The organism is Aeromonas sp. QDB54, assembly GCF_027707385.1.
GTDB classification, from domain to species: Bacteria; Pseudomonadota; Gammaproteobacteria; order Enterobacterales; family Aeromonadaceae; genus Aeromonas; species Aeromonas hydrophila.
Genome location: NZ_JAPCIT010000021.1, coordinates 1 through 56902 on the forward strand (window position 1 = coordinate 1; position 56902 = coordinate 56902).

Consider the following 56902-nt stretch of genomic DNA (forward strand, 5'->3'; position numbering starts at 1 on the left):
GCGGTAGTTCAGTCGGTTAGAATACCGGCCTGTCACGCCGGGGGTCGCGGGTTCGAGTCCCGTCCGCTCCGCCACTAATTTGAAAGGCCTTCCCTGATGGGAAGGCCTTTTTGCTATCTGGTTTTGGCGAATGAAATAAGGAAACAAAGGACCACAGAGAGGGCTGCGACTTGCCACTGGCAACTCGGTCCCTGTCTGTTGTCCTTTGTGCTTGAGCCGGACTCTGTCCGTCTCCCCGTCCGCTCCGCCACTACTTAAGAAGCCCAGTCTAACGACTGGGCTTTTTTTCGTTTCACTTCTCCTGAATTGCCCTTTCCCTCTTTTATATCCTGCTGATTTATCACCTCATGGGGGGGTTGTGCCTCAAGGCTTTCCATCGGGGATGGGGTTCGTCATACAATGCGCCTTTGGTGTCAGAAGGGAGTCCCCTATGTTTTGTCCGCTTTGTGGTTCCGGATCGCTGCAACAGCGCAGCGAGAAAGAGTTCGCCTGTGGCTGTGGTTTTCACTATTTCCAGAATGTGGCGTCGGCCGTGATGGTGGCGCTGTGCTGGCAGGACGAGCTGCTGGTCGCGGTGCGGGCCCGTGATCCCGGCCGGGGCTTGCTGGATCTGCCGGGCGGCTTCGTCGATCCAGGCGAATCGCTGGAGGAAGCCTTGGTAAGGGAGCTCAAGGAGGAACTGGGACTGGATCTGACGGGGGAGACGCCGCGCTACCTGGGCTCCTATGCCAACGCCTATCCCTATGACGAGGTGACCTATCACACCTGCGACACCGTCTTTCTGCTGGAGCTGGCAGACAAGCCTTTGGTGGTGGCGGCCGACGATGTGGCCGCCTGTGAGTGGCGCAAGCTGGCCGGCCTTGCCCCTGCCGAGTTTGCCTTTCGCTCTACCGGCGCTGCCATCAGTCAATTGCAGCGGCTGCGGGGCTAACCGATAGCAGTAATGACAGGGCGGAGCAGCTAGCCTGGCAGATGGAGGGTGACGATCAGGCCGCCCTCTTCACCGTTTCTGGCCTCGACCCGCCCGCCCTGGGCCTGGATCGCCTTGCGGGTGATGGCAAGGCCCAGCCCATAACCCTTGCCTGCCGCAGGGGAGCCGATCCGCACGAAGGGATCGAAGATGCTGGAGAGCTTGCTCTCATCCACCCCCATCCCCTGATCCGCTACCTCGACGATGAACTCGTCGTCCTGCCGCCTCAGGGTCAGGCGAATGGTCTGGCCCGCTTGCGAGAAGCGCAGGGCATTGCGCAGTACGTTGTCGAGGGCCCGGCGGATCAGCTCCGCCTGTCCGCAGACCGTGTATTCCTGGGTCTCATCCACCCAGGTTTTTATCTCGACCCCCATGTGCTGCGCCTCGTAGCGGGCATCGCTCACCACGGCGTCGACCAGCCCCTGCAGATCGTAATACTCCTCGCTGTCCCGCTCGCCATGGCCGGCACGGGTGAGGGTCAGCAGCTCGCCGATCATCTTGTCCATGCGCTGGGTCTCGAGCTGGATCCGCTCGAGGGACCCCTCGATCCTGGCCGGATCCTGCTGGGCCAGGCCGATGGCCAGCTGCAGCCTGGCAAGGGGGGAGCGCAGCTCGTGGGAGACGTCGTGCAGCAGCTGTTCGCGGCTCTCCACCAGCAGTTGCAGCCGCTCGGCCATGGCATCGAAGTCGCGGGCCGCATCGCTAATCTCGTCGTGGCGCCGCCGCATGGCGGGGTAGAGACGCACTGCCAGATCCCCCTGGGCGAGGCGCTCGAATCCCTGCCGGAAGCGGTTCATGGGGCGGGTCAGGTGCCAGGCGAGCAGGGCGCTGAAGAAGAGGCCGCCGAGTCCGCCGATCCACCACATGGGGGGTGGCATGTTGAGCCAGTTGCGGCGGGGCTGGGGTGGTGCCAGCAACTGCTGCAGGCCGGCACTGTCGTAGTCGAGCCGGTAGTGCCGGCCATCGGCTCCCAACAGGATGCGGCCGCCCTGTGTTGTGGATGGCTCTGCTGCGACCGGTTCCAGCTGCAGCAGCCTTCGTTCCCGGGCCGGCCAGCTGGCCTGCAGGGCCGCAACCGCAGCCGGTCCCCGCCGCTGCAACAGGCTGGCGGCGGTTGCCAGCTGACGCTCGGCCAGCTGGTTGGCCATCCGCTGCTCCGGCGGCCCTTCGTGGCGATAGAGGCTGAAGGCCACCCACAGCAGCTGGCTCATCATGATGATGGTGAACCAGAAGCCGAACAGGATCTTCCAGAACAGGCGCCCCTTGAGGATCATGCCAGCCGGTATCCTATGCTGCGCACCGTCTCGATGCCGATGGCTTCGCCCGCCAGCGCCTGTAGCTTCTGGCGGATATTGCAGATGTGCACGTCGACGCTGCGATCATAGGGCTCGCGCGGGCGGCCGAGCCCGTGCAGGGAGAGCTCATCCTTGCTGACCACCCGCTCTGGGGATCGCAGCAGCAGTTCCAGCAGGTTGAACTCGGTGGCGGTCAACTCCAGCGGCTGCGCCTGCCAGTGACATTGACGGCTGACGGGGGAGAGCACCAGCTCGCCAAGGCGCAGGCCCTGCTCCTTGCCCGGATGGGCGGGGGCAGGCTCGACCCGGCGCAGCACGGCCCTCAGCCTGGCCACCAGTTCCCGCGGGTAGCAGGGCTTGGGCACATAGTCATCGGCCCCCATCTCCAGCCCGATCACCCGATCGATGTTGTCCCCCTTGGCGGTGAGCATGATGACGGGGATCCGACTGTCACGGCGAATATGGCGCAGCACCTCGCTGCCATTCTGATCGGGCAGCATGATGTCGAGCACCACGGCGGCATAGTTGCCGGAGAGGGCGTGCTGCACGCCGCTCTTGCCGGTCAGCACATGGGTGGTGGCAAAGCCTTCGCCAGCCAGGTATTCGCTCAGCATGGTGCCAAGCTCCAGATCGTCGTCCACCAGCAGGATCTTCATCGCTCTTCTCCGTCTCGGGTTGGCGCCATTTTCCCGTGTCCGTCTCCGCCTGACAGCTGCTTTTACGCAATCCTTACACTGCCCTGCAAGAGGCTTAACCGGACATTGGAGTAGATTGCCCGGGTCTGTCTCAGCCAAGGATATCCGCGATGGCCCGTACCCGTCTCCCCGTTGTTCGCCTGCTGCTGCCCGCCCTGGTGCTGGTCGGTGCCGGCTGGCTGCTGCTGCCCTCCGCCGCGGCACCAACCGCCTCTTACATCACGGCCCCGGTCGAGCGGCGGGATCTGGAGCAGAGCGTGCTGGCGGATGGCACCCTGCAGGCCCAGAAGCTGGTGAGCGTGGGGGCGCAGGAGTCGGGGCAGATCAAGGCGCTGCACGTGGTGCTGGGGGATGAGGTGAAGCAGGGCGATCTGCTGGTCGAGATCGACGATCTCACCCAGCAGAACGCCCTCAAGGATGCCGAGGCCGCCCTCGACAACGTGCAGGCCCAGCTGGCCTCGCGCCGGGCAACTCTGCGCAACAACCAGCTGGTCTTCGAGCGTCAGCGCAAGGTGCTGGATCGGGGATTGGGCAGCCAGGCCGACTACGACAGTGCGGAGGCGACCCTGACGGCTACCCGCGCCGACATCCGGGCGCTGACGGCGCAAGCGGTGCAGGCCCATATCGCGGTCGACACCGCCAAAGTGAATCTGGGCTACACCCGCATCGTCTCCCCCATGGCGGGCACCATAGTGGCGATCCCGGTGGAGCAGGGGCAGACGGTCAACGCGGTGCAGAGTACCCCGACCATGGTGAAGGTGGCGCGGCTCGACACCATGACGGTGGAGGCGCAGATCTCGGAGGCGGACGTGATCCGGGTCAGCGCTGGCCTGCCCATCTACTTCACCGTGCTGGGGGCGCCGGAGCGCCGTTACCAGGCCAGGTTGCGCGCCATCGAGCCCGCCCCCGACTCCATCAATGACGACACGACCAGCAGCAGCTCGACCAGCACGGCCGTCTACTACAACGGCCTGTTTGAGGTGGAGAACCCTGAAGGGGCCCTGCGCATCGGCATGACGGCTCAGGTGCACATAGTGCTGGCGACCGAGCGCGACGCCCTGGTGATCCCGGCCATCGCCCTGAGCGGTGACAGGGTGCAGGTGGTGGATGGTGCGGGCCAGCCCCAATGGCGGCAGGTGAAGGTGGGCCTCAACAACAAGGTGGATGCCCAGATCCTGAGCGGCCTCGAGGCCGGGGAATCCGTGGTGGTGAGCCAGTCGACGGCCCAGAGTCAGCAGAGCGGGCGCATGGGCCCGCCCATGGGGATGTGATCATGAGCCAGCCACTGCTGCAACTGAGCGGGATCCGCCGCTATTTTGGCGACGGGGATCGGCGCGTCGAGGTACTCAAGGGGATCGATCTGACCATAACGCGGGGGGAGATGGTGGCCATCGTCGGCGCCTCAGGCTCCGGCAAGTCGACCCTGCTCAATATCCTGGGCTGCCTCGATCAACCGAGCTGCGGTCACTACCGGGTCGCCGGGCAGGAGACAGGCCGGCTGACGGCGGATGCGCTGGCGGCCCTGCGCCGCGAGCATTTCGGCTTTATCTTCCAGCGCTACCATCTGCTGGGGGATCTCAGTGCCCGCGACAACGTGGCGTTGCCCGCCATCTATGCCGGACTGGCAGGCGATGCGCGAAAGGCCAGGGCCGAGGCCCTGCTGCAGCGGCTTGGGTTGGGTGCCCGTCTCGACTACAAGCCGAGTCAGCTCTCCGGCGGTCAGCAGCAGCGGGTCAGCATAGCCCGCGCCCTCATCAACGGCGGTCAGGTGATCCTGGCGGACGAACCGACCGGCGCCCTCGACAGCCAGAGCGGGGTCGAGGTACTCGGCATCCTGGGCGCGCTCCATCGGCAGGGCCACACGCTGGTGCTGGTGACCCACGACATGGCGATCGCCGAACAGGCCGAGCGGATCATCGAGCTCAAAGACGGAGCGGTGGTGGCCGACCGTCGCCGCGAGCCGGCACTGCCGTCCCCTGCGCCAACCACTCCCCGTGCCGACATCGGGGGACGCGGCGCTCTGGCCGGGCGGCTCGGCGCCGCCTTCAAGATGGCGCTGCTGGCCATGCGGGCCCAGCGGATGCGCACCTTCCTCACCATGCTCGGCATCATCATCGGCATCGCCGCCGTGGTGTCGGTGGTGGCGCTGGGGCGCGGCTCCCAGCAGCAGGTGCTGGCCAACATCAACGCCATGGGCACCAGCACCCTGGAGATCTTCCCCGGCAGCGGCTTCGGCGATCGGCGGGCCGAGGCGGTCCAGACCCTCAGGGTGGAGGATGCCGAGGCCCTCGCCAGGCTCGGCTATGTGCACAGCGTGACCCCCAGTCTGGCCACCAGCGTCACCCTGCGTCGGGGCAGCCAGGCGGTGCTGGGCTCGGTGAACGGGGTGGGGGAGCAGTTCTTCCAGGTGCGCGGCTACCGATTGCTGCAGGGCATGCTGTTCGATGCCGCCAGCGTGAGCGCTCTGGCGCAGGAGGTGGTGATCGACGAGAACAGCCTGGCGCGCCTGTTCGCCGCAGGAGAGTCGCCGCTCGGTCAGGTGATCCTGCTGGGGAGCCTGCCGTGCCGGGTGATCGGGGTGGTGGCCCGCAACCAGAGCGGCTTTGGCAGCGACGAGAACCTCAATGTCTGGATCCCTCACACCACGGCCATGACGAGGATGCTGGGCCAAAGCCACCTGCGCAGCATCAGCGTGCGGGTGCAGGACGAGGTGGCGCTGGCCGCCGCCGAAGATGGCATCAGCCGCTTGCTGCGTGAACGGCACGGCGCTCAGGATTTCTTCGTGCTCAACACCGACAGCATCCGCCAGGCGATCACCAGCACCAATGCCACCCTGACCCTCTTGATCGCCATGATTGCGCTCATCTCCCTGGTGGTGGGCGGCATCGGGGTGATGAACATCATGCTGGTGTCGGTGAGCGAGCGCACCCGCGAGATCGGCGTGCGGATGGCCGTGGGTGCCAGAACCGGCGACATACTGCAGCAGTTTTTGATCGAGGCGGTGCTGGTCTGTCTGCTGGGCGGGGCGGCCGGGGTGCTGCTCTCCCTGCTGGTCGGCGTCTTGTTCGAGCACTTCAGCAGCCAGTTCACCCTGAGCTACTCCCTGGACGCCGTGCTGATGGCCTTCTTCTGCTCGAGCCTGATCGGCGTGTTGTTTGGCTTCTTCCCGGCGCGGCGGGCGGCGCGGATGGACCCCATCCACGCACTGGAGCGGGAGTAGGCACCCTCTTCGGCGCCCGCAGCGCCACCTCATTCGCCGGCGCTGCCGAGGGCTCATCCCGCTTCGGTGGCCTGGCGAGTTGGCCGGACGGCACTCTGTGCCAGTCCGGCAGCCTGAACCGTGTCATCGACGTGACACAGCCTGCTCTGCGCGGGTTTTCAACCGGGCCCCTGGCCCGGTTCTTTTTTCCATGCTAAAAAAAGGCGCCACCCGAGGGGGACGCCTGAAAGGTCAAACCTTGCGGTTTGCGGACCAACGGAACCAAGATTTCACACACATCACACTCTCAGCACTTCTGGCAGGCTCAGCCCTGCCACTTGCCTCCTTCCACTATCACGTCGTTGGGATCGGTATCGGCGCTCAGTTTGTCGCGCACATACTGGTCGTAGAGTTTCAGCAGGTACTTCTCTTCCCCCAGCTTGGCGAGACGATCGTTGACCCAGTCACGCAGCTCGATATTGCCCTTCTTCACCGCCGGCGCGATGGGGTCTTCCGAGCCCAACTTCTCGGGCAGCACCCGATAGCCCGGGTTCTCCTTGGCCCAGCTGAACAGCACCAGGTTGTCCTGGGCATAGGCGTCGCCACGGCCCTGGGCCAGCGCCTGCAGGGATTCGGTGTTCTTCTCGAACTTGAGCACCTTCCAGTCCGGGTGGTTGCGGGTCAGCCAGATGTCGGCCGTGGTGCCGGTGGTGACGATCAGGGTCTTGCTGGCCAGATCATCCAGTTGCTTGGCCGGGCTCCCTTGTGGCACCAGCACCTGTACCGCCACTCGCAGGTTCGGGTTGGTGAAGTCCACCACTTGCCGCCGCTCCGGGGTCACCGTCATGTTGGCGAGGATGAGATCCACCTTGTCGCTCTGCAGGAAGGGGATGCGACTGGCGGGCTCCACCGCCACGAACTCGACCTTATTCTCGTCCCCCAGCAGGTCCTTGGCGAAACGGCGACCGAGGTCGGTGTCAAAGCCGACGTAGTTGCCCTTCTCGTCCACATAGCCGAAGGGGGGCTTGTCGGTGAAGACGCCGACGATGAGCTTGTCACGCGCCTTGATCTTGTCGAGGGAACCGTCCGCTGCATGGGCGGCGCCGCTGGCGAGACCCAGTCCCAACAGGGCACTGAACAGAACCGAGGTGATTTTTTTCATGCTGACTCCTTTCGTTTGATGACATTGGTATAAGAAAACTTGGCGAGGAACTGGCGGGCACGCTGGCTGCGCGGGTTCTCGAAAAATTGATGGGGGGCGGCCTGCTCCAGGATGTGGCCGCCGTCCATGAAGACGATGCGATCCGCCACCGCCTGGGCGAACGCCAGCTCGTGGGTGACGATGAGCAGGGTCATGCCGCTGCCGGCGAGATCGCGGATCACCTCCAGCACCTCCTGCACCATCTCGGGATCCAGCGCAGCGGTCACCTCGTCAAACAGCATCACCTGCGGGTTCATGCACAGCGCCCGCACGATGGCGATGCGCTGCTGCTGGCCGCCGGAGAGCTGGCGCGGATAGTCGTGGCGCCGCTCCCACAGGCCGATGCGGGTCAGCAGCTGCTCCGCCTGCAGCAGGGCCTCCTGCCGCTCCCGTTTTTGCACCTGAAGGGGGCCGAGCAGCACGTTCTCCAGCACCGTCAGGTTGGGGAAGAGGTGATAGCTCTGGAACACCATGCCGATGCGCTGGCGCAGCCGCTGCCAGTCGGTACTGGCATCCAGCCGCTCTCCATCGAAGCGAATGTCGCCCCCCTGAATGGGTTCGAGCCCGTTGAGGGTGCGCAGCAAGGTGCTCTTGCCGCAGCCGCTCGGCCCCAGGATGACGATCACTTCCCCGGCGTGCACCGTGAGGCTGACCTCATCCAGTACCCGGTTTTGGCCGAATTGTTTGCTGACAGCATTGAGCTCAAGCAGAGGTGTCATACCGCATTACCCCATTGTTGCTCCAGCCGGCGCGAGGCGAGCGAGAGCGGATAGCAGACCAGAAAAAAGAACAGGAACAGCAGACCGTAGATAAGCAGCGAGCCATAGGTGCGCTCGATGATCTGCTGGCCCACCTTGATCACCTCCACCACCCCGATCAGCACCGCCAGCGAGCTGGTCTTGATGATGCGGGTGTAGATGTTGATGGTCGGCGGCGTCAGCCGTTGCAGCGCCTGGGGCAGCAGCACGTGGCGATAGAGCTGCCAGGTCGAGAGCCCGAGCGCCAGCCCGGCCTCCTGTTGACCACGAGCCAGGGACTTGAGACCACCGCGCACCACTTCACCCACCTCGCTGGCGCCCCAGAGGGCCAGCACCAGCACGGCGCACCAGAAGGCCGGGATGTCTACGCCAAAGAAGATCGGCAGACCGAAGAAGAAGAGGTAGAGCCACACCAGCACGGGCACCACCCGAAACAGCTCCAGATAGACTCGCAACACTCCCCGAGTCAGCCTTCCCCCCTGCTGGGCCAGCACGCCGTAAGCGACGCCGCCCAGGGTGGCGAACAGGATGGCGAGCAGCGAGATGGCGAGGGTCTGACCCGCGCCCACCGCCAGCAGCGGCAGCGCCTGCGTCAGCTGCTCAGTGACCGGACTGACCATATTGATCCCTCCTTTCCTGTACCTCGGTGACGAGTGATAGCGGTAGCAGGACGATCGATGCCTGCATCAGCGATTCAGTGACCGAACTGACCATGTTGCAGCCTCCTTTCAACGACGCGCAGGGCAAGGGACAGCGGCAGAAAGATCAGCACGCACATCAAGGTCAGCACCGCCAGCATCTCGTAGGTCTTGTAGTAGAGGGCGATGTAGTTCTTGGTGGTGTAGAGCAGCTCCGGCACCGCCACCGCCGAGGCCACCGTGGTTTCTTTCAAGAGGAAGATGAAGTTGGCAAACAGCGCCGGCAGGCTGGCGAGCCAGGCCTGGGGCAGCTGCACGTGGCGCAGCAGTTGCCAGCGGGAGAGGCCGATGGCTCGCCCCGCCTCCAGCTGGCTGGGTGGGACCGCCTGAATGCCCGCCCGCAGCGCCTCGGTCAGGTAGCCACCGCCGAGGAAGGTCATGGCGATCACCGCCGTGGCAAAGCCCGATAGCGACAGGCCGAGCGCCGGCAGCCCGAAGTAGAGAAAGAACAGCTGGATCAAGAGCGGCGTGTTGCGGGCCAGCTCCACATAGGCGCGGATCACCCCGTTCAGCCAGGGCTTGTGCAGGCTTTGCAGGGTCACATTGAGCAGCGCCACGGCAAGCGAGGTGAGGATCACGATGGCGCCGAGCTGCAGGGTGACCCAGACCGATTGGCCGAACGCCGGCAGGGTGGTGAGAACAAAAGACCAGTCGAAGCTCATGCCGGGATCCTCCCGTCGCGGCGCAGCCGCTGGGGCACGACCGTGATGGCGTCCGGGTACTTGATGCCGGCGCCGGTGTTGAGCACCACCACCCGCTCGCCTCCCTGGATCCAGCCCGCTTCCCGCAGCTGACGGGCGGCGGCGAAGGCAGCCGCCCCTTCCGGGCAGACGAAGCAGCCCTCCTGAGAGGCGAGTTGACGCAGCTCGCGCTGGATGGCGCCATCTTCCACCGCGACGGCGCAACCCTCGGTGCGATAGAGGGCGTCCAGCACCAGAAAATCCCCCAGCGCCTTGGGCACGTTGATGCCGAACGCCAGGGTCTGGGAGTCGGGCCAGAAGCGCGATTCGCGCTCCCCCTGCTGCCAGGCCTGGACGATGGGGGCACAGCCGCTCGCCTGCACCGTCACCAGGCGCGGCAGCGGTCCCTGCACCCAGCCCAGCTCCTGCAATTCCCGCAGCGCCTTGTAGATGCCGATGAGGCCGACCCCGCCGCCGGTGGGGTAGAGGATGACGTCCGGCAGAGTCCAGCCGAGCTGTTCGGCGATTTCAAACCCCATGGTCTTCTTGCCCTCGATGCGATAGGGCTCCTTGAGGGTGGAGGCATCAAACAGCCCCTGCTGCGCCACCGCCTCGGCCACCTGGCGACCGGCGTCGCTGATGAGGCCGTCCACCAGATAGAGGCGGGCACCGGCCAGGGCGCTCTCCAGCCGGGTGATGGCGGGGGCCGCCTGCGGCTGGACTATGGTGCTGCGCAAGCCGGCGCGGGCGCCGTAGAGTGCCCAGGCCGCACCGGCGTTGCCGTTGGTGGGCATGGCGAAGTGGGTGACGCCGAGTTCGCGGGCGCGGGAGACGCCGACCGCGGCGCCGCGGGCCTTGAAGGAGCCGGTGGGGGTGAGGCTCTCATCCTTCATCCAGAGATCCGGAATGCCGACCTGCTTGCCGAGGCGCGGCAGCGGCAACAGCGGGGTGAAGCCTTCCCCCAGGGTGACCACCTGGGTGGGGTCGCGCACCGGCAGCAGCTCGTGGTAGCGCCACAGGCTGGCGGGGCGCCCCAGCAGGGCGGCCGGATGCCAGGCCTGCTTCAGGGCCTCGAGGTCGTAGCTGGCCAGCAAGGGGGCGCCGACCGGGCTCAGCTGCTGGGGCTGATCGGCATCCACAATCTCGCCGGTCTTGCTGCAACGCAGGTGTGATAGGTAGCTGTACGGCATGCTTTATCCTGAATGAGTCGAGATGGTCAGTCGCTTATTCCATCCTGTGACCCAAGTGCCGGATAACAAACAAAATAAACTGGCAAACCTAAGCGAAAAAATTCATATGACTCCGATTGGTCAGGGTTGTGGCGGCTTCCCGCTCATGTCGCGTGTTCACCCGCTGGGGGGTTGGGCCGTCCGGCACTCTTTGCTAACCTGCCCGCTTCACCCGAAATCGCAGGGAGCCGCATCGATGCGAGCCATTGTCAGCCTGCTGGCCCTGTCACTGCTGTGTGCGTGCAGTGGCCAGTCAACCAAAGAGGATGCCATGTCAGGGAAAGCGCGCCTTCACTACCCCGTCACCCGTGAGGGTGAGCAGGTGGATCACTACTTCGGCCAGGCCGTGGCCGACCCCTATCGCTGGCTGGAGGATGATCGCAGCCCCGAGACCGAGGCCTGGGTCAAGGCCCAGAACGCCGTGACCCGGGACTACCTGGCACAGATCCCGTATCGCGCCGCCATCAAGGAGAAGCTCGCCTCTTCCTGGAACTACGCCAAGGAGGGGGCGCCGTTTCGCGAGGGGCGCTACCACTACTTCTTCAAGAACGACGGCCTGCAGAACCAGAACGTGCTGTGGCGCCAGCTGGAGGGCAAGCCGGCCGAGGTGTTCCTCGATCCCAATACCCTTAGCCCCGACGGCACCACGGCGCTGGATCAGCTGAGTTTCTCCCGCGATGGCCGCATCCTGGCCTACTCCTTGTCGCTGGCCGGCAGCGACTGGCGCGAGATCCACCTGATGGACGTACAGAGCAAGCAGCCGCTGGAGGCGCCCCTCAAGGACGTGAAGTTCAGCGGCATCAGCTGGCTCGGCAACGAGGGCTTCTTCTACTCGAGCTACGACAAGCCGGATGGCAGCGAGCTGTCGGCCAAGACCGATCAGCACAAGGTCTATTTCCACCGGCTCGGCACGGCGCAGGAGGATGACCGGCTGGTGTTCGGCGCCATCCCGGCCCAGCACCACCGCTACGTGGGGGCGACCGTCACCGAAGATGACCGCTTCCTGCTCATCTCGGCGGCGAACTCCACCTCCGGCAACCGCCTCTATGTCAAGGATCTGAGCCAGGAGAACGCGCCGCTGCTGACGGTGCAGGGGGATCTGGAGGCGGATGTGAGCCTGGTGGACAACCAGGGCAGCACCCTTTACCTGCTGACCAACCGGGACGCCCCCAACCGCCGGCTGGTGACGGTGGATGTCGCCAACCCGGGGCCGGCCCGCTGGCGGGATCTCATCCCCGAGCGCCAGCAGGTGCTGACGGTGCACAGCGGCAGCGGCTATCTGTTCGCCGAGTACATGGTGGATGCCACCGCCCGGGTCGAGCAGTTCGACTATGAGGGCAAGCAGGTGCGCGAGGTGGCGCTGCCCGGCCTTGGCAGCGTCAGCGGCTTCAACGGCAAGCACGATGATCCCGCCCTCTACTTCGGCTTCGAGAACTATGCCCAGCCGCCCACGCTCTACCGGTTCGAGCCAAAGAGCGGCGCCATCAGCCTCTATCGCGCCTCGGCGGCGCCGTTCAAGCCAGAGAATTATGTCTCCGAGCAGCGCTTCTACCAGAGCAAGGACGGCACCCGGGTGCCACTCATCATCAGCTACCGCAAGGGGCTGAAACTCGATGGCAGCAACCCGACCATCCTCTACGGCTATGGCGGCTTCGACGTGAGCCTGACCCCGAGCTTCAGCGTGTCGGTGGCCAACTGGCTGGATCTGGGGGGCGTCTATGCGGTGGCCAACCTGCGCGGGGGCGGCGAGTACGGTCAGGCCTGGCACCTGGCAGGCACCAGAATGAACAAGCAGAACGTGTTCGACGACTTCATCGCGGCGGCCGAGTATCTCAAGGCCGAGGGCTACACCCGCACCGAGCGGCTGGCGATCCGCGGTGGCTCCAACGGCGGTCTGCTGGTGGGGGCTGTGATGACCCAGCGGCCGGATCTGATGCGGGTCGCCTTGCCGGCGGTGGGGGTGCTCGACATGTTGCGCTACCACACCTTCACCGCCGGAGCGGGCTGGGCCTATGACTACGGCACCAGTGCCGACAGCGAGGCCATGTTCGACTACCTGAAGGGCTACTCGCCGCTGCACAACGTCCGGCCCGGGGTCAGCTACCCCTCGACCCTGGTGACCACGGCGGATCACGACGATCGGGTGGTGCCGGCTCACTCCTTTAAGTTTGCTGCCACTCTGCAGGCCGACAATGCGGGCCCCCATCCCCAGCTCATCCGCATCGAGACCAATGCCGGGCACGGGGCGGGCACGCCGGTGGCCAAGCTGATCGAGCAGAGTGCGGACATCTATGCCTTCACCCTGTACGAGATGGGCTATCAGCAGTTGCCGCGTCAGCCTTGATCCGGGCGAGAGGGGCGCCAGCCATCCACTATCATCAGGGCCCTGCGGGGCCCTTTTCATTGCCGCGGGTTGGAAGGCTTGCGCTGGAAGCACTGGCTGCGACCATCCCTGTCTCGCCGCTGGCCCGTTTTGGCAGACGGGCCCCATCTGTCATCCCCCCGGTGGTATAGTCAGCAACAAGATCCGCATTCAAGGAGTCCATCGTGAAGAAGATCATCTACATCCTGCTGGGGTTGGCGCTGGCGGCCGTGGTGGCCATCGCCGCCCTGGTGTCCCTCATCGATCCCAACCAGTTCAAGCCCCAGCTGGTGGAACAGGTGCGCAAGAGCACCGGCCGCGAGCTGGTGATGGAGGGGGCGATCGGCTGGCGTTTCTGGCCAAGCCTCAGCCTCTCCCTCGAGCAGGTGGCGCTGCGCAACCCCGCCGGTTTCGCCGAGCCCGACCTGGTGCGATTCGAGCAGGGTGAGGCCTCGGTAGGCTTGCTGCCGCTGCTCTCCCACAAGCTTGAGATAGGCAAGGTGACCCTGAGCGGCGCCCATCTCTTTATCCAGACCAGGGCTGACGGCAGCTCCAACCTGAGTGACCTGCTCAAGGCCTCCGCCGACCCCAAGGAGGAGGCGGCCTCCGAGCCTGTCGCAACGACGCCCCTAGCCGCCAGTGACAAGCAGCCCTGGCAGATCAGCCTGCAAGGCATCGCGCTGGTGGATGCCAGCGCCCTGGTGCGGGACGATCGCAGCGGTACCGTCTCCCGGCTCGAACAGCTGGACCTGAACCTGGGCCAGCTGGCGGTCGATCAATGGGTACCGGTGACTCTGGCCGCCAAGGGGGCCCAGGGTGAGCTGGCGTTTGATCTCAAGGGGTCGGCCCAGCTCAAGCTAGCGTCCGATGCCAGCCGCAGCGAGCTGAAAGACGTCGCACTGGCGGGGAGCCTGAGCGAACCGACCCAGCGGCTGGATGCCTTCTCCCTCAAGGCCGACCGGCTGGCACTGGGGCAGTGGAGCAGCCTGAGCCTTAGCCTCAGCGGGGCACAGGGGGCGGCGGACAAGCCGACCCTGGCCGGTACGCTGGAGGGGACCCTCAAGGCGCGGCTCGATGAAAACCGGCAACTGCTGGAGATATCGGATGCCGTGCTGGCCGCCAAGCTGAGCGGTGATGCCCTGCCGCGCCCGCAGATGCAGGTGAAGTTGGCGGGCTTTGCCCGCGCCGAGCTGGACAAGCAGGCCGTCACCCTCAGCAACCTGGTGATGGGGGTGGATGATGCGCTGCTGAGCGGCAGCGGCGCCGTTCGTCTGGGGGCCGTTCCCAAAGTGGACTTTGACCTCAAGGGGGAGAAGCTGGATCTCGACGGCTGGCTCGGTCAACCGGCCAAGGCTGCACCTGTGGCCGCCACCTCGGGAGCGGCTGCACCGGCCGGAACGCCGGCACAGACCGCCGTGCCCGCCAACAGGGCGCTCTCCACGGCCGAACCGGATCTGACCGCCCTCAAGGCGGTGGACCTGTCTGGCCGCCTGCAACTGGGCAGCCTGCGCCTCAAGGGGCTGGATCTCAGCGCCGTCGATCTGCAACTGGCCCTGGCGGGTGGTCAGCTCACCCTCAAGCAGTTCAGCGCCGGGGTGGCCGGCGGCCAGGTGACCGCCAGCGGCGTGCTCGATGCCCGTCAGCAGCCGGCCCGCTATCAGGTGCACAAGCGGGTGCAGGGGGTCGATGTGCGGCCTCTGCTGCAGACCCTGGCCCAGACCGACCTGCTGGAAGGCAAGGGGGATCTGGAGGTAGAGGCGCAGGGCTCGGGACTCTCCGAGCAGGCGCTGCGCAGCCGGATGCAGGGCAAGGTGAGCCTCAGACTGAGCGACGGTGCCCTGCACGGCATCAACCTGGCGGAGATGATCCGTGAAGCGCGAGCCACCCTGACCGGCAAGGGGGCTGATCAGGTGAAGGAGGTGCGCAAAACCGACTTCAGCGCGCTCACCGCCAGCTTCCAGATTGCCGACGGGGTTGCCAGGAGCGACGACATCCAGCTGTTTGCCCCGGCCCTGCGGGTGAAGGGGCAGGGCCAGACAGCCCTGGTGCCGGAGACCCTCGACTTCCTGTTCCTCACCTCGGTGGTGGAGAGCAGCAAGGGGCAGGGGGGCAAGAGCGTGGACGAGCTCAAGGACATCACCATACCGGTGCGCATCGGCGGCCACTGGCAGGCGCCGAGCTACCGGCTCGACGTGAAGGAATTGCTCAGCAACAACAAGCTGCTGGAGGAGAAGGCCCGCAAGGAGGCCGAGCGCGGTCTCAAGAAGCTGCTGGGTGACAAGGCCGACAACGAAGGGGTGAAGGGGGTGGCCGATCAGCTGCTCAAGGGCTTGTTCAAATAGCCCCGGCCTTTCGTGTTATCGCCATGCAGATCCCGCCCCGTGCGGGCTCTGTGCATTGTGGGTCGCTGCCTGGCAAGGTGTTTAAGCGGGATGCTGCCGGCGTCGGTAGCGAAAGAGAGGGGTGTTTGGGCTGGACAAAGATGGTATCACTGTGGTTTTACCAAGGAGCAGATGAATGAGTCGAAGTGAAATCGCAAGAGAGACATCCCATCCGGACTGGCCGCTGGTCTGGCAGATCTACGGCAGCAGCTTTCCCCGCTACGAACAGCGTCAGCCGCAGCATCAAGAGCTCAAGATGGGAGACTCCCGCTTTCACTGTCAGCTCTTTTATCAGGGCGAGCAGCTGCTCGGCTTTATCTTCTGGTGGGACTGCGGCGAGCAGATCTACATCGAACATCTGGCCATCAACCCGGCCCTGCGCGGCCAGAACCACGGCTCACGCCTGCTTGCCGCCTTCTGCGAGACGGCGGGGCGTCCGGTCATCCTGGAGATAGACCCGCCAGAGGACGAGATCGCCCTGCGCCGGCTGCGCTTCTACCAGTCGCTAGGTTTTTGCCTGAGCGATCATGACCATGTGCACCCGCCCTATCAACCGGAGCATCAAGGCCATGCGCTGCGGGTGCTGAGCTATCCGGCCCCGCTCGATGAGCAGGGCTATCGGCGTTTCAACAAGGTGCTGGTGGAGACTGTGATGGATCACGGCCCGGCCTGACACGGCTGCCATCCATCTCGCAGTGCCACCATGCGCCACAAGACCAGGAGAGTCCATGAACAAACGGGTGCTGATCACTGGCGGCGGCAGAGGCATTGGCGCCGCCACCGCCCGTCATCTGGCGGGGCAGGGCTATCATCTGTGCCTCAACTATCGCCATGACCAGGGCAGTGCCGAGGCGCTGGTGGCCGAGATCCTGGCCCACTATCCGGTCCGCTGCATCGCGGTGCAGGCCGATGTCGGGGTGGAGGCCGAGGTGGTGCGTCTGTTCGAGGAGATGGACGCACGGCTCGGCCCCATCACCCATCTGGTCAACAACGCCGGCAGGTTGCAACCGCAGATGCGGGTGCTGGAGATGAGCGCCGAGCGCATCAATCAGACCCTGACCACCAATGTCACCAGCTGCTTTCTCTGCTGCCGTGAGGCGGTGCGCCGGATGACGGCGGGGGGCGCCATCGTCAATGTCTCCTCGGCCGCCGCCCGGCTGGGTTCGGCGGGGGAGTACGTGGACTATGCCGCCGCCAAGGGGGCCGTCGACGTGCTGACCAGGGGGTTGTCGCTGGAGGTGGCGGCCCAGGGGATCCGGGTCAATGGGGTACGTCCGGGTTTTATCTACACCGACATGCATGCCGACGGCGGCGAGCCAGGTCGGGTCGACCGGGTGAAGGGGCAGATCCCGCTGCAACGGGGCGGTCAGCCGGCCGAGGTGGCTGCCGCCATCGCCTGGCTGCTGTCTGACGAGGCTTCCTACGTCACCGGCACCTTCATCGACGTGGCCGGCGGGCGCTGACCCCGACCCGATGATAGATACAACAAGGGGCGCCTCGGCGCCCCTGCTGTTTATTCCCCCAGCAGCTGTTGCCAGACTGCCAGCACATGGCCGCGCTCCGGCAGCAGCCTGTCGTCGCCCACCTTGCGGGAGACCTCGGAGAGGTTGAGGCGATGGCCGAGGTTGCGGATCTCCAGATAGGCGTGCTTGAGCCCCTCCGCCTGCTCCAGGGTGAGCACTCCCGCCAGCACGCACTCATCGAAGATGCGCACGTTATCGGACCAGCGGGTGAGCGCCTCGGGTTCACCGCAGGCATGGGCCAGCACCAGGTACTGGGCGATGAACTCGATGTCCACCATGCCGCCGGGGGACTGCTTGAGATCGAACTCGCCGGCGCCCGCCTTGAGCAGGTGATCCCGCATCTTGTGGCGCATCTCGCGTACCTCGCGGGCCAGGGTCGGCAGCTCGCGCTCCTTGGCCAGCACGGCGCGGCGGATGCGGGCAAACTCGGCGATCACCGCCTCATCGCCATAGATGGGACGGGCCCGCACCAGCGCCTGATGCTCCCAGGTCCAGGCCTCGTTTTGTTGATACAGCTCGTAGGCCGACAGCGACGAGACCAGCAGGCCCGAGTCGCCGGAGGGGCGCAGCCGCATGTCGATCTCGTAGAGAATGCCGGACGGGGTGCGGGTGCTGAACAGGTGCAGGATCCGCTGGGCCAGGCGCAGGTAGAACTGGCGGCTGTCGATGGGCTTGCGCCCGTCGGTGTAGCTGTTGGGGTCGCCACCGTGCAGGAACACCAGGTCGAGATCCGAGCCGTAACCCAGCTCGATGCCACCCAGCTTGCCGTAGGCCACCACCGCAAAGCCGCGCTGGCCGCTCACCGCCACCTCGGGCGGCACCCCGTAGCGTTCGCTCATCTGGGCCCAGGCCTGATTGACCACCTCTTCGGTGATCGCCTCCGCCAGCCAGGTGAGGTGGTCACTCACCTTCATCAGCGGCAGGGCGCCGGCGATGTCGGCCGCCACGATGCGCAGCAGCTGCACCTGCTTGAACTGGCGCAGCGCCTCCATCTGCTGCTCCACGTCCTCTTCGGGGATGCGCAGCAGGAACTGGCGCAGCTGGGGCTTGTACTGATCGAGCGGGGTGGGGTGGTAGAGGTGCTGGGGATCGAGCAGCTCGTCCAGCAAAATGGGGTAGCGGGCCAGTTGCTCGCTCACCAGATGGCTGGCGTCGCACAGCCGCACCAGCTGGCGCAGGGCGCCCGGGTTCTCCGCCAGCAACTGCAGATAGGCGCTGCGGGTGAAGATGCGGGTCAGCAGCTCGCACACCCGTTCGAACAGGCGGGCAGGTTGCTCGCTGGCGACCACCAGTCGCAGCAGCTCCGGCATCAGCCAGTCCAGCGCGATGCGCCCCTGCGGGCCGACCTGACGGCGCTTGTACTCCTCCTTGAAGCGCAGCAGGGCGGCGCAGAGCGAGGCGGGCTCGGCCACCCCCTGCGCAGTCAGCAGTTGCTCCAGCTCGGCGGCGTCGAGCTCGGTGCGCCACAGATCGAGCCAGAGCTGCTCCAGATGGGCGGGGGCCTCTTTCTCTTCCCCCACCACGGCGGCGAACTCCTGATGGACGGCAGCCATCTCCTCATCCAGATGAGCCATAAAGGCGCCCCAGTCCGTAAAGCCGAGGGCGGCGACGAGCCGCTGGCGATCCCGCTCCTCGGTGGGCAGGGTCTGGGTCTGCTGATCGCCGATCTCCTGCAATATGTTCTCGACCCGGCGCAGGAAGCGATAGGCCGTCAGCAGGCGGTCGCAATGGGTGGATTCGAGGGCGCCGCACCGGGCGATGGCGGCCAGCGCCTCCGGCAGATGGCGCACCCGCAGTGCCGGCTCGCGCCCGCCACGAATCAGCTGCAGCGCCTGGGCGATGAACTCCACCTCGCGAATGCCGCCGGCCCCCAGCTTGATGTTGCCCTCCAGCCCCTTGCGGCGCACCTCGGCGGCGATCATCGCCTTCATCTGGCGCAGGCCGTCGATGACGCCGAAGTCGATATAGCGGCGAAACACGAAGGGGCGCAGCATCTCGGCCAGCTCGACCGCATGTTCGCACTGGGGCCCCAGCACCCGCGCCTTGACCATGGCGTAGCGCTCCCAGTTGCGGCCGTGGTGCTGGTAGTAATCCTCCATGGCGGCAAAGGAGATGGCGAGCGGCCCCGCGTCGCCAAAGGGGCGCAGCCGCATGTCGACCCGAAACACCTGGCCGTCGACCGTGCTCTGGTGCAGGGCGTTGATGATGCGCTGGCCCAGCTTGATGAAGAATTGCTGGTTGGCGAGCTCGCGCCGCCCGCCGACCGTGTAGCCGTTCTCGGGGAAGGTGAAGATAAGGTCGATGTCCGAGGAGAAGTTCAGCTCGCCGCCCCCCAGCTTGCCCATGCCGAGGATCAGCAGCGGTTGCGGATTGCCGTTGCCATCCATCGGGGTGCCCAGCTCGCCGCACTGCTTGGCGTAGAGCCAGTCGCGGGCCGCGCAGATCAGCGCACCCGCCAGTCTGGTGAGGTGGACAAAGCTCTCTTCCACCGCCGCGTGACCCAGCAGCTCGCGCCAGGCGATCACCAGCATGCGGCTGCGACGGAACTGGCGCAGGATGCGCTTGAGCACCTCCTCGTCATCCACTTCGGCCAGCAGGGCGGTCAGATCGTGCTGGTAGGCGGGCCAGCGCTCGGCCTGCTCCAGATCTCCGGAGGCCAGCAGCTCGGTCAGCAACTCAGGCTGTTTGAAGAGGGAATCGGCGACAAAATCGGAGAGACCGAGCAGGGTCAGCAGGGTCTGGCGCATCGGCTCGGGCTGCGTGCCGTAGTCGGGGGCCAGTTCAGTCAGCCGTTGCCAGTGGCGCTGGGCCAGCTCCTGCAGCAAGGGGGAGAAGGCGGAGAAAGAGGGAGAGTGCTGGGCCACGGTTGCCGTCCTTGTGATTAACGAAACTGCCGGATAAAACGCTGGCTGCCAATCTAGCACTGTCGGGCCCCCGCGTCACAGCGCAGGGGCGAGAAGCATGATCCGGCGGGAATTATCGGCAGCCGGCCATTCAGGTGCGCTGGTAGATATCGGGGTGGTAGATCTCCATCAGGCTGCCGGGGCTGGCGGGTGGCACGAAGCCGAAACCGGCGTAGAGGCCGTGGGCATCCGAGGTGGCGAGGGAGAGGCGGCGCAATCCCTGCAACTCGGGATGGTCGAGCATGGCCGCCACCAGCGCCTTGCTGTAGCCCCGGCCGCGATGCTCAGGCAGGACAAACACGTCGGCCAGATAGCCGAAGGTGGCCCGGTCGGTGATGACCCGGGCGAAGGTGACCTGCTGAGCGCCGAGGTAGCCGCCAAAGCAGAGCGAATGGTTGATGGCCCGCTGCAGGGTGGCAAGGGGAATGCCGCGACACCAGTAGGCCTCTTCAGACAAGAAGCGGTGGATCAGCGGCACGTCGAGCCGTCCCTTGTCGGTGCTGATTTCAAGCGCAAGTTCTGTGGTCTGCATCCTGGCTCCTTGCCGCGATGAAAAAAGAAAGGCCCCTCGTGGGGCCTTCCAGTCTAACCAGATTGCTGCGTGAAAGTCAGGCCAGTTTGAAGGCCTGGATATGGGTATCCAGGGTCTGGCTGTGGCGCTCCACCAGTTCGGAGGCCTCCTGCAGCTCGCGCAGCACCACCACGGAGCCCTCCACCACCTGCTTGACCTGCTCCAGGTTGCCGCTCATCTCCTCGGCCACCGAACTCTGCTGTTCGGAGGCGGCGGCGATCTGGCGGTTCATGTCGGCCACCCCCTGTACCCGCTGCACTATGGTGGCGAGCTGGTCGCCGGCCTGGGTCACCTGCTCCACCCCCTTGTCGGCCTGCTGCACGCTCTGGGCCATCAGTTCGGCGGCCTGGCGGGCGTTGCCCTGCAGCTGCTCGATCATCTTCTGGATCTCGACGGTGGCGGCCTGGGCCCGGTTGGCCAGTTCGCGCACCTCGGAGGCGACCACCGCGAAGCCGCGGCCGGCCTCGCCGGCGCGGGCGGCTTCGATGGCGGCGTTCAGCGCCAGCAGGTTGGTCTGCTCCGAGATGCCGCGAATGGTATCCACAACGGAGCCAATCTGCTCGACCCCCTGTTCCACCTGATTGACCACGGTGGAGGAGCGCTGAATGTTGCCGGAGAGGGTATCTATGGTGTTGACGGTGGCGGCCACGCAGCGGCTGCCCTCCTCGGCCAGCAGGCTGGTTTCGGCGGTGGCGTGGGAGGCCTGCTCGGCATGGGCGGCCACCTCGCGAATGGCGCCCACCATCTGGCTCATGGCGCTGGCCAGCTGTTCAATCTGGGTGAACTCCTCGCTGATGGCCTCGTTGGCCTCTTCCATGCAAAGGGTGACCTGGGAGGCGATGTCGTTGAGCTCCTTGCAGGCGACGCGCTGGGTGCCAAACACCTCCTTGAGATTCTCCTGGGAGTGGGCCACCGCCTTGGCGATGTCACCGAACTCGTCACGGGACTTGAGCAGTACCCGGTGGCTCAGATCCTTGCGGGCGAAGCGCTCCAGCAGGCCCACCAGATAGTGCACCTGCTTGACCATCAGGCGCGAGCCGGTCAGCAGCAGCACCACGAACAGCAGCCCCATGATGGCGGTCTCCATCAACCCGGTCCAGAGCAGGCTGTTGGCGATAGTGTCCGCCTTGTCGGGCGCGATGCCTTCGTTGAGCAGGGTGGTTTCCAGATTGCTGGCGTCGAACCAGAGCTTGACCAGCAGCAGCACAGTACTGAACACCATGAGCAGTACCACTTTGGGTACCAGCCGGATATTGCTCATTCGCCTCTCCAGCGGGTTTAACTGCATAATATTTCTCCTTTTAATGACCGGTTTTCCTTTGTCCTCAGGACTATCGGCATTATCTTCCTTTTTATTAATTCGCACCGTGCCTAAAGTGGGAAAATGTATGCGACATCACTTAACTCATCTGCGCGCCATGGATCTGCTGATGGCGTTTCTGTCGGTGATCTCGGTTTTGCTGGTCACGGCCCGCTGGTGGGGACATGCCCAGCTCACCCCCCAGACCCTGCAGCTGTTCTATGACGTCGACAGCCTGATCTGCTACTTCTTCCTCGCCCACTTCGCCTATGGCTGGGCCCGGGCCTCCGACCGGATGGCCTTCTTCAAGGCCAACTGGTTCTATCTGCCGGGCAGCCTGCCGATGGTGGAGCAGCTGCGCTGGGCACGGCTCATTCAGCTGTGGCGGGTCTACCGGCTACTGCGGGATCAACCGGATCTGCTGGCCATGTTTCGCCGCGAGCGCAACGAGACCACCCTCTCCGGCATTCTGTTCCTGTTCTTCCTGCTGCTGGGGGTCGGTTCCGGGGTCATGTATCTGATCGAATCGGGCCAGCCCGGCAGCCAGATCCAGACCCCCTACGATGCGTTCTGGTGGACGCTGGTGACCCTGTCGACCGTGGGGTACGGCGATCTGGTGCCCAAGACGGAGCAAGGGCGTTTCGTCGCCAGCCTGCTGATCCTGTTCGGGGTCGGCCTGTTCGGCGCCATCAGCGGTTTCATGGCCAGCCTGTTTCTGCAGCCGGGGCGGGGGGACGGCGAGCTGGAGAAGTGGCGCCATCACCAGAGTGCGCAGCAGGATCTGTTGTTGCAGGAGCTGCGTGCCCTGCGGGATGAGGTGAAGGCACTGAAACAGAAATAGGCAGCGGCGTCCGGAATGGTCGCGTCGCGGCGCAGACAAGTTGCGAGCCAGCTCTCAGCTCGGGGGGCGCCACTTTTCTTTGCTTGTCCTTTGACCCGCAGGCGGCTTAACATTCGCCAGTCACCTAACCAAACGAAGAGAACCGATCGACCATGCGCGCCCTTCTCGGGATCCTGATCTGCTTGTGTGCCCAACAGGCACTGGCCGATACCCGTTATGTTTCAGACAACATCTTTACCTTTATTCACAATGGTCCGGGTACCCAGTACCGGATCCTTGGCAGCGTCAAGGCGGGTGAGCCGCTGGACGTCAAGGCAGTGAACAACGAAGCCGGTTTCACCCAGGTGGTGGATGGTCGTGGCCGTGAAGGCTGGATCAAAAGCAGCGAGCTGCAGGGCGAGATCAGCCTGCGCGAACGGCTGCCCCAGGTGCAAAAAGAGCTGGAAGAGGCCAAGGCCCGCCTGCTGAACCTCAACGGTGACAACGAGAAACGCTTCACCGAGAAGGATGGCAAGATCGCCGAGCAGAGCAAGGAGATCGCCAGCCTGAAGGCTCAGCTGGCCAGCCAGAGCGAGGAGATGGGCAACCTCAAAGAGCAGAACGACGCCCTGACCCAGAGCTACGACAACCAGGAGCACGACATGCAGATGGACTGGTTCATCCGCGGTGGTGCCATGGTGGGTGGCGGCATCCTGCTCGGCATCCTGTTGCCCATGCTGCCCCGTCGTCGCAGCCGCGGCGATCGCTGGATGAACTGACAACGGCTGTCGGAAGCAGAGTGAAGGGTCGCCATGGCGACCCTTCTTTTTTGCCTTGATAAAAATTGTATACAAAATAAGGCGATGAATTTTACCTAGTTAGCATATGGCACCGATATAGTGCGCCATATGAGCCAATCAGCGATCTTTGTTAATAACAGGCAACAATTTCATTTCATCTATGGGTCGATATTGTATACATTATCGGCGTTTCGGCGGCACGGCCGCCTTCGTCGATATCAGCCCTAGGGCGTACAGGAAGACCCCATATGTTCAAAGCTACCCAAGTGCTTGCCGCTGACTATGTTCCCTCCGATCTGGCCGCCCTGCGCGAAGCCATCACCCAGAACTACGTGGTGGATGAAAATGCCTATCTGGCCGAGCTGTCGGCCATGCTGCCGGGGGACGGCGCCTCGCTGGAGCGGGTGACCCAGCGTGCCCGCACCCTGGTGACCAAGGTGCGCAAGGAGAGCGGCTCTGGCGACGGCATCGACGCCTTCTTGCAGGAGTACAGCCTGGATACCCAGGAGGGGATCATTCTGATGTGCCTGGCGGAGGCGCTGCTGCGCATTCCCGATGCCGAGACTGCCGATGCCCTGATCAAGGACAAGCTCTCCGGCGCCAACTGGTCGTCCCATTTTCGCAAGAGCGACTCCACCCTGGTGAACGCCTCCACCTGGGGGCTGATGCTGACCGGCAAGATCATCAAGCTGGACAAGAAGCTGGACGGCAACCCGGCCAACCTGCTGGGCCGCATGGTCAACAAGCTGGGGGAGCCGGTGGTGCGCTCCGCCATGTACGCCGCCATGAAGATCATGGGCAAGCAGTTCGTGCTGGGGCGCGACATGAAGGAAGCCCTCAAGGCGAGCCGCAAGTCCCGCGAGAAGGGTTACACCCATACCTACGACATGCTGGGGGAGTCCGCCCTGACCCTGGCCGATGCCGACAAGTATTTCGGTGACTACCAGCGCGCCATCGAGGCGGTGGGCAACGAGCGCATCAGCGACGGCGGCCCGGCCCCCTCCATCTCCATCAAGCTGTCGGCGCTGCATCCGCGCTATGACGTGGCCAACCGCGAGCGGGTGCTCGGCGAGATGTGCGAGCGGCTGGTGGGACTGGTGCGCCTCGCCCGCGACAAGGACGTGGCCATCAGCATCGACGCCGAAGAGATGGACCGCCTCGAGCTCTCCCTCGATCTGTTCGAGCAGCTCTATCGCTCCGACGCCAACCGCGGCTGGGGCAAGCTCGGCATGGTGGTGCAGGCCTACTCCAAGCGCGCTCTGCCGGTGCTCTGCTGGCTGACCGGGCTGGCTCGCGAGCAGGGGGACCTGATCCCGGTGCGGCTGGTGAAGGGCGCCTACTGGGACAGCGAGCTGAAATACGCCCAGCAGGCCGGCCTGCCCGGCTACCCGCTGTTTACCCGCAAGGCGGGCACCGACATCTCCTACCTCGCCTGCGCCCGCTACCTGCTGAGCGAGCCGACCCGCGGCTTCATCTCGCCCCAGTTTGCCACCCACAACGCCAACACCGTGGTCAGCATTCTGGAGATGGCCGGCGATCGCCAGTTCGAGTTTCAGCGCCTGCACGGCATGGGGGAGGAGCTGCACAACGCCGTACTGAACGAACATCCCGGCCTGCACTGCCGCATCTATGCGCCGGTGGGTGCCCACAAGGATCTGCTGCCCTACCTGGTGCGCCGTCTGCTGGAAAACGGGGCCAACACCTCCTTCGTCCACAAGCTGGTGGATCCCAACACCCCGGTCGACTCCCTGGCCGAGCACCCGCTGCGCACCCTCAAGCGTTACTCCAGCCTGGCCAACGATCGCATTCCGCAGCCGGTGAACCTGTTCAGCGACCGCAAGAACTCCAGCGGCGTCAACATGAACATTGTCTCCATCCAGCGCCCCTTCTTCGCCAAGCTGAAGGAGCTGGAGAGCAAGCAGTGGCTGGCGGGCCCCATCGTCGATGGCGAGACCCTCAAGCGCAATGAGGCCCGCGTGGTGCTGAGCCCGCAGGATGTGAGCCAGCTAGTGGGCAAGATCCACTGGGCCGACGAGCAGGCGGTGGAGCAGGCGCTGGCCTCGGCCCATGCCGCCTTCCCGCGCTGGCGCGAGACCCCGGTGAGCGAGCGTGCCGCCGCCCTTGAGAAACTGGCGGATCTGCTGGAAGCGAACCGCGAGCAGTTCATCTCCCTCTGTACCCGCGAGGCGGGCAAGCTGCTGCAGGACGGCATCGACGAGGTGCGCGAGGCGGTGGACTTCTGCCGCTACTACGCGGTGCAGGCCCGCGGCCTGATGGGGCAGGCGACCCTGCTGCCCGGTTACACCGGCGAGATGAACGAGCTGTTCCTGCAGGGGCGCGGCGTCTTTGTCTGCATCAGCCCGTGGAACTTCCCGTTGGCGATTTTCCTCGGCCAAATCGCCGCGGCGCTGGCCACCGGCAACACCGTCATCGCCAAACCGGCGGAGCAGACCGGTCTCATCGCCCATCTGGCGGTGACTCTGGCCCATCAGGCCGGCATTCCCGGCGACGTGCTGCAACTGCTGCCCGGTGACGGCGCCACCGTCGGTGCCAAGTTGACGGCGGATGCCCGCATCGGCGGCGTCTGCTTCACCGGCTCCACCGAGACCGCCAAGCTCATCAACATGACTCTGGCCCAGCGCGATGGCGCCATCCTGCCGCTCATCGCCGAGACCGGCGGTCAGAATGCCATGATCGTCGACTCCACCGCCCTGCCGGAGCAGGTGGTGCGCGACGTGGTGAGCGCCGCCTTCCAGAGCGCCGGCCAGCGCTGCTCCGCCCTGCGGGTGCTCTACCTGCAGGAAGAGATCGCGCCGCGGGTGCTGGAGATCCTGACCGGTGCCCTGCAGGAGCTCAAAGTGGGCAACCCGGCCGAGCACAACACAGACGTCGGCCCGGTCATCGACGCCGAGGCCAAGGCCGGGCTGGATGCGCACCTGGTGCACATGATCCCGCGTGCCCGCCTGATCGCCCAGGCGCCGATGCCGGCCGTGACCCTGGGGGGCCACTTCGTGCAGCCGACCGCGCTGGAGATCGGCTCCATCCGCGAGCTGACCCGCGAGCAGTTCGGCCCCATCCTGCACGTGGTGCGCTACGCCGCCCGGGATCTGGACAAGGTGATCAGCGACATCAACGGCACCGGTTACGGCCTGACGCTGGGGATCCACAGCCGCAACGAATCCCATGCCGAGGAGCTGGCGAGCCGCATCAACGTGGGCAACGTCTACATCAACCGCAACCAGATCGGCGCCATGGTCGGGGTGCAGCCGTTCGGCGGGCAGGGCCTCTCCGGCACCGGTCCCAAGGCGGGCGGCCCTCATTACCTTAGCCGTTTCATTACCGAGAAGACCCGCACCATCAACACCACGGCGGTGGGCGGCAACGCCTCCCTGCTGGCGATGGGCGACGCCTGATCGACCGTGACCAACATCAGGCCGCCTGCGGGCGGCCTTTTTCATGGGCGTTCTCATGAGCATTGAAAAGCCGCCATCTTGGGGTCGCCACCCGGCTTGCCGCGTCTTAATATGGTGGCTGGTTGTCGCTTTCATCCGTCACCGCCGCCCAGCCCCGGGCGCGCATTCCGACCGACGTCACAACAAAGAGTGCTGCATTTATGCCATTAACCGAACAGGCCCGCTGGTTCGTGCTGGGGGGCGATCACCTCGTCCTGCTGGATGACCAGGGGCGCATTCCACAAGGCCCCCGTGCCTGTCTGCCCAGCCATTTGCAGCATGCCGCCTTTGAGCGCTTTGACGAGTGGGACGGGCTGCCCTGCCTGCTGCTGGATCTGGGGGAGGCGGCCGACACCGCGACCCTGACTCCCCTGCGCCAGCTGATGGTGGCCGGGGATGAAACGGGCTTTCAGCTGGCCGGCCGCGCCTGGCAACTCGCCACCTTTCGCCGCACCCACCGCTTCTGCGGCGAGTGCGGCGCCCCCATGAGCCCGAAGGCGGGGGAGTGGGCGCAAGGGTGCCGCCATGGCCACCTGGTCTATCCGCGCATCTCCCCCTGCATCATAGTGGCGGTGCGCAAGGGGGCCGCCATCTTGCTGGCGGCCCACCGCCGTCACTATCAGGCCGAGGATCCCATGTATACCGTGCTGGCCGGCTTCGTGGAGGCGGGGGAGAACCTCGAGCAGTGCGTGGCGCGGGAGGTGTTCGAGGAGAGCGGCATCCGGGTGACCAACGTGCGTTATGTGGCGAGCCAGCCCTGGCCGTTTCCCCACAGCCTGATGATGGGCTTCACCGCCGATTATGAGAGTGGCGAGATCCGGGTGCAGGACGAAGAGCTGGTGGCCGCCGATTTCTTCGAGGCCGACGGGCTGCCAAGGCTGCCGCCCCACGGCACCATAGCGCGGCGGCTGATCGAGCTCAGCCTCGGCGAGCAGGCCTGAGGGATGCAAAGAGGGGCGCTTGTTTGCGCCCCTTCACATCTTTGCACTCCAACGGCGGCGGCAGGCGTTTGAGCCGCCCCCCGCCGCGCACAAAGTGGTATCATATCCGCCATTTTATGCTGGATATGACTCAGGAACTGGGATGAAAGAGCTGAAGAACGATCGTTACCTGCGTGCCCTGCTGCGCCAGGAAGTGGACATGACCCCGGTATGGATGATGCGCCAGGCTGGCCGCTATCTGCCGGAATACAAGGCCACGCGCGCCCAGGCGGGGGATTTCATGTCCCTGTGCCGCAACGCCGAGCTGGCTTGTGAAGTCACCCTGCAGCCGCTGCGCCGCTATCCACTCGATGCCGCCATCCTCTTCTCCGACATCCTCACCGTGCCCGATGCCATGGGGCTGGGTCTCTACTTCGAGCAGGGTGAAGGCCCGCGCTTCGAGCGTCCGATCACCTCCATGGCCGACGTGCAGGCGCTGCCGGTGCCGGATCCGGAAGATGAACTCGGCTACGTGATGAATGCGGTGCGCACCATCCGCCGCGAGCTCAAGGGCGAAGTGCCGCTCATCGGCTTCTCCGGCAGCCCCTGGACCCTGGCCACCTACATGGTGGAGGGGGGCAGCTCCAAGGCGTTCACCAAGATCAAGCAGATGATGTATGCAGAGCCCATGACCCTGCACCTGCTGCTCGACAAGCTGGCCGACAGCGTGATTGCTTATCTGAACGCCCAGATCAAGGCGGGTGCCCAGGCGGTCATGGTGTTCGACACCTGGGGCGGCGTGCTCACCCCGCGCGATTACCGCGACTTCTCCCTGCAGTACATGCACAAGATTGTCGATGGCCTGATCCGCGAGCACGATGGTCGCCGCGTGCCGGTCACCCTGTTCACCAAGAACGGCGGCCAGTGGCTGGAGCAGATCGCCGCCACCGGTTGCGATGCACTGGGTCTGGACTGGACCACTGACATCGCCGACGCCAAGCGCCGGGTCGGCGACAAGGTGGCGCTGCAGGGCAACATGGACCCCTCCATGCTCTACGCCAGCCCGGCTCGCATCCGTGAAGAGGTCGCCTCCATCCTGGCCGGTTTCGGCCACGGCAACGGCCACGTCTTCAACCTGGGGCACGGCATCCATCAGGATGTGAACCCGGAACATGCCGGCGTGTTCGTCAACGCGGTACACGAGCTGTCCGCCCAGTACCACGGCCGCTGAGCGCCGCCGACAGCACAGTGACCAACGGGGCCTGCGGGCCCCGTTTTGCTGTCTGCGGCGGGGGCTGCATCCTGACCACCGCTCGGGTTACACTGCAACCCGGTAGCGGGCGGTCGACGGCAGGCGGGCACGGCAAGGTGCACCCGGGCCTGACGCCCCAAGGTCATGGCTGGAGGCAGGATGAGCAACAGGTTGTTGGATTGGGGTATCGACCTTGGCGGTACCAAGTGCGAATGCGTGGTACTGGAAGGGGACGAGGTGCTGCTGCGCCATCGCATTCCCACCGAGCGTGCCGGCGGTTATGACCACATGATCGGCCAGATCGCCAAACTGGTGGCAGAGTGCGCCGACAAGATCGGTCAGCGGCCGACGCTTATCGGCATGGGGACGCCGGGGGCGCGGGATCCGCAAACCGGCCTGATGAAGAACTGCAACACCACCGAGCTCAACGGCAAGCCGTTCAAGGAAGATCTGGAGCGCCGGCTCGGCGTGCCGGTGCTGATCGCCAACGACGCTAACTGCTTCGCGCTGGCGGAAACCCATCTGGGGGCGGTGCGCCAGCACCACCCTGATGCCAAGGTAGTGTTCGGCATCATCATGGGCACCGGAGTGGGCTCCGGCATCGTCATCAACGGTCGCATCCTCAACGGTCACCACGGCATCGCTGGCGAGTGGGGCCACAACGTGCTCTCGCCCGACGGCCCCGAGTGCTACTGCGGCAAGCGCGGCTGCGTCGAGACCTTCATCAGCGGCCCGGCGCTGGAGGCCTGGTACGAGGCCAAGGCCAAGCGTCACCTCCCACTGGCCAAGATAGTGGCGGCGACGGCTCACGATCACGTGGCCAAGCTCACCATCGACCGGCTGCATCTGCTGTTTGGCCAGGCGCTCGCCAACGTGGTCAACATCCTGGATCCGGATGTGATCGTCATCGGCGGCGGGGTCGGCAACGTGCAGAGCCTGTACAGCGTGGGACGGGAGACTATTTTGCCCTTCCTCTTTAATCCCCGCTTCGCCACCCCCATTATTGCTCCAGCCCTGGGGGACAGCGCCGGGGTATTCGGGGCGGCACTGCTGGCCCGCGGTGAATTTCAGGATGCCCTGCTGTCGTGAGTCAGCCATCCGCTTGTCCCTTTGTCCATGCTGAGGACCCGGAATTTTCATGATCAAGATTGCCATCAACGGGTACGGGCGGATCGGCCGCAACGTGCTGCGGGCCCTCTACGAGAGCGGCCGCGACAAGAACATCAAGATAGTGGCCATCAACGAGCTGGCCGCCCCCGAAGCCATGGTGCACCTGACCCGCTTCGACACCAGCCACGGTCGCTTCCACCATCCGGTGCAGCTGGCCGGCAACAGCATGCTGGTGGGGGAGGATCTCATCTCCCTGTTTGCCGAGCGGGATCCGTCGCGCTTGCCGTGGCGGGCGCTGGGGGTGGACGTGGTGCTGGACTGTACCGGGGTGTTCGGCTCGCGGGCCGATGCCGAGCTGCATCTGGCGGCGGGGGCGGGCAAGGTGTTGTTCTCCCATCCGGCCGAGGCGGACGTGGACGCCACCATCGTCTACGGGGTCAACCATCAGGTGCTGACCGGGCGCGAGCGGATCGTCTCCAACGCCTCCTGTACCACCAACTGCGTGGTCCCTGTCATCGAAACATTGCATCGAGAATTCGAGATAAATTGTGGTACTATTACGACAATTCATTCGGCCATGCATGATCAGCAAGTCATCGATGCCTACCACAGCGACTTGCGTCGAACCCGCGCTGCCAGCCAGTCCATCATCCCGGTGGATACCAAGCTGGCCAAGGGGTTGGAGCGGATCCTCCCCCACTTCGCCGGCAAGTTCGAGGCGATCGCGGTGCGGGTACCGACCATCAATGTAACGGCAATGGATCTCAGTATTACTGTTCGTAAAAAAGTGACGGTTACTGACGTAAATCAAGCCCTGCAACGGGCATCCAGAGGTACATTAAGCGGTATTCTGGATTACACGGAAGAGCCACTGGTCTCCGTAGACTTTAATCATGATGCTCACTCCTGCATCATTGATGGTACCCAGACCCGGGTCAGCGATGCCAACCTCGTCAAGATGTTGATGTGGTGTGATAACGAATGGGGCTTCGCCAACCGCATGCTGGATACCACCCGGGCCATGATGGCCGCAGGCTGAGAGCCTGCACCGGGCGCAAGGTTACTGTTTTTAACATTACCTGAAAATATAGAGGACTGAATATGTCTGTTATCAAGATGACTGACCTGGATCTGGCGGGCAAACGCGTTCTGATCCGTGCTGACCTGAACGTGCCGGTAAAAGACGGCAAGGTCACCTCCGATGCACGTATCGTGGCGACTCTGCCGACCATCAAGCTGGCTCTAGAAAAGGGCGCCAAGCTGATGATCACCTCCCACCTGGGTCGTCCGACCGAGGGTGAATACAACGAAGAATTCTCCCTGGCTCCGGTTGTCAACTATCTGAAAGACGCACTGTCCTGCCCGGTTCGTCTGGCCAAAGACTACCTGGATGGCGTAGAAGTCGCCGCCGGTGAGCTGGTTGTGCTGGAAAACTGCCGCTTCAACAAAGGCGAGAAGAAGAACACCGAAGAGCTGGCCAAAAAATACGCCGCCCTGTGTGACGTCTTTGTAATGGATGCGTTCGGTACTGCTCACCGCGCCGAAGGTTCCACCTACGGTGTGGCCCAGTTCGCACCGGTCGCCTGTGCCGGCCCGCTGCTGGCGGGTGAACTGGAAGCCCTGGGCAAAGCCATGCTGAAGCCCGAGCGCCCGATGGTTGCCATCGTGGGCGGCTCCAAGGTCTCCACCAAGCTGACCGTACTGGAATCCCTCTCCAAGATCGCTGACCAGCTGGTGGTCGGTGGTGGTATCGCCAACACCTTCATCGCTGCTGCCGGTCACAACGTCGGCAAATCCCTGTGCGAGCACGACCTGATCGACACCGCCAAGAAACTGGCTGCCGAAACCAACATCCCGGTGACCACCGACGTAGTTGTCGGTGCCGAGTTCTCCGAGTCCACCCCGGCCACCATCAAGTCCGTCGCTGACGTGACCGACGGCGACATGATCTTCGACATCGGCCCGGATTCCGCCAAGGCCTTGGCCGACATCATCATGAACGCCAAGACCATCCTGTGGAACGGCCCGGTCGGCGTGTTCGAGTTCGACCAGTTCGCTGAAGGCACCAAGGTGATCGCCGAAGCCATCGCTGCTTCTCCGGCCTTCTCCATCGCTGGCGGTGGTGACACCCTGGCTGCCATCGACAAGTTCGGCATCGCCGACAAGGTCTCCTACATCTCCACCGGCGGCGGCGCCTTCCTGGAGTTCGTGGAAGGCAAGGTACTGCCGGCTGTTGCGATTCTGGAACAGCGCGCCAAAGCCTAATTGACCCGAGACGGGGGGCAAAAGCCTCCCGTTTCGTTTATCATGTGCCCGCTGTGCCGGTTCATGATGAACCCCCCATTTTTTATTAACGGCATACGAGAACAGGACGATTAAACATGTCTAAGAAAATTTTCGACTTCGTAAAACCCGGCGTGATCACTGGTGATGACGTTCAGAAAGTGTTCGCCATCGCGAAAGAGAACGGCTTCGCTCTGCCGGCCGTCAACTGCGTCGGTACCGACTCCGTCAACGCCGTACTGGAAGCTGCCGCCAAGGTGAAAGCACCGGTTATCGTTCAGTTCTCCAACGGTGGTGCCGTGTTCACCGCCGGTAAGGGTCTGAAACTGGAAGGCCAGCAAGCTGCCATCATCGGTGCCATCTCCGGTGCCAAGCACGTTCACGCCGTTGCCGAAGCCTACGGTGTACCGGTCATCCTGCACACCGACCACGCCGCCAAGAAGCTGCTGCCGTGGATCGACGGTCTGCTGGACGCGGGCGAGAAGCACTTTGCCGAAACCGGCAAGCCGCTGTTCTCCTCCCACATGCTGGATCTGTCCGAAGAGTCTCTGGAAGAGAACATCGACATCTGCTGCGAGTACCTGACCCGCATGGCCAAGATGAACATGACTCTGGAGCTGGAACTGGGTTGCACCGGTGGCGAAGAAGATGGTGTCGACAACAGCCACATGGACCAGTCCGCCCTGTACACCCAGCCGGAAGACGTGGCCTACGCCTACGAGCGTCTGTCCAAGATCAGCCCGCGTTTCACCATCGCTGCCTCCTTCGGCAACGTACACGGTGTTTACAAGCCGGGTAACGTCAAGCTGACTCCGTCCATCCTGGACGCTTCCCAGAAGTACGTTTCCGAGAAGTTCGGCATCCCTGCCAAGTCTCTGGACTTCGTATTCCACGGTGGTTCAGGTTCCACTCTGGAAGAGATCCGCGAATCCATCTCCTACGGCGTGGTGAAGATGAACATCGACACCGACACCCAGTGGGCGACCTGGGAAGGCATTCTGGGCTTCTACAAGAAGAACGAAGCCTACCTGCAAGGTCAGCTGGGCAACCCGGAAGGCGCCGACAAGCCGAACAAGAAGTTCTACGATCCGCGTGTATGGCTGCGTGCCGGCCAGACTACCATGATCGCTCGTCTGGAGAAGGCGTTCTCCGACCTGAACGCCATCGACGTACTGTAATTCGTTACGGTAGTTTGATTGCATGAAAAGGCGCCCTGCGGGGCGCCTTTTGCATTGCAGCATGGCGGGGTCGCCAGTGGACGTGAACAAGGTGCCTTTCGAGGCACCTTTTGCATTTCTGTGATCCCTGCGGGCTGGATTGGCGGCGAGTGGCTGAGTATTATCGATGACAGGCCGTTTATTTTAGTAAACGCAACGCTATCAAGGCAGGATGCTGAGCATGCAGGCAGGAAAGCACTACCCCCATCAGGAGCACGTGGCCTCCTATTACGCGGCCACCCGCAACGACAATCAGCAGTGGCCTGAGCTCAGTGGCGAACTGAATGCCGAGGTCTGCATCATTGGCGGCGGTTTCACCGGTCTCAACACCGCCATCAATCTGGCCGAAGCCGGCTACAAGGTGGTGTTGCTGGAGGCCAACCGCATCGGCTGGGGCGCCTCCGGGCGCAACGGTGGTCAGCTCATTCGCGGTATCGGTCACGACACCATTCAGTTCGCCCGCTGGATTGGTGAAGAGGGCGTGCGCGAGCTGGATCTGATGGGGCTGGAGGCGGTCGAGCTGGTACGCGAGCGGATCGAGCGCTTCAACATCGACTGCGACCTGCGCTGGGGCTACTGCGATCTCGCCACCCGTCAGCGCCATCTGGCCGGGTTTGCAGAGGAGGCGGCGCACCTGGCGAGCCTCGGCTACCGGCATGAGGTGAAGCTGGTGGCACGGGAGGATATTCACAGTGTGGTGGGCTCGGATCGCTACATCGGCGGCATGATCGACATGGGCTCCGGCCATCTGCACCCTCTCAACCTGGCGCTGGGTGAGGCGCGCGCGGCGGCCAGCCTGGGTGTGGCCCTGTTTGAGCAGTCCAGAGTGGTGCACATCGACTATGGCGATCGGCTGCAGGTCACCACCGCCCACGGCCGGGTCAGCGCCGACTACCTGGTGATCGGCTGCAACGCCTATCTCAACGACCTCAACTCCGAGCTGGGGGGTAAGGTGCTGCCGGCGGGCTCCTACATCCTCGCCACCGAGGTGCTGGAGAAGCGGCTGCGCCAGCGCCTGCTGCCGCAGAACATGGCGGTGTGCGATCAGAACGTGGCGCTCGACTACTACCGTCTCTCCGCCGACGGTCGGCTGCTGTTTGGCGGTGCCTGCAACTATTCGGGCCGGGATCCTCGCGACATCAAGGCCTTCATGCTGCCCAAGCTGCTGCGGGTGTTTCCCGAGCTGGCGGATACCGCCATCGAATTCCAGTGGGGCGGCATGATAGGCATCGGGGCCAACCGGCTGCCCCAGATCGGCCGCTTGCCGGAGCAGCCCAATGTCTTCTATGCTCAGGCCTATTCCGGCCACGGTCTCAATGCCACCCACATGGCGGGCAAGCTGGTGGCGGAGGCGATCAAGGGGGAGAGCCGGGGTTTCGATCTGTTTGGCAGCGTGCCCCACATGACCTTCCCCGGCGGCCCGGCGCTGCGCTCGCCCCTGCTGGCGCTCGGCATGCTCTGGTACCGCTTCAAGGATCTGTTCTAAGGGAGGCTGAATCTGGTGCGCCACGGCGTGGTGGTTGGCCGGATTGATACTGCTATTTAGCTGGAGCTGTCCAACAATCAGCGTCCGCCCATCCCGTGTACTGAACGGGGCTGCGCGCCGGCTAGCGAGGGGGATAGGGTGGATACCCAGGCCTGAGTCAGCCTGGGTATTCTGGTCGGTTGCGTGTCAGTGGGCGGGCTCGGCCAGACGCCAGCCCTGCTCGGTTTTCATCATCCACACTTCGGCCTGCTGCGGCAGCACCTGGCCTGCCTCGAACTCGCCGTATTTGCGTTCCAGCTCCATCAGTCCCATCTCCTGCTGGAAGGGACCGACCCTGTCATAGACCAGATCCTCGTCGTGCAGCACCTGCAGCTGTTCCATCCCCTGCTTGAAGTGGAGCTGGTAGCTCACCTTGACCAGATAGACCCCCTCCATGCGCTCTTCCTTGTCCAGGATGGCGAAGTCACTGATCTCGAACAGATTGGCGTCGGTGTCTGCCTGCAGTTTGGCGGTGACCTGGGTCCGGATTGCCTCTTCACCTGGACCTGCGTAACAGCCATACAGCCAGAGGGCCAGCAGGGGGATGAACCACTTTTTCATCAAAACTCCGGACGAACGAGACGGGAAAGCGCAAATATTGCCACGCTGTCGATCATATACAAGGGATTGCCGGAAAAATGGCGGTCAAACCGGGGACCCGCACGATTGCACGGGCCACCCGGCCTTAGCGCAGCTTGTCCAGCTGACCGAGAAATTCGGTGGGCCCCATAAAGCCGGTGACCCGCTGGCCGCTCACCTCGTTGCCGGCGCGGTCGAAGAAGATGAGGGTCGGCAGCCCCAGCACGTTGAGGCCGTTGAGCAGCTCCACATCGGCATCGTCGTTGGCGGTGACGTCTGCCTGCAGCAGCACCATCTGGCCGAACCGCTCGCGCACGGCGGGGTCGCTGAAGGTCTTGTGTTCGAACTCCTTGCAGGCCACGCACCAGTCGGCATAGAGATCGAGCAGCACCGGCTTGCCGTGGGCGGCGGCCAGCTGGGTCTTGAGATCGTCCAGCGTCTTGATGCGGATGAAGGTTGGCGCCTCGGCCTGAGCGGCTACGCTGGCCCCCTGGGGTGGCAGCAGCAGATCCTTGCCCACCACCACGGCGCTGATCATGGCCAGCAGCAGTACGAAGCCGCGCAGGCTGCGCCCCACCGAATGGCCCTGATGCTGGTTGTGATGATAGAGGTAGCCGCACAGCAGCAGCCCCCAGCCGAGCCAGACCAGGGTGGTGACCTGATCGCTCCAGAGCCTCGAGAGCAGCAGGATGGGTACCGCCAGCAACGCGAAGCCAAACAGCTGCTTGATCACGTCCATCCAGGCGCCCGCCTTGGGCAGCAGCTTGCCGCCCGAGGTACCGAGCAGCAGCAGTGGCAGCCCCATGCCGAGCGACAGGGCGTAGAGAGCCGCGCCGCCGAGCCAGAGATCGCCGCTTTGGGCCACGTAGATGAGGGCGCCGGAGAGCGGGGCCGTGGTGCAGGGGGAGCAGACCAGGCCGGAGATCATCCCCATGATAGCGACTCCGAGCACAGAGCCGCCCTGCTGGCGGTTGGAGAGGCCGGACAGCCGGGTCTGCAGGCTGCTCGGCAGCTGCAGGGTATAGAGCCCGAACATGGAGAGTGCCAGCAGCACGAACATCACCGAGAGGCCGATCAAGACGTAGGGGTGTTGCAGCGCGGCCTGGAATTTCAAGCCTGCCGAGGCCACCACCAACCCGAGCAGGGTGTAGGTGACCGCCATCCCCTGCACGTAGACGAAGGAGAGCAGGAAGGCGCGGCGGGTGGAGAGGTGATGGCCGGCCCCGGCGATGATCCCGGTCAGGATGGGATACATGGGGAAGACGCAGGGGGTGAAAGCGAGGCCGAGCCCGAGTGCGAAGAAGGCGGCGACGCTGAGCCAGAAGCCCTGGCTGCCGAGGGCGGCCGCCAGCTGATCCTGCTGGCTGCTGGCCGGTATGGGCTGGTCAGGCTGCTCGCTCTGCTGGGCGGTGAGCGGCTGGATACTGATCAGCTTGTCGGTGGGGGGATAGCAGAGGCCGTCGGTACAGCCCTGATAGCTGATCTTGAGGCTGGCCTGCTGGCCGGCCTCGGTCAGGGTGACGGGGATCTGCAGCTCCCGGTAATAGACCTGGGTCTTGCCGAAGAAGTCATCTTCATGCTCGGTGCCGGCGGGCAGCACCGGCTCCTCGAAGGTGAGGTTTTCCCCCTTGAAGCGGAAGCTGTGGCGATAGAGGTAGTAGTCGTCGGCGATACGCAGGCGCAGCAGCAGCCGATTGCCCTGCTGTTCGCTCTTGAGGACGAATGCCTCGTCCACTTTCAGAAATTTGGGCTGGGCGCTGGCCTCGATGCCGAGGGCGCTCAGCAGATCCGTGCTGCTGGCGCGGACCGGCAGTGAGCCCAGACCGGCCAGCAGGGCACAGAGCAACAGCAGGGGAAAGAGCAGGCGAGACGGAGTCATGAGGTTTCCTGTTTTATCCAGTCGAGATAGGGCTGGTGGCCCTGGCTTGTGGGCAGCGCCAGGATCTCCGGCACCTCATAAGGGTGATGAGCAAGAATGCACTGGCGCAGCGGCTCGAACAGGGCGGCGTGCGACTTGATGATGAGCTGGATCTCCGTGGCCCGTTCGATTTGGCCCTGCCAGCGATAGACGGAGGTGAGGCCGGGCAGCTGGTTGATGCAGGCCGCCAGCCGCTGGCTCAGCAGTTGTGCGCAGATGAGGTCGGCACTGGCCTCATCCGGGCAGGTGCAAAGCACCAGAATGGTGTCGGTCATGGTGAAATATCTCGTCCGATCGGGGCGGCTCGGCGCCCGTAAACCAGTGGCTACTATACCTAGCGACGGGTCAAATAGCATCTGGCGCACTTTGCGGCTGCGACATGAAAATAAGTGGGGGGCATGAGATAGACGCTGTCAGAGCGACAAGGCAGAATGAGCGGGCTTGTTCCCATTCGACGTAAGGAAATGTATGACCCAACAGAATGAGCAGCAGAGAAACCGCATGTTGAGCCTGTTGCGCGAAGGTGAGCGCCGTATGTTGGTACAACTGGCCGGTCTGCTGCGTACCAGTGCCGATGAAATCAATGCCGAGCTGGAAAAAGAGGAGTTGCTGGATACCCTCGAGCAACCGGTCACGGTGGAGTATCTCAACGGTGTGGTGCAGCACCATCTGTTCGAGCGCCTGCACAAGGGTGACATGGTCGCGGCCCAGCGACTGCTGACCCAGTACCAGAGCGACATCGAGGCCATGCTGACGCAGGAGTCGGCCGAGGTAGAGGCCCAGACCGAAGAGCTGAAGGCACAAGCCTGAACGCCGTGGCAGGCCCGCCGGGCTTGTCCTCCCCCAGCACCATCATGCCCCTTGCATGATGGTGCCTCGTTTTTCCTGCCGTTTTTTGCCGTCGTTCAACCCAGTGCGTTCTGCTGCCACTGGCCCGGGATCGGGTACACCTTGTCATAGCTCCAGTTGTAGATGAAGGCGTAGACCAGATAGAAGGTCACGAAGCCGATGTTGAGCGCCAGCGCCGCCAGCAGGGCGAGATCCAGCCACCAGGCGATGACCGGCAGGGTCAGCGCCATGAAGCCCCCTTCAAAGCCAAACGCATGGACTACGCGCTGCCACAAGGTCTTGTGCGGGTGACCCTGGTACTTGAGCAGCAGCTTGTCGAAGCCGATGTTGTAGACATAGTTCCAGACGGTGGCCAGCACCGAGAACAGGATGGCCAGCGGCCCCATGTGGCTGAGCTCGATACCTGTGACCCAGCTGGCCAGGGGGGCGGCGATGAGCAGACCTATCACTTCAAAGCCGATGGCATGGCGGATACGGTCGTTGCGGGTACGCATAAATTCCTCTCTTTAAACAGGTATGTTGACTGACTGGTTGGCAATCTATCCCTATTTGTTGATAGTTTCACGTTGGTATCCATCGCTAAAATAGATAGATGACCGCATTTGCAGGAGCAGGACGATGAATCCATCGCTGGAACAACTCAGGGTATTGCTGGCCGCCGCACAGGCGGGCTCCTTTTCGGCGGCGGCGCGCCAGTTAGGCAAGGCGCAGTCGGTGGTCAGCACCGCCATCGCCAATCTGGAGATAGATCTGGGGCTCGAGCTGTTCGATCGCAGCGGCCGCTATCCGGTGCTGACCGAGGCGGGCGTGCGCATCAGCCAGGAGGCCGGCATTTTGCTGGCCCAGAGCGAGCGCTTGCAGGCCATCGCCGGCGAGCTGGCCACCGGTGTCGAGTCGCGCCTGACCCTGGCCATCGACGATGACTCCCACCTGCCCTGGCTCGGCTCCGTGCTGGAGGGGTTCGCCACCCGCTATCCAACGGTGGAGCTGGAGCTGTTGTTTCCGTTGATGGAGGATCTCACCGAGATGCTGACCAGCGGCCGCGCCCAGCTCGGCATCAGCTATCAGAAGGAGCACCCGCAGCGGGAGATCGTCGCCCGCTCGCTGGGGGGGGTGCCCATGCCGCTGGTGGTCTCCCCCGAGCATCCGCTGGCCCACAAGGCGCCGCTGCGGGAGAGCGATCTGCAGGGGGCGCGCCAGTTGATGGTGACAGGGCGACGGGAAGGAACGGAGCGTCATCGCTTTCGCCTGTCGGCGCAGGTGTGGTGGGTCGAGGGGGATCTGGGAGTACTCGAGCTGGTCAAGTTGGGGCTGGGCTGGGCGGCGGTGCCTGATTTTCTGCTGCACCGGCCGCTGGCCCGGGGCGAGGTGGTGGTGCTCAAGCCGGACTTCATTACCCAGCCGGAGCTGGCACTGGAGCTGCAGTGGCATCGCGCCCGCCCGCTCGGGCAGGCGGGGCGCTGGCTCAAGGAGGCCCTGCTGGCGCGGGCGCGCTAGCAGGGCTCTTCGCTTACTCGGTCAGCTGATAGGGGAGGGGCTGCAGGCTCAGGCTTGAGCCTTCCTCTTGCTTGAGCCGGAAACGGGCGTCGGCTTCGATGTCCTTGGGCAGCACGGCGGTGAGCCACAGCTCGCCATCCTGCTGCCAGGCGTTGAGCACCATGCCGCTACGGCGCCAGTTGTCACCGAGCTGGATCTCCAGGGTGTCGCCGCTGGCAACCGGCGTTGCGGCAGTGCCGCTCAGCACGAACAGGGCGCGGTTGTTGGCGCCACGATACTTGGCGCGGGCCACCGTCTCCTGCCCCATGTAGCAGCCCTTGGTGAAGCTGATACCGTCCAACGCCTGCAGGTTGAGCATCTGGGGGATGTACTCACCCTGATGCACGGCTTCCAGATGGGGGATGCCGGCCTTGATCTCCAGTCCCCACCAGAGCGACTCGGGGCTGCTGGGCAGGGTCAGCGCCAGCGGCTGTTCGCTGACCAGCAGCCAGCGGTCGGCCTCGACCCGCACCGCCATGCCACCCTCGATGAGGCCGCTCTCCTGCAGGCCGAATTGCCCTGCGATCCAGCCATCGGTCCCCTGACCGGCCACGCCGACCGCCTGGCCGTGATTTTCGCTGATCTCGACCTTGGCAAAGATCGCGAACTTCTTGAGCTCGGGCAGCTGGCGGGCCAGCACCGACGGCTTGGTCAGCATCAGCAGGCGATCGCTCAGGCAGAGCAGGCGAAAATCGCTCCACAGCTTGCCCTTGGGATCACAGTGGCCACCCAGGGTGTGCTGGCCTGGCTGCAGGGCGTTGACGTCACAGGTGACCTGACCCTGCAGGTATTTGGCGCGATCCTGGCCGCTCAGGCTGGTGATGGCCAGATCGGTCAGAGGGAACAGGGTTGGCTCGGCGGGAAGGGTTGGCAGGCTCACGATGGCATTCCAGAGACAGAAAGTATGTGACCTGCATGGTAAAGACGTAAGGAATGTTTGTCAGCCGGAAAATCCAGCTGTTACCATCGCCGGGTCTTTGTAAGGAGAGTTCCATGTTGAGCCCAATTGAAAAATCCCGCCTGAAGTGGGCCTGCCGCCGTGGCATGCTCGAGCTGGATGTGATCTTTATGCCTTTCTTCGAACACGAGTTCGACGGTCTGAGCGAGGCGGAGCAGCAAACCTTCATCCGCCTGCTGGAGTGCGAGGATCCGGAGCTGTTCCGCTGGAGCATGGGCCACGGCGTGCCGGAAGACCCCGCCTTCGCCGCCATGATCCCGCTGATCCTGGAACGCAATCAGGCCCGCCACGATCGCCAGCGTTGATCCATCCGTACGGGTGTCGATGCCCGTCACCGTCTCCAGACAGCAGCGTCTGCTGCTGTTGTCGCTGTTTCTGCTGATCCTGTGGCCGCTGGCCGCCCTGATCCACGGCTGGCAGTGGGCCCTGTTGCTGCCCTGCTGGGGTCTGGGGTTGTGGCGCGCCTGGCTCGACACGAGCCGGATGACCGGCGTGCTGGAGTGGGACGGTCAGTGGCTCAGCTGGCAGGGCAACCGTTATCAGCTGGGGGCGGGCAGCCGCATTTGGCCCGGGGTACTCTGGCTGCAACTGGTGGCGGCGGAGCGTCCCGCCATCCGGCTCTGGCTGTTCAGCGATGCGCTGGCGCCAGCTCATTACCGTACGCTGGCCCGCGCCATCCACTGCTCCCAGCCGACCCGCTAGTCTCTCTTCCCCATAAAACAGATGACCCCGCCGGAGCGAGGTCATCTGGGGGAGGCGGATCGATTAATCCCTATCCATCGTCAGCAATGCTGGTTCATGGCGGGCAGGATCAATCCTTGTCCGGCGTCAGCACGGTCGGCTTGGAGTCCGGCTGCATGTCCGGGTAGTCCGGGTCGCAGCAGTGCAGGCCGTGTGACTCTCAGGCTCATTGCGAAGCGAAAGGGTTAGTCTCGTTCCGGCGTCAGCACGGTCGGCTTGGAGTCCGGTTGCATGTCCGGGTAGTCCAGGTTGTAGTGCAGGCCGCGCGATTCCTTGCGCTGCAGGGCGCAGTTGACGATGAGTTCGGCCACCTGCAGCAGGTTGCGCAGCTCCAGCAAGTTGTTGGAGACCCGGAAGTGGGCGTAGTACTCCTGCACCTCCTGCTTGAGCAGGTCGATGCGGCGCTTGGCCCGGGCCAGGCGTTTGTTGGTACGCACTATCCCCACGTAGTCCCACATCATCAGGCGCAGCTCATGCCAGTTGTGCTGGATCACCACCAGTTCGTCCGAATCTTCCACCTTGCTCTCGTCCCACACCGGCAGACGGGGCGGCTCCACGCTCATCGGCAGCTTGGCCAGAATGTCGGCCCCCGCCTGATGGGCATAGACCACGCATTCGAGCAGGGAGTTGGAGGCCATCCGGTTGGCACCGTGCAGCCCGGTGTAGGTCACCTCGCCGATGGCGTAGAGGCCGGGGATGTCGGTCTGGCCGTTGTTGTCGATCATCACGCCGCCACAGGTGTAGTGGGCGGCAGGGACGATGGGCATCGCCTCCTTGGTGATGTCGATGCCGACCGCGAGGCAGCGTTCATGAATGGTCGGGAAGTGCTTGATGATGAAGTCGGCCGGCTTGTGGCTGATGTCCAGATACATGCAGTCGGCGCCGAGCCGCTTCATCTCGTGGTCGATGGCGCGGGCGACTATGTCCCGTGGTGCCAGCTCGGCCCGCTCGTCAAACTCCGGCATGAAGCGGCTGCCGTCGGGACGGCGCAGGTAGGCCCCTTCGCCGCGCAGGGCTTCGGTCAGCAGGAAGTTGGGGTCATCGGGGTGGAACAGGCTGGTGGGGTGGAACTGGTTGAACTCCAGGTTCGCCACCCGGCAGCCGGCGCGCCACGCCATGGCGATGCCATCACCGGAGCTGACGTCCGGGTTGGAGGTGTACTGGTACACCTTGGAGGCGCCGCCGGTGGCCAGTGCCACGAAGCGGGCACGGATCACTTCGACCTGCTCGGCGTTGCGGTTCCAGACATAGGCGCCCAGCACCCGGTTGCCCGGCAGACCCAGCTTGCGGGTGGTGATGAGATCGACCGCGTTGAAGCGTTCCATCAGCTGGATGTTGGGGTGAGCGCGCACCTGATCGATCAGGGTGAGCTGCACCGCCTTGCCGGTGGCATCCGCCGCGTGGAAGATGCGGCGATGGCTGTGGCCCCCTTCGCGGGTCAGGTGATAGTGGGATTCGCCCTCGGCGTCCTCCTCCTGATCGAAGGGGACCCCCTGCTGGATCAGCCACTGGATGGATTCGCGGGCGTTGCGGGCGGTGAACTCCACCACGGTCGGGTCACACAACCCGGCCCCGGCGTTGAGCGTGTCGCTCACGTGGGATTCGATGCTGTCGGTCTCGTCGAACACGGCAGCGATGCCTCCTTGCGCATAGAAAGTGGCCCCTTCACTGATGGGCCCCTTGCTCAGAACCAGGACTTTGGCCTGGTCTGCCAATCGCAACGCGAGAGACAAACCGGCGGCACCGCTGCCAATGATCAGTACGTCGCAAAGGTATTCAACACTTGCTTTCATAAGTATCATTGGCCTGGATTAAGAACTGGCACCATGGTAGCCCAAGCGAGGGTGGTGATGCAGCCTGCGTCACATTTTTTTCAATGCAAGCGAACTTTCCCTGATTCCTCCTGTCTGAACTTGTGCGCTTAGGAAGGGCCGGAAAAGAAAAACGATAACCTGATGGGGGTTTTACGGCTCTGATGAGCGACCAGAATCTACTGGACGAACAGCTGGTTGAACGGGTCCAGCGTGGCGATAAAAATGCATTCAACCTGTTGGTAAAAAAATACCAGCACAAGGTGGTCAACCTGGTGGCCAGGTATGTCAACAACCCGGGCGATGTACCGGATGTGGCGCAGGAGGCATTCATCAAGGCCTACCGTGCGCTGCCGACATTCCGTGGCGAGAGCGCGTTTTACACCTGGTTGTACCGGATTGCCGTGAACACGGCCAAAAATTATCTGACCTCTCAAGGGCGCAGGCCGCCCAGCAGTGACGTAGAGGCGGAAGAGGCAGAATACTATGGCGGTGGCGAAGCCTTGCAAGAGGTGGCTACCCCGGAAAACCTGACGCTGACCGACGAGATCAAGCGCACCGTGTTTTCTGCCATAGAAGCTTTGCCGGAAGACTTGAGGACAGCTATCACCCTTCGCGAACTGGAAGGGCTGAGCTACGAAGAGATTGCCGAAATCATGGATTGTCCGGTGGGTACGGTGAGATCCCGAATCTTCCGGGCGAGGGAAGCAATCGATAAAAAGCTGCAACCTCTGATCGAGAATTAACTGGGGAAAGACAGGTTAACTTATGGCAACTAAAGAGCAACTCTCGGCCCTGATGGACGGTGACTTGAGCGATGTTGAGGTTCTGAACGAGCTGGGAACGGATCCGGCTCTGCAAGACACCTGGTCTCGTTACCACCTGATTGGTGATGCCATGCGGGGGGACCTGCCGGTCAATCTGCAACTGGATCTGAGCGACAGCATCATGGCTGCGCTGGAAGATGAACCCACTATCCTGGCGCCCAAGCCGGTGGAGAGCAAACCTGCCGCACCGCAGCCGGGTACCGCCAAGGTCGTGCCGTTTCTGCGCCGTGCCGGCCAGCAGGTGGGACAATACGCCATCGCCGCCTCGGTCGCTGCCGCCGTCATCTTCGGGGTACAGCAGTATCAGGGGCAGGATGGGTTGCCGACCAACCCGGTACTCAACACTATCCCCGTTGGTGGCAGTGCTTCACCGGTGAGTGTGCACTACCCGCAGGATGGCAACCGGGCCACTGCCCGTCAGCAAGGGCTGAGCGAGCAGCAGATGCAGGAGCAGCGCGAGCGCATCAATGCTTTCCTGCGTGACCACCAGTTGCAACAGCGTCTGCTGCAAGACAAGCAGATTCAGGAATAACGGATTTAGGGATCAGAACGTGCGCCAGTCCAGCCGTATTTTGCTGGCCTCTCTCCTGCTGATCAGTGCCAAGGCCTCGGCCGACGACAAGTCGGCCGAGGCCTTGTTGCAGCAGATGCAGAGTGCCGTCTCGCAACAGAATTTTGAATTATCCATGGTCAAGGCCCGGCAGGGGCGCCTCGAACCCATCCGCTTCAGCCACGGCGTGATCGATGGCAAGGAGGTGGCTCACCTCAGCTATCTCGATGGCAAGACCATCGAGTATCTGCAGCGCCAGGATGAGTACACCTTCTTCGAAAATACCCACGAACCTTACACCCTCAAGGGTGCCCGCTTCCCTGGTGTGTGGGCGAGCCTGGTCAGGATGCCGTTGCCACGGGTGCTGGAGAGCTATGACCCCGTGCTGGCCGGTCGCAGCCGGGCGGCCGGGTTGGTGGCTCAGGTCGTGCGGCTGGTGCCCAAAGAGGCCGACAAGTACGGCTTCGTGCTCTGGATCGACGAGCAGAGCCACCTGCTGGTGCGGGTGGACATGGTGGATCGGGAAGGCAATCTGGTGGAACAGGTGCTGGGGGTGGATCTGGACAGGCTGCCTGCCCCGGCGCCCTGGCTGGTGAAGCTGGCTGGCAGCAAGCTGCCTCAGGCACTGGCACTGGAAGACGCCTACCCGGCGCCACAGCAGCAGCTGAACTGGCACCTGACCTGGTTGCCGGAGGGGTTCAAGGTGCTCTCGCGGGATCGGCATCAGCTGGTGACCACCAGCCTGCCGGTGGATTACATGATGCTCTCCGACGGGCTGGTGGATCTCTCGGTCTACGTTGCCCGGGTCGACCCCAAGCAGGCGGTGCGCCAGCAGTTGATCCGTCAGGGGGCCACCTCGCTGGTGAGCTATGTCAATGACGTGGGGGTCGAGATCACCGTGGTCGGTGAGGTGCCGGCAGACACCGCCAAACGCATCGCCGAGTCGGTGCAACCTCTGGCCCGCAATGAGACCGTCCAGTAGTCGCCGATGCACTGTTGCTTGCCCAATCCAGACAGTCATGTTCAGATTGGGTCAATCTCTGTCTAGTTAATGTGGAACCGTCTTGTGAGTGGAATGAGCGAAGAGCTGGCAACCGTAGTGGCCATTGATGGACAACATGCCTGGGTGGAGTGCGAACGACGCTCCGCCTGCAGCGGTTGTCATCAACAGTCCAACTGCGGCACCGGCACGGTAGCCAAGGCGTTTCCGTTGCAGGCGCAGCGGCTGCGGGTGGCGCTCACCATCGAGGTGAGCGTCGGCCAGCAAGTGAGGCTTGGCATCCCCCAGGCGAGCATTCTGCATGGGGCGGCGCTGGTCTACGTGCTGCCGCTATTCTGTCTGCTGGCGGGAGCCCTGCTGGGGCAACTCTGGCTGGCTCCCTTGCTGTCGGCCGGGGAGGGGGTCACCATCCTCAGTTGCCTGCTGGGCGGCCTTATCGGATTTTCACTGGTTCGTTACTTTTCCAACCGGCTCGATCAGGGGGCTTATGGTCCCCGCATGCTAGGGGTGATCCTACCCACCCGCCACCTCTCCTGACACTGTCCAGGCCTGTATTTCTGGTGCTTCGTCGACTAAAGATTGGCCGTCGACCGGGTTATCCAGTAAAATCCTGCCTCCATATCCGGCCCTAACCTAATTTTGAGTGATTCTTGCTCGATGAAACACATTCGTAACTTTTCGATTATTGCGCACATCGACCACGGTAAATCGACCCTGTCGGACCGTCTGATCCAGACTTGTGGCGGCCTGTCCGACCGCGAGATGCAGGCTCAGGTGCTTGACTCCATGGACCTGGAGCGCGAGCGCGGCATTACCATCAAAGCACAGAGTGTGACCCTGAACTACCAGGCACAAGACGGTAACACCTACCAGCTGAACTTTATCGACACCCCTGGCCACGTGGATTTCTCCTACGAGGTCTCCCGCTCGTTGGCGGCCTGTGAAGGGGCGCTGCTGGTGGTGGATGCCGGCCAGGGGGTTGAGGCACAGACTCTGGCCAACTGCTATACCGCCATGGAAATGGACCTGGAAGTGGTGCCAGTGCTGAACAAGATCGACCTGCCGGCCGCCGAGCCGGAGCGGGTTGCCGAAGAGATCGAAGACATCGTCGGTATCGACGCGGTCGATGCGGTGCGCTGCTCCGCCAAGACCGGACTGGGTGTTGACCTGGTGCTGGAAGAGATCGTGGCCCGGATCCCGGCACCGGAAGGTGATCCGGATGCGCCGCTGCAGGCGCTGATCATCGACTCCTGGTTCGACTCCTATCTGGGCGTCGTGTCGCTGGTGCGGATCAAGAACGGTTCGCTGAAGAAGAACGACAAGATCAAGGTGATGAGCACCGGTCAGGTGTGGGGCGTCGATCGTATCGGTATCTTCACGCCCAAGCAGGTGGACACCATGGGGCTGGGTTGCGGCGAGGTAGGTTGGGTTGTCTGCGGTATCAAGGACATCCACGGCGCGCCGGTGGGCGATACCCTGACCCAGGCCAAGAACGGTGCCGAGAAGGCGCTGGCTGGCTTCAAGAAGGTGAAGCCGCAGGTGTATGCGGGCCTGTTCCCCATCTCCAGCGATGACTACGAGTCGTTCCGCGACGCCCTCGACAAGCTCTCCCTGAACGATGCTTCCCTGTTCTTCGAACCGGAGAGCTCCACCGCGCTGGGCTTCGGCTTCCGCTGCGGCTTCCTCGGCATGCTGCACATGGAGATCATCCAGGAGCGTCTGGAGCGTGAATACGATCTGGATCTCATCACCACGGCGCCGACCGTGGTCTACGAGATCGAGCTGACCGACGGTACCACCATCCACATCGACAGCCCGGCCCAGATGCCCGCCATCACCAGCATCAAGGAGATGCGCGAGCCGATCGCCGAGTGTCATATCCTGCTGCCGCAGGAGTACATGGGCAACGTGATCACCCTCTGTATCGAGAAGCGCGGCGTGCAGACCAACATGGTCTACCACGGCAAGCAGGTGGCGCTGACCTACGAGATCCCGATGGCGGAAGTGGTGCTCGACTTCTTCGACCGCCTGAAGTCCACCAGCCGCGGCTATGCCTCGCTGGACTACGGCTTCAAGCGCTTCGAGACCTCCGACATGGTCCGTCTGGACATCATGATCAACGGTGAGCGGGTCGACGCCCTGGCCATCATCACCCACAAGGAGAACGCCCAGTATCGCGGTCGCCAGGTGGTGGAGAAGATGCGCGAGCTGATCCCGCGCCAGATGTTCGATATCGCCATCCAGGCTGCCATCGGCAACCAGATCATCGCCCGCAGTACCGTCAAGGCCCTGCGCAAGGACGTGACCGCCAAGTGTTACGGTGGTGACGTGAGCCGGAAGAAGAAGCTGCTGAACAAGCAGAAAGAAGGTAAGAAGCGGATGAAGTCTCTGGGCCGTGTCGACGTGCCGCAGGAAGCTTTCCTCGCAATTCTCCACGTCGGAAAGGACTAATAGATGGCAAGCACGTTTTCCCTGATCCTGGTGGTGGTCTGCGCGATCACCGGTGTTATCTGGTGTCTGGACAAGATGATCTGGTCCAAGCAGCGGGCCGCCAAGATTGCCGTGGCCCGTGCCCACGGCGGCGCCCATCTGGACGAGAAAACCCTGGCCAAGGTGGCGCCGGTGCCGGTCTGGATCGAACAGACCGCCGGGGTCTTCCCGGTCATCACGATCGTGCTGATCTTGCGTTCATTCATCTTTGAACCGTTCCAGATCCCGTCGGGCTCCATGATGCCCACCCTGCTGGTGGGCGACTTCATCCTGGTGGAGAAGTTTGCCTATGGCCTCAAGGATCCGGTGACCAACACCAAGTTCCTCGAGACCGGTGAGCCTAAGCGCGGCGACGTGGTGGTGTTCAAGTATCCGCTGGATACCCGGGTGGACTACATCAAGCGCGTAGTCGGCATGCCGGGGGATCGGGTCATCTATCGCAACAAGGAGCTGATGATCCGGCCCAAGTGCGATGAGCAGGAAGGGAAAACGTGCCCGGGCTTCCAGAAGCTCGACGTCAAGTTTGAACAAAGGGGTGAATTTACCCAGATGGGGATCCCGCTTGACCGCTATACCGAGCAGCTGGGCGAGGTGTCTCACGAGACCCTGCGCAACCCGCTGATGCCCGATATGGTCGGCCGTTACTACCGCCAGCCCGGCACCTACCCAGACGAATGGGTGGTGCCGGAAGGCCAGTACTTCGTGATGGGTGACAACCGTGACAACAGTACCGACAGTCGCTTCTGGGGCTTCGTGCCCGAGCAGAACCTGGTCGGCAAGGCGGTCGCTATCTGGATAAGTTTTGAATTCGAGCGCGAAGAAGGCTCCCTGCTGCCAAGCTGGGTACCGACAGGGGTGCGCTTCAACCGCATTGGCGGAATCAAGTAAATGAATATCAAGATGAACAGACTGCAGTCCCGTCTCGGGCATGTCTTTCAGGATCAAGAACTGCTGACCCGGGCGCTGACTCACCGCAGCGCCGGTTCCCGTCACAACGAGCGACTGGAATTCCTGGGTGACTCCATTTTGAGTCTGGTGATTGCCGATGATCTCTTCCACCGCTTCCCGCAGGCGGCGGAAGGGGATCTCAGCCGCATGCGCGCCACCCTGGTGCGCGAGAAGACCCTGGCCGAACTGGGCCGGGAGTTCGACCTCGGGGATCACCTGATCCTGGGGCCGGGTGAGCTGAAAAGCGGCGGTTTTCGCCGTGAATCCATTCTGGCCGACACGGTCGAGGCGGTGATCGGTGCCGTCTATCTGGATACCAATCTTGAGACGGTACGGACGCTGCTGCTGGGCTGGTACGCCAGCCGCCTGGACGAGATCAAGCCGGGTATAGAGCAGAAGGATCCCAAGACCCGTCTGCAAGAAATTCTGCAGGGAAGCCGCAAATCCCTGCCGACCTACACAGTGACCAACGTCAAGGGCGAAGCCCACAACCAGGAATTCACCGTCCAGTGTGACGTGGAAGGCCTGGATGGTCCGCTGGTCGGGGTCGGCACCAGCCGTCGCAAGGCCGAACAGGCCGCTGCGCAGCAAGCATTGGAAAAACTGTCATGACAGATACCACTTATTGCGGCTTTGTCGCCATCGTGGGCCGCCCCAACGTGGGCAAGTCCACCCTGCTCAACAAGCTGCTTGGCCAGAAGGTCAGCATCACCTCGAAGAAGCCCCAGACCACCCGTCACCGGATTTTGGGGATCGACACCGAGGAGAACTACCAGACCATCTATGTCGACACACCGGGTCTGCACATCGAAGAGAAACGGGCCATCAACCGCCTGATGAACCGCGCCGCCACCAGTTCGCTGGGGGACGTGGCCATGGTGGTGTTCATGGTCGACGGGACTCACTGGACCAAGGACGACGAGATGGTGCTGGGCAAGCTGCGCCACCTCAAGTGCCCGGTGGTGCTGGCGGTCAACAAGATTGACAACGTCAAAGAGAAAGAGGATCTGCTGCCGCACCTCGAGTGGCTGGGTCAGCAGATGAACTTCGCCCACATCCTGCCCATCAGTGCCGAGAAGGGCACCAACGTGGAGAAGATCCGCGAGTGGGCCAAGGATCTGCTGCCGGAGAACGTCCACTTCTTCCCGGAAGACTACGTGACCGACCGCTCTTCCCGCTTCATGGCCTCCGAGATCATCCGCGAGAAGCTGATGCGCTTCACCGGTGAGGAGCTGCCCTACTCGGTGACAGTGGAGATTGAGCGCTTCAAGGTGGAGGAGAACGGTCTCTACCATATCCATGGCCTCATTCTGGTGGAGCGCGATGGCCAGAAGAAGATGGTCATCGGCAACAAGGGTGAGAAGATCAAGACCATCGGCACCGAGGCGCGCCTCGACATGGAGCGGCTGTTCCAGAACAAGGTGCACCTGGAGCTGTGGGTCAAGGTCAAATCCGGTTGGGCTGACGACGAGCGCGCCCTGCGCAGTCTCGGCTACGGTGACGACTGATTGCTGACCCCGGCTTTCGTCATCCACAGTCGGCCCTATCGGGAGACCAGCCAGCTGGTCGAGGTTTTCACCCAGGATAGTGGCCGTTTTACTCTGGTGGCTCGCGGTTCTCGCGGGCCACGCTCGCCTCTGAAGGGGCTGTTGCAACCCTTTACCCTGCTCACCATCGCCTGGCGCGGCAAGGGCGATCTCAAGAATCTCACCCAGGTCGAGTGCCCGGATCACTCCTTGCGGCTCGGCGGCGATCGCCTCTTCTACGGCCTCTATCTCAACGAGCTGGTCTACTACCTGCTGGAAGCCCACACCCCGTTCCCGGAAGTATTTGACGCCTATGCCCGCGCCATCATGGCGCTGGCCGACGGCGAGACGCCGGAGCTGCCCCTGCGCCGCTTCGAATTCCTGCTGCTGCAGGCGCTCGGCTACGCGGTGGACTTCGAATATGCCGCCGACGACGAGTCGCCGATCCAGCCCGAGCTGCTGTACGGCTTCGAGCGTGAATTGGGCTTTGTCGCTTGCGAGCGGGCGCCGGATCCCCGTACCCTGTTTCTCGGCGCGCACCTGCTGGCCTTTGCCGAGGGGCGCTTCGACAGTCCGCCCCTGCTGCAGGCGGCCAAGCGTTTCAGCCGGCTGGCGCTGCAGCCCTATCTGGGGCGGCGCCAGTTGAAGAGCCGGGAGCTGTTTTTGAAGCGACGAAGCAGTCTGGGTTAACCACTTTTCGGCGTTACCCGACATGGCAAGAATGTTACCTAGGTCCGATTACGCTGCGCTAATCGAACCTACAAGCTGATATACGGATATCCGCGCGGTAGCCGCGCAGTCAACAGATGAAGAGTTTCAAGGAGTCCTCAATGAGTGAAATCTATCTGGGTGTGAACATCGATCACATCGCCACCCTGCGCAACGCCCGCGGCACCCAGTACCCGGATCCGGTACAGGCCGCCTTCGTGGCCGAGCAGGCCGGTGCCGATGGCATCACTGTGCACCTGCGCGAAGATCGCCGTCACATCACCGACCGCGACGTGGAGATCCTGCGCCAGACCATCCAGACCAGAATGAACCTGGAGATGGCGGTGACCGAAGAGATGATCGGCATCGCCTGCCGCATCGAGCCCCACTTCGTCTGCCTGGTACCGGAGAAGCGCACCGAGGTGACCACCGAGGGTGGTCTGGACGTGGCCGGCCAGCTGGACAAGGTGACCGACGCGGTGGCCCGCCTCTCTGCTGTCGGCGCTCAGGTATCCCTCTTCATCGATGCGGATCCGCTGCAGATCGATGCTGCCGCCGAGAGCGGCGCCCCCTTCATCGAGATCCACACCGGTCGCTACGCCGATGCCACCACCGATGCCGAGCGCAACGCCGAGTTCAAGCGCATCGCCGCCGGTGCCTCCTACGCCGCCGGCAAGGGCTTGAAGGTCAATGCCGGCCACGGCCTGCACTACCACAACGTCAAGGCCATCGCCGCCATCCCCGAGCTCTATGAGCTCAACATCGGCCACGCCATCATCGGCCGCGCCGCCTTCGACGGCCTGGCCAAGGCAGTCAGCGACATGCGCCTGCTGATGCAGGAAGCCCGTCAGGGGATCTGAGCTGTCGGCAGGGGCTGAGCCCCGCGGCACGAAGAAAAAGGGACGCTACGGCGTCCCTTTTTGTCAGGTCAAACTTGGTCTGGGTCAGGACTTTTTCACCGCAGCGGGTTTGGCTCCCGCCGGGGTCAGCTCCAGGGTGATGAGCTCCAGCGGCGCCAGCGTGATGAGGCGGGGGGCATCGAGGGTGGCCGGTACGCTGGCATTGCTGCCGTAGCGCGACTGCACCGTGAAGCGGGTGGCCTCGCCCGCCGGGATCTCCAGCTGGCGCTGAGGCTCCAGCAGGAATGTCTGCGGCTTACTGGAGGGGTTGCGCAGGGTGATGAAGGCGCGGCTCGGACTCCAGGCCGCCCAGCCATACACCGCCAGCAGGGTGGGGTCGCCACCGATCCAGTGGCTGTCGAACAGCACAGCCTGATTCTGCTGTGACCAGAGTGCCGCCTTGGCCAGCAGGTCCCAGTCCTGGCCGCTCAGCAGTTCCGGCGTGAGATAGAGCTCCTGCAACTGGGTGCCGGTGGCGAAATAGCTCCAGGCCTGATCGGCAAAGTCTTGCGGTGACTGCCGATCCAGATGCTTGGCCTGTTTGGCATAGACCAGTCCGTGCAGCATCAAGGAGTTGAGCGGGAACAGGGGGCCGTTCTTGACGATGGAGCGATAGGTCTCGGCATCCCGGTAGGTGATCCACTGCTGCACCCTGGAGCCGGGTCCGTAGAAGTTGATGTCATCGCCGCCGCGCCAGATGGAGTCGGCAAAGAACAGCCAGGCGGGGGAGGCGGTGGTGCCGGTGGTCAGGTTGATGAACACCTGCGGATTGGCGGCCCGCGCATCCGCAATCAGGTGGATGGCGGCATCGAAGTCGCTGGTGAAGCGGCTACCCTCGATCAGCTTGTCCGCATTGCCGGTCCCGTCGAACTTGAAGTGGGTGACCCCCTGATCCTTGATGAGCGACATCACCTTCTGGTGGAAGTTCTGGTAGTAGACCGGGCCGGAGAGGGCGAACTTGCCATCGCTCAGCTCATAGCCGAACTCGGCAGCATGAGAGACCCGCTCATCCCTTGGCTTGTTGTAGCCACCCCAGGGGGAGAGCCAGATCCCGAGCTGGGCATGGTAGCGTTCGGCCGCGCGCTTGAGCTTGCTGAAGCCGTTGGGGAAATCCTTGCTGAAACCCCAGTTGCCCAGTCGATCGTCCCAGCCGTCGTCAAACAGAAAGCCGTTCATGGGCACGCCGCGCCGGCTGATCAGCGCCTCTCCGAACTGATCGATGCGCTTGAGTGCCTCGGCCTCCGTGTAGGGATTGAAGAAGCCGATGTCGAGCCAGGAGTTGTAATGCAGGTAGGGGGCGTAGGGACGATCGCGGGCTTCGTTGAGGAAGCGGTTGAAGTCGCGCCTGAGCTGACCCTCGCCAAAGGTGCCGACATAGGTGCGATAGCTGAGCGGCTTGCCCTGGGCGAGCGGCAGCTTGAGCGGGATCAGCTGGCTGACGCCACCCTCGTAGGCCCGGGTATTGACCAGCGGATTCTGGGGGGTAATGAAGAAGCTGTCGCTGACGATGGGCGAGCTGTTGATGGCGCCATAGACAAACGGCGCCTGGGAGTGGAAGGGAAGCATGGAGAAGCCGTTGATCTTTTTGCCGTTCTTGAGGGTGTCGAGGGCAAAGTCGATGCTGGCGTAGCGCTTGTCCCGGCCCAGCCGGATGGCACTCTTGACCACGAAGTCGGCATTTTCCAACGCCATCTCGATCTGGTCACCGCTCTTGGTGAATGCGGTGACCTTGAAGTCGGCGGAGGGGGTCAGCCGATCATCCGTCCCCTTGATGTCGAACAGGTTGTCTGAGCGAATGAGATCGCCGTTGGCGGTATTGGTGAAGGTCAGTTCCCGGAACTTGCCGGCATCGGTTTCGACCTTGATACGGTACTGGTCACCCTCCAGCGACAGGGTTTCGGCCTGGGCTAAGGGGGTCAGCATGAGCAGCAGCGTCATGGCGGTACGCGCGTGCATGGTTGTCTCCATGTGTTGATGTGAGTGAGGTGTGAGTCGGCAGAACCTCGCCTGTGATACCGGGATGGAGGCGGGCTCGCCGCAGCGGGCCCGCCTTTGGGATTACAGCTTGCCGTCGCTCATGCACATGCGGATCTTGGCGGTGACCACCTCCTCCATGGCGGCCATGGCGGGTACCAGATACTGGCGCGGGTCGCTGGCGTCGGGGTGGGAGGCCAGGAATGCCTTCATGGCGTCGGAGAAGGCGATCTTGAGCTCGGTGGCCACGTTGACCTTGCACACCCCGAGCTCGATGCAGCGGCGCACGTCCCGGTCGGGAATGCCGGAGGCGCCGTGCAGCACCAGCGGCACCGCTACCCTGGCCCGGATGGCTGCGAGGCGCTCGAAGTCGAGGCGCGGCTCCTCCTTGTAGAGGCCGTGGGCCGTGCCGATGGCGACGGCCAGGGAGTCGATGCCGGTGCGCGCCACGAACTCGGCCGCCTTGTCCGGGTCGGTCAGATGGGCGTTGGCGGCGTCCACGATGAGGTCATCCTCCTGGCCGCCGAGCTGGCCCAGCTCGGCCTCCACGCTCGCCCCCATGCGGTGGCAGAAGGTGACGACCCGCTGCACCTTGGCGACGTTCTCCTCGAACGAGAGGTGGGAGGCGTCGATCATGGCGGAGTGGATGCCGGCCTCGACCTTGTAGTGGATATCCTGCTCGTCCTCGTGGTGGTCCAGATGCAGTACCAGCGGAATGCGGTACTGGTGGGCGGCCGAGGTGCAGATGGAGACCAGGTATTCGACCCCGGCGTGGCGGTAGGTACCCGGCGTGGCCGCCAGGATCACCGGGGAGTTCAGCTTGGCGGCGGTGCGGGCCACCACCTCGACGGTCTCCAGGTTGTGGATGTTGAAGGCGGGCACCGCATAGCCGCGGCGCTGGGCATCTTTAAGCATTTCGTGGGACGAGATCAGATACATGAGGACTCCTTGGCACCCTGGCGGGCACCAGCTTCAGGGAAAGAGAGCGGGGTTGGGGCGGGGAGGATCTCCCGGCCGGCCACCCAGATATGTTGTTGATTGAGTTCCGCGGTCAGGGCGAGCAGGTTGGCCTGCTTGCCGACGGCCAGCGAGCCGAGGCGATGTTCTATCCCCAGCATCCGGGCCGGTGCCAGCGAAGCCATGCGGATGGCCTCCGCCAGCGGCACGCCGGCCAGCTGCACCATGTTGCGCACGGCGCCGAGCAGGGTGAGGGTGCTGCCCGCCAGGCCGCCGGTGTCGGTGCGCACCACCCCGTCCTTCATCTCCACCCGGTAGTCGCCGAGCAGGTAGTGACCGTCCGGCATGCCGGCGGCGCGCATGGCATCCGTGATGAGCAGCAGGCGATCCCTGGCGCAGCAGTGACAGAGTCTGAGCACGCTCGGGTGAACGTGGTGGCCGTCGGCGATGAGCTCCAGCCAGGCATCGGGGTGCACCAGCCCCGCGCCGACCATGCCGGGTTCTCTGTGGTGCAGGCCGCGCATGCCGTTGAAGCAGTGCACCAGCCCGGAGGCTCCCGCCGCCAGCGCCGCCATGGTGGTGTCGTGGTCGGCGGCGGAGTGACCCAGCATCACCCGGATGCCGGCCTGCCTGAGATGACGGATGGCGGCCAGCGCCCCGGTTTTCTCGGGGGCGAGGGCGACCACCTTCAGGGTGCCTCGCGCCACCTGTTGCAGCCGGTCGAGCTCCGCCAGATCCAGCTCCCGGAACAGGGCCGGGTCATGGGCGCCCTTGTTGTCAGGGGTGAAGTAGGGCCCCTCCAGATAGCTGCCGAGCAGTTGCGCGCCCGGCAGGGGGCTCGCCATGGCATCGGCGATGCGAGCCAGGGTGGAGAGGATGGCGGGCCGCGGGGCGGTGACCGTGGTGGCGAGGAAGGCGCCCACCCCTTCTGCCGCCTTGGCAAGGGAGAGGCGGGCCAAGGCGTCGGCCGCCTCGTCCATCACGTCGACGCCGGCCCCGCCGTGGACGTGGCCATCGATGAGGGCGGGCACCAGCAGCTCGACCTCCCGCACCGGGTCGTCGGCCGGGATGGGGTCGATGGCGGTGATGACGCCCCCCTCATGGGTCAGTACCTGATGTTCCCGCCAGCCCTGCTCGGTCAGCAGGCGGCGGGCGCGGATCCGCTCTGCCATCTAGATCCCCTCCTCGGCCAGGGTCTCGGCCCGCTCGCGCGCCAGCTCGTCCACCAGGCTGGTGAGGCCGCGATGACCGCAGCACAGCGCCTGTTCACGAAACTGGGACGGGGTCAGCTCGCCGCGCTCCATCACCATCTCCAGCAGCAGCTGCAGATTGGTGCCGGTGACCACCTCCCGCCCGGGCTGGCGCAGCGCCAGGGTGGAGGCGACCCGAAACGGGGTTCCCCCCAGCAGGTCGGTCAGAAAGACCACCCCATCCCCTCGTTCCACCTGAGTCAGGGCGGTCTCGCACTGATCCTGCAGCAGGGCCGT

Annotated in this window: 51 protein-coding genes (1 of these 51 cut by a window edge); 31 read left to right on the forward strand and 20 right to left on the reverse strand. The window is 63.9% G+C overall.

Annotated elements, in window-relative coordinates; translation table 11 throughout:
- Positions 1-430: 430 nt before the first annotated feature.
- A complete protein-coding gene (locus PG881_RS18515) occupies positions 431-931 on the forward strand; it encodes an NUDIX hydrolase (protein ID WP_270801945.1) in 501 nt (166 codons plus the stop codon).
- A gap of 29 nt (positions 932-960) precedes the next feature.
- Here the strand turns inward: PG881_RS18515 and PG881_RS18520 are convergent, their stop codons facing one another.
- A complete protein-coding gene (locus PG881_RS18520) occupies positions 961-2244 on the reverse strand; it encodes a HAMP domain-containing sensor histidine kinase (RefSeq protein ID WP_270801947.1) in 1284 nt (427 codons plus the stop codon).
- On the reverse strand, positions 2241-2921 hold the full coding sequence (locus PG881_RS18525; RefSeq protein WP_270801950.1) for a response regulator transcription factor: 681 nt from the start codon (positions 2919-2921) through the stop codon (positions 2241-2243). The genes PG881_RS18520 and PG881_RS18525 overlap by 4 nt, the downstream gene beginning before the upstream one ends.
- A 149-nt stretch (positions 2922-3070) precedes the next feature.
- Here PG881_RS18525 and PG881_RS18530 point away from each other — a divergent pair, with 149 nt between their 5' ends.
- Both PG881_RS18530 and PG881_RS18535 read left to right on the forward strand, forming a co-directional pair.
- Complete coding sequence (locus tag PG881_RS18530) at positions 3071-4231, forward strand: efflux RND transporter periplasmic adaptor subunit (RefSeq protein WP_270801952.1); 1161 nt, start codon at positions 3071-3073, stop codon at positions 4229-4231.
- Between the two features lie 2 nt (positions 4232-4233).
- Positions 4234-6180 carry a MacB family efflux pump subunit gene (locus tag PG881_RS18535; protein ID WP_408771403.1) on the forward strand — a complete coding sequence of 649 codons (1947 nt, stop codon included), beginning with the start codon at positions 4234-4236 and terminating at the stop codon, positions 6178-6180.
- A 304-nt stretch (positions 6181-6484) separates the two neighbouring features.
- Here PG881_RS18535 and PG881_RS18540 read toward each other — a convergent pair whose 3' ends face one another.
- The 5 genes from PG881_RS18540 to PG881_RS18560 form a co-directional block, all read right to left on the reverse strand.
- A complete protein-coding gene (locus PG881_RS18540; protein ID WP_011704713.1) occupies positions 6485-7321 on the reverse strand; it encodes a transporter substrate-binding domain-containing protein in 837 nt (278 codons plus the stop codon).
- Complete coding sequence (locus tag PG881_RS18545) at positions 7318-8079, reverse strand: amino acid ABC transporter ATP-binding protein (RefSeq protein ID WP_085734623.1); 762 nt, start codon at positions 8077-8079, stop codon at positions 7318-7320. Before PG881_RS18545 ends, PG881_RS18540 begins: the two co-directional genes overlap by 4 nt.
- Positions 8076-8738: an amino acid ABC transporter permease gene (locus tag PG881_RS18550; RefSeq protein ID WP_270801955.1), complete on the reverse strand. Its 663-nt coding sequence runs from the start codon at positions 8736-8738 to the stop codon at positions 8076-8078. The genes PG881_RS18545 and PG881_RS18550 overlap by 4 nt, the downstream gene beginning before the upstream one ends.
- 74 nt (positions 8739-8812) lie before the next feature.
- Positions 8813-9478, reverse strand: a complete 666-nt coding sequence (locus PG881_RS18555; RefSeq protein WP_024946291.1) for an amino acid ABC transporter permease — start codon at positions 9476-9478, stop codon at positions 8813-8815.
- Positions 9475-10686 (reverse strand): threonine synthase, encoded by a 1212-nt coding sequence (locus PG881_RS18560; RefSeq protein ID WP_270801958.1) that lies wholly within the window; start codon positions 10684-10686, stop codon positions 9475-9477. Before PG881_RS18560 ends, PG881_RS18555 begins: the two co-directional genes overlap by 4 nt.
- Before the next feature lie 235 nt (positions 10687-10921).
- Here PG881_RS18560 and PG881_RS18565 point away from each other — a divergent pair, with 235 nt between their 5' ends.
- From PG881_RS18565 to PG881_RS18580, 4 genes are all read left to right on the forward strand, one after another.
- The gene (locus tag PG881_RS18565; protein ID WP_270801960.1) at positions 10922-13069 is read left to right on the forward strand and encodes a prolyl oligopeptidase family serine peptidase; all 2148 of its coding nucleotides are present in this window, start codon (positions 10922-10924) and stop codon (positions 13067-13069) included.
- Positions 13070-13272: 203 nt separating this feature from the next.
- Complete coding sequence (locus tag PG881_RS18570) at positions 13273-15429, forward strand: AsmA family protein (RefSeq protein ID WP_270801964.1); 2157 nt, start codon at positions 13273-13275, stop codon at positions 15427-15429.
- Positions 15430-15604: 175 nt separating this feature from the next.
- Positions 15605-16141 carry a GNAT family N-acetyltransferase gene (locus tag PG881_RS18575; protein ID WP_270801967.1) on the forward strand — a complete coding sequence of 179 codons (537 nt, stop codon included), beginning with the start codon at positions 15605-15607 and terminating at the stop codon, positions 16139-16141.
- Between the two features lie 55 nt (positions 16142-16196).
- The gene (locus tag PG881_RS18580) at positions 16197-16931 is read left to right on the forward strand and encodes an SDR family oxidoreductase (RefSeq protein WP_270801969.1); all 735 of its coding nucleotides are present in this window, start codon (positions 16197-16199) and stop codon (positions 16929-16931) included.
- 50 nt (positions 16932-16981) lie between these two features.
- On the opposite strand, the gene glnE is transcribed toward PG881_RS18580, so the two are convergent.
- From glnE to PG881_RS18595, 3 genes are all read right to left on the reverse strand, one after another.
- Positions 16982-19855 carry a bifunctional [glutamate--ammonia ligase]-adenylyl-L-tyrosine phosphorylase/[glutamate--ammonia-ligase] adenylyltransferase gene (glnE, locus tag PG881_RS18585; RefSeq protein WP_270801971.1) on the reverse strand — a complete coding sequence of 958 codons (2874 nt, stop codon included), beginning with the start codon at positions 19853-19855 and terminating at the stop codon, positions 16982-16984.
- 130 nt (positions 19856-19985) lie between these two features.
- Positions 19986-20426 (reverse strand): GNAT family N-acetyltransferase, encoded by a 441-nt coding sequence (locus PG881_RS18590; protein ID WP_270801973.1) that lies wholly within the window; start codon positions 20424-20426, stop codon positions 19986-19988.
- Between the two features lie 76 nt (positions 20427-20502).
- Positions 20503-21753: a methyl-accepting chemotaxis protein gene (locus PG881_RS18595; protein ID WP_042064136.1), complete on the reverse strand. Its 1251-nt coding sequence runs from the start codon at positions 21751-21753 to the stop codon at positions 20503-20505.
- A gap of 31 nt (positions 21754-21784) precedes the next feature.
- Between PG881_RS18595 and PG881_RS18600 the strand changes: the two genes are divergently transcribed.
- The 10 genes from PG881_RS18600 to PG881_RS18645 all read left to right on the forward strand — a co-directional run bounded on the left by PG881_RS18600 (position 21785) and on the right by PG881_RS18645 (position 35105).
- Entirely contained in the window at positions 21785-22606 is an 822-nt protein-coding gene (locus PG881_RS18600) for a potassium channel family protein (protein ID WP_039214669.1), read from the forward strand.
- Between the two features lie 152 nt (positions 22607-22758).
- Positions 22759-23364: a TIGR04211 family SH3 domain-containing protein gene (locus tag PG881_RS18605; protein WP_011704726.1), complete on the forward strand. Its 606-nt coding sequence runs from the start codon at positions 22759-22761 to the stop codon at positions 23362-23364.
- A gap of 269 nt (positions 23365-23633) precedes the next feature.
- On the forward strand, positions 23634-26798 hold the full coding sequence (gene putA / locus PG881_RS18610) for a bifunctional proline dehydrogenase/L-glutamate gamma-semialdehyde dehydrogenase PutA (RefSeq protein ID WP_270801978.1): 3165 nt from the start codon (positions 23634-23636) through the stop codon (positions 26796-26798).
- A gap of 200 nt (positions 26799-26998) precedes the next feature.
- On the forward strand, positions 26999-27778 hold the full coding sequence (nudC, locus tag PG881_RS18615; protein ID WP_269384753.1) for an NAD(+) diphosphatase: 780 nt from the start codon (positions 26999-27001) through the stop codon (positions 27776-27778).
- 142 nt (positions 27779-27920) lie between these two features.
- Entirely contained in the window at positions 27921-28988 is a 1068-nt protein-coding gene (hemE, locus tag PG881_RS18620) for a uroporphyrinogen decarboxylase (RefSeq protein WP_024943205.1), read from the forward strand.
- 180 nt (positions 28989-29168) lie between these two features.
- Entirely contained in the window at positions 29169-30098 is a 930-nt protein-coding gene (locus PG881_RS18625; RefSeq protein ID WP_103827897.1) for an ROK family protein, read from the forward strand.
- Between the two features lie 49 nt (positions 30099-30147).
- Positions 30148-31158, forward strand: coding sequence for an erythrose-4-phosphate dehydrogenase (epd, locus tag PG881_RS18630; RefSeq protein ID WP_010635047.1), 1011 nt, complete (start codon positions 30148-30150; stop codon positions 31156-31158).
- Between the two features lie 62 nt (positions 31159-31220).
- Positions 31221-32384, forward strand: coding sequence for a phosphoglycerate kinase (locus PG881_RS18635; RefSeq protein ID WP_011704731.1), 1164 nt, complete (start codon positions 31221-31223; stop codon positions 32382-32384).
- A gap of 116 nt (positions 32385-32500) precedes the next feature.
- A complete protein-coding gene (gene fbaA / locus PG881_RS18640) occupies positions 32501-33580 on the forward strand; it encodes a class II fructose-bisphosphate aldolase (RefSeq protein ID WP_011704732.1) in 1080 nt (359 codons plus the stop codon).
- Between the two features lie 220 nt (positions 33581-33800).
- Entirely contained in the window at positions 33801-35105 is a 1305-nt protein-coding gene (locus PG881_RS18645; protein WP_270801987.1) for an NAD(P)/FAD-dependent oxidoreductase, read from the forward strand.
- Positions 35106-35291: 186 nt separating this feature from the next.
- Here the strand turns inward: PG881_RS18645 and PG881_RS18650 are convergent, their stop codons facing one another.
- The 3 genes from PG881_RS18650 to cutA all read right to left on the reverse strand — a co-directional run bounded on the left by PG881_RS18650 (position 35292) and on the right by cutA (position 37916).
- The gene (locus tag PG881_RS18650; RefSeq protein ID WP_024946158.1) at positions 35292-35705 is read right to left on the reverse strand and encodes a hypothetical protein; all 414 of its coding nucleotides are present in this window, start codon (positions 35703-35705) and stop codon (positions 35292-35294) included.
- Between the two features lie 124 nt (positions 35706-35829).
- A complete protein-coding gene (locus PG881_RS18655) occupies positions 35830-37602 on the reverse strand; it encodes a protein-disulfide reductase DsbD (protein ID WP_270801989.1) in 1773 nt (590 codons plus the stop codon).
- Positions 37599-37916 carry a divalent-cation tolerance protein CutA gene (gene cutA, locus PG881_RS18660; protein WP_270801991.1) on the reverse strand — a complete coding sequence of 106 codons (318 nt, stop codon included), beginning with the start codon at positions 37914-37916 and terminating at the stop codon, positions 37599-37601. Before cutA ends, PG881_RS18655 begins: the two co-directional genes overlap by 4 nt.
- A 193-nt stretch (positions 37917-38109) precedes the next feature.
- On the opposite strand from cutA, the gene PG881_RS18665 reads away from it, so the two are divergent.
- On the forward strand, positions 38110-38451 hold the full coding sequence (locus PG881_RS18665; RefSeq protein ID WP_270801993.1) for a hypothetical protein: 342 nt from the start codon (positions 38110-38112) through the stop codon (positions 38449-38451).
- A gap of 95 nt (positions 38452-38546) precedes the next feature.
- Here PG881_RS18665 and PG881_RS18670 read toward each other — a convergent pair whose 3' ends face one another.
- Complete coding sequence (locus PG881_RS18670) at positions 38547-38984, reverse strand: PACE efflux transporter (RefSeq protein ID WP_011704738.1); 438 nt, start codon at positions 38982-38984, stop codon at positions 38547-38549.
- A gap of 124 nt (positions 38985-39108) precedes the next feature.
- Here PG881_RS18670 and PG881_RS18675 point away from each other — a divergent pair, with 124 nt between their 5' ends.
- Positions 39109-39987: a LysR family transcriptional regulator gene (locus PG881_RS18675; RefSeq protein ID WP_011704739.1), complete on the forward strand. Its 879-nt coding sequence runs from the start codon at positions 39109-39111 to the stop codon at positions 39985-39987.
- A gap of 13 nt (positions 39988-40000) precedes the next feature.
- Here PG881_RS18675 and ygfZ read toward each other — a convergent pair whose 3' ends face one another.
- The gene (ygfZ, locus tag PG881_RS18680) at positions 40001-40906 is read right to left on the reverse strand and encodes a tRNA-modifying protein YgfZ (protein ID WP_270801996.1); all 906 of its coding nucleotides are present in this window, start codon (positions 40904-40906) and stop codon (positions 40001-40003) included.
- A gap of 113 nt (positions 40907-41019) precedes the next feature.
- Between ygfZ and PG881_RS18685 the strand changes: the two genes are divergently transcribed.
- Positions 41020-41289, forward strand: a complete 270-nt coding sequence (locus tag PG881_RS18685; protein WP_011704741.1) for an FAD assembly factor SdhE — start codon at positions 41020-41022, stop codon at positions 41287-41289.
- A 19-nt stretch (positions 41290-41308) separates the two neighbouring features.
- Positions 41309-41686 (forward strand): protein YgfX, encoded by a 378-nt coding sequence (locus PG881_RS18690; protein ID WP_270801998.1) that lies wholly within the window; start codon positions 41309-41311, stop codon positions 41684-41686.
- 224 nt (positions 41687-41910) lie between these two features.
- Here the strand turns inward: PG881_RS18690 and nadB are convergent, their stop codons facing one another.
- The gene (gene nadB / locus PG881_RS18695; RefSeq protein ID WP_270802001.1) at positions 41911-43518 is read right to left on the reverse strand and encodes an L-aspartate oxidase; all 1608 of its coding nucleotides are present in this window, start codon (positions 43516-43518) and stop codon (positions 41911-41913) included.
- A gap of 182 nt (positions 43519-43700) precedes the next feature.
- Here nadB and rpoE point away from each other — a divergent pair, with 182 nt between their 5' ends.
- The 10 genes from rpoE to pdxJ all read left to right on the forward strand — a co-directional run bounded on the left by rpoE (position 43701) and on the right by pdxJ (position 52445).
- Entirely contained in the window at positions 43701-44282 is a 582-nt protein-coding gene (gene rpoE, locus PG881_RS18700; protein WP_005309371.1) for an RNA polymerase sigma factor RpoE, read from the forward strand.
- Positions 44283-44304: 22 nt separating this feature from the next.
- Positions 44305-44895, forward strand: coding sequence for an RseA family anti-sigma factor (locus tag PG881_RS18705; protein ID WP_011704744.1), 591 nt, complete (start codon positions 44305-44307; stop codon positions 44893-44895).
- Positions 44896-44914: 19 nt separating this feature from the next.
- Entirely contained in the window at positions 44915-45895 is a 981-nt protein-coding gene (locus PG881_RS18710; protein WP_016349517.1) for a MucB/RseB C-terminal domain-containing protein, read from the forward strand.
- Between the two features lie 93 nt (positions 45896-45988).
- Positions 45989-46450, forward strand: a complete 462-nt coding sequence (locus PG881_RS18715) for a SoxR reducing system RseC family protein (protein WP_270802060.1) — start codon at positions 45989-45991, stop codon at positions 46448-46450.
- A 120-nt stretch (positions 46451-46570) separates the two neighbouring features.
- Positions 46571-48364 carry a translation elongation factor 4 gene (gene lepA, locus PG881_RS18720; RefSeq protein WP_016349519.1) on the forward strand — a complete coding sequence of 598 codons (1794 nt, stop codon included), beginning with the start codon at positions 46571-46573 and terminating at the stop codon, positions 48362-48364.
- A gap of 3 nt (positions 48365-48367) precedes the next feature.
- Positions 48368-49291: a signal peptidase I gene (lepB, locus tag PG881_RS18725; RefSeq protein ID WP_270802009.1), complete on the forward strand. Its 924-nt coding sequence runs from the start codon at positions 48368-48370 to the stop codon at positions 49289-49291.
- Positions 49292-49963: a ribonuclease III gene (gene rnc / locus PG881_RS18730; protein WP_011704749.1), complete on the forward strand. Its 672-nt coding sequence runs from the start codon at positions 49292-49294 to the stop codon at positions 49961-49963. It abuts the gene before it with no gap.
- Entirely contained in the window at positions 49960-50859 is a 900-nt protein-coding gene (era, locus tag PG881_RS18735; protein ID WP_011704750.1) for a GTPase Era, read from the forward strand. The genes rnc and era overlap by 4 nt, the downstream gene beginning before the upstream one ends.
- Positions 50860-51567: a DNA repair protein RecO gene (gene recO / locus PG881_RS18740; protein WP_017410656.1), complete on the forward strand. Its 708-nt coding sequence runs from the start codon at positions 50860-50862 to the stop codon at positions 51565-51567.
- Positions 51568-51707: 140 nt separating this feature from the next.
- A complete protein-coding gene (gene pdxJ / locus PG881_RS18745) occupies positions 51708-52445 on the forward strand; it encodes a pyridoxine 5'-phosphate synthase (protein WP_270802013.1) in 738 nt (245 codons plus the stop codon).
- A gap of 84 nt (positions 52446-52529) precedes the next feature.
- Here the strand turns inward: pdxJ and ast are convergent, their stop codons facing one another.
- The 4 genes from ast to agaF form a co-directional block, all read right to left on the reverse strand.
- Positions 52530-54440 (reverse strand): thermostable cytotonic enterotoxin Ast, encoded by a 1911-nt coding sequence (ast, locus tag PG881_RS18750; protein WP_270802016.1) that lies wholly within the window; start codon positions 54438-54440, stop codon positions 52530-52532.
- A 102-nt stretch (positions 54441-54542) separates the two neighbouring features.
- Positions 54543-55397, reverse strand: coding sequence for a tagatose bisphosphate family class II aldolase (locus PG881_RS18755; protein ID WP_270802019.1), 855 nt, complete (start codon positions 55395-55397; stop codon positions 54543-54545).
- Positions 55388-56587, reverse strand: coding sequence for an N-acetylglucosamine-6-phosphate deacetylase (gene nagA / locus PG881_RS18760; protein WP_270802021.1), 1200 nt, complete (start codon positions 56585-56587; stop codon positions 55388-55390). The genes PG881_RS18755 and nagA overlap by 10 nt, the downstream gene beginning before the upstream one ends.
- On the reverse strand, positions 56588-56902 hold the 3' portion of the coding sequence (agaF, locus tag PG881_RS18765) for a PTS galactosamine/N-acetylgalactosamine transporter subunit IIA (RefSeq protein ID WP_005309398.1). Its footprint extends 120 nt past the window's final position; the window shows 315 of its 435 coding nt (coding positions 121-435); its start codon lies beyond the right edge, outside the window; it ends in the stop codon at positions 56588-56590.

Bases quoted from the DNA above. Each gene is read 5' to 3' on its own strand.
- fbaA (WP_011704732.1), top strand. From the start codon at position 32,501: ATGTCTAAGAAAATTTTCGACTTCGTAAAACCCGGCGTGATCACTGGT.
- lepB (WP_270802009.1), top strand. From the start codon at position 48,368: ATGGCAAGCACGTTTTCCCTGATCCTGGTGGTGGTCTGCGCGATCACC.
- nadB (WP_270802001.1), bottom strand. From the start codon at position 43,518: ATGAAAGCAAGTGTTGAATACCTTTGCGACGTACTGATCATTGGCAGC.
- PG881_RS18580 (WP_270801969.1), top strand. From the start codon at position 16,197: ATGAACAAACGGGTGCTGATCACTGGCGGCGGCAGAGGCATTGGCGCC.
- PG881_RS18690 (WP_270801998.1), top strand. From the start codon at position 41,309: ATGCCCGTCACCGTCTCCAGACAGCAGCGTCTGCTGCTGTTGTCGCTG.
- pdxJ (WP_270802013.1), top strand. From the start codon at position 51,708: ATGAGTGAAATCTATCTGGGTGTGAACATCGATCACATCGCCACCCTG.
- PG881_RS18560 (WP_270801958.1), bottom strand. From the start codon at position 10,686: ATGCCGTACAGCTACCTATCACACCTGCGTTGCAGCAAGACCGGCGAG.
- PG881_RS18545 (WP_085734623.1), bottom strand. From the start codon at position 8,079: ATGACACCTCTGCTTGAGCTCAATGCTGTCAGCAAACAATTCGGCCAA.
- lepA (WP_016349519.1), top strand. From the start codon at position 46,571: ATGAAACACATTCGTAACTTTTCGATTATTGCGCACATCGACCACGGT.
- PG881_RS18625 (WP_103827897.1), top strand. From the start codon at position 29,169: ATGAGCAACAGGTTGTTGGATTGGGGTATCGACCTTGGCGGTACCAAG.
- PG881_RS18650 (WP_024946158.1), bottom strand. From the start codon at position 35,705: ATGAAAAAGTGGTTCATCCCCCTGCTGGCCCTCTGGCTGTATGGCTGT.
- rpoE (WP_005309371.1), top strand. From the start codon at position 43,701: ATGAGCGACCAGAATCTACTGGACGAACAGCTGGTTGAACGGGTCCAG.
- PG881_RS18670 (WP_011704738.1), bottom strand. From the start codon at position 38,984: ATGCGTACCCGCAACGACCGTATCCGCCATGCCATCGGCTTTGAAGTG.
- PG881_RS18715 (WP_270802060.1), top strand. From the start codon at position 45,989: ATGAGCGAAGAGCTGGCAACCGTAGTGGCCATTGATGGACAACATGCC.
- PG881_RS18565 (WP_270801960.1), top strand. From the start codon at position 10,922: ATGCGAGCCATTGTCAGCCTGCTGGCCCTGTCACTGCTGTGTGCGTGC.
- PG881_RS18515 (WP_270801945.1), top strand. From the start codon at position 431: ATGTTTTGTCCGCTTTGTGGTTCCGGATCGCTGCAACAGCGCAGCGAG.
- PG881_RS18635 (WP_011704731.1), top strand. From the start codon at position 31,221: ATGTCTGTTATCAAGATGACTGACCTGGATCTGGCGGGCAAACGCGTT.
- PG881_RS18675 (WP_011704739.1), top strand. From the start codon at position 39,109: ATGAATCCATCGCTGGAACAACTCAGGGTATTGCTGGCCGCCGCACAG.
- PG881_RS18525 (WP_270801950.1), bottom strand. From the start codon at position 2,921: ATGAAGATCCTGCTGGTGGACGACGATCTGGAGCTTGGCACCATGCTG.
- PG881_RS18555 (WP_024946291.1), bottom strand. From the start codon at position 9,478: ATGAGCTTCGACTGGTCTTTTGTTCTCACCACCCTGCCGGCGTTCGGC.
- era (WP_011704750.1), top strand. From the start codon at position 49,960: ATGACAGATACCACTTATTGCGGCTTTGTCGCCATCGTGGGCCGCCCC.
- PG881_RS18665 (WP_270801993.1), top strand. From the start codon at position 38,110: ATGACCCAACAGAATGAGCAGCAGAGAAACCGCATGTTGAGCCTGTTG.
- PG881_RS18645 (WP_270801987.1), top strand. From the start codon at position 33,801: ATGCAGGCAGGAAAGCACTACCCCCATCAGGAGCACGTGGCCTCCTAT.
- PG881_RS18685 (WP_011704741.1), top strand. From the start codon at position 41,020: ATGTTGAGCCCAATTGAAAAATCCCGCCTGAAGTGGGCCTGCCGCCGT.
- epd (WP_010635047.1), top strand. From the start codon at position 30,148: ATGATCAAGATTGCCATCAACGGGTACGGGCGGATCGGCCGCAACGTG.
- PG881_RS18575 (WP_270801967.1), top strand. From the start codon at position 15,605: ATGAGTCGAAGTGAAATCGCAAGAGAGACATCCCATCCGGACTGGCCG.
- ast (WP_270802016.1), bottom strand. From the start codon at position 54,440: ATGCACGCGCGTACCGCCATGACGCTGCTGCTCATGCTGACCCCCTTA.
- nagA (WP_270802021.1), bottom strand. From the start codon at position 56,587: ATGGCAGAGCGGATCCGCGCCCGCCGCCTGCTGACCGAGCAGGGCTGG.
- nudC (WP_269384753.1), top strand. From the start codon at position 26,999: ATGCCATTAACCGAACAGGCCCGCTGGTTCGTGCTGGGGGGCGATCAC.
- PG881_RS18530 (WP_270801952.1), top strand. From the start codon at position 3,071: ATGGCCCGTACCCGTCTCCCCGTTGTTCGCCTGCTGCTGCCCGCCCTG.
- PG881_RS18595 (WP_042064136.1), bottom strand. From the start codon at position 21,753: ATGCAGTTAAACCCGCTGGAGAGGCGAATGAGCAATATCCGGCTGGTA.
- PG881_RS18605 (WP_011704726.1), top strand. From the start codon at position 22,759: ATGCGCGCCCTTCTCGGGATCCTGATCTGCTTGTGTGCCCAACAGGCA.
- PG881_RS18540 (WP_011704713.1), bottom strand. From the start codon at position 7,321: ATGAAAAAAATCACCTCGGTTCTGTTCAGTGCCCTGTTGGGACTGGGT.
- PG881_RS18705 (WP_011704744.1), top strand. From the start codon at position 44,305: ATGGCAACTAAAGAGCAACTCTCGGCCCTGATGGACGGTGACTTGAGC.
- PG881_RS18535 (WP_408771403.1), top strand. From the start codon at position 4,234: ATGAGCCAGCCACTGCTGCAACTGAGCGGGATCCGCCGCTATTTTGGC.
- PG881_RS18590 (WP_270801973.1), bottom strand. From the start codon at position 20,426: ATGCAGACCACAGAACTTGCGCTTGAAATCAGCACCGACAAGGGACGG.
- PG881_RS18755 (WP_270802019.1), bottom strand. From the start codon at position 55,397: ATGTATCTGATCTCGTCCCACGAAATGCTTAAAGATGCCCAGCGCCGC.
- PG881_RS18520 (WP_270801947.1), bottom strand. From the start codon at position 2,244: ATGATCCTCAAGGGGCGCCTGTTCTGGAAGATCCTGTTCGGCTTCTGG.
- rnc (WP_011704749.1), top strand. From the start codon at position 49,292: ATGAATATCAAGATGAACAGACTGCAGTCCCGTCTCGGGCATGTCTTT.
- putA (WP_270801978.1), top strand. From the start codon at position 23,634: ATGTTCAAAGCTACCCAAGTGCTTGCCGCTGACTATGTTCCCTCCGAT.
- PG881_RS18550 (WP_270801955.1), bottom strand. From the start codon at position 8,738: ATGGTCAGTCCGGTCACTGAGCAGCTGACGCAGGCGCTGCCGCTGCTG.
- cutA (WP_270801991.1), bottom strand. From the start codon at position 37,916: ATGACCGACACCATTCTGGTGCTTTGCACCTGCCCGGATGAGGCCAGT.
- PG881_RS18655 (WP_270801989.1), bottom strand. From the start codon at position 37,602: ATGACTCCGTCTCGCCTGCTCTTTCCCCTGCTGTTGCTCTGTGCCCTG.
- hemE (WP_024943205.1), top strand. From the start codon at position 27,921: ATGAAAGAGCTGAAGAACGATCGTTACCTGCGTGCCCTGCTGCGCCAG.